The organism is Pseudoalteromonas sp. c7(2019), assembly GCF_011378625.1.
GTDB classification, from domain to species: domain Bacteria; phylum Pseudomonadota; class Gammaproteobacteria; order Enterobacterales; family Alteromonadaceae; genus Pseudoalteromonas; species Pseudoalteromonas arctica.
In genome coordinates this window covers 1-57,671 of sequence record NZ_WTKS01000004.1, presented here as the reverse complement: position 1 = coordinate 57,671, position 57,671 = coordinate 1, and the positions used below count along the sequence as shown (strand labels likewise).

Here is a 57,671-nt window from a genome sequence, read left to right as displayed (position 1 = left end):
AGATTAAGCGTTTAGCGTTTCATATTACGGGGGCATTTAGTGTATTTGTAATGATAGCGACTTTATATACGCTTATTCCTAATTCTGCGTTAAGTACTGCATATCCACTTTGGGCCGTTGTATTGTTTGTAGTGGCAGCTATTTTAATAAAGCTCGCGCAACATAATACAACGCTATTTCAGCGTTTTACTTATTGGGTAGGCGCTAATGCCAATATTACGTTAGCAATTACCATGCTACTAAGTGACAGCGGCCTAACCATTGCTCTTGCTGTACAAGTATTACTTATAAGCGTACTTATTAAACGCTATAGCGTGCCTATGCCACATTGGCCTATAAAAGCCTTGGTTGCTGCGTTATTACTGCGCCTTACGCTTTCACCTTGGACGCCAAGTTACGATGCACTCACGGTATTTGGTTTGCATTGGAGCATAGTGGTTTACCCGTTATGCATTGCGTTATTTTTTGCCGCAGCTAGGTGCTTTAAAGCATCTCAATTAAAAGTATGGTTAGAAGGTGCAGCCCTTCATTGTTTAGCGCTTTTTATTACAACCGAAACAAGTTATCAGTTAGTAGGGCATTATCCGCAATTTGATTCACTTAATTTTTACGAACAAATACTCCTTACCTGTAACTGGCTGGCATTAGGGTGCGTGTATTTACATAGAGCAAAACTTGCCGGTACTTTAGCTAAGTTATACCAAGTGGCGGGCTTTGCACTTGCAGGGTTAGCAGGGCTTTTTGCTATTAAAACACTGCTTGACGACAACCCATTATTTGAATCACTTTACATAGGTGAGCTGCCAATATTTAACTGGTTATTACTATTGTGGTTAGTACCTGCAGGATTAACGCTTTGGCTGGCCAAGCTTGTAAAACCAATAAACGCTAAAGCTACGCCATTTATATTGGCCGTTGCGGGTGGGTTTATATTATTGGCAATAAACAGCTTTATTCGCCAATACTGGCAAGGGCCTTATATTTACTTATCAAAAGGCGCAAGTAATGCAGAGCTTTATAGCTACTCTGTTATTTGGTTAGTAATGGGTGCGGGTACTGTTATTTTTGGTCATTTAAAAAACCAGTTATTAATACAAAAAGTAGGCTTAGGCTTACTAGCTGCAGTTATTGTTAAAGTGTTTTTAATTGATATGGCTAACTTGGAGGGCTTACTTAAAGCGCTTTCGTTTATTGGATTAGGACTTTCGTTGGTGGGGTTAAGTTGGTTGTTCCAAAAGCTTAGAAGCCGAGTAAATCCAGTTTAACTTTTGAACACTTTATAAAGCAAAGCCCAGTGAAGATACTGGGCTTTTTGTTTTACGCTATTACTTGATAGCTTTTAACTAGAATACTTTTTGCTCGCTTATTATGTACTGTGATTAAGCAGTGCCTTTAGTTTGCCCGGTTTAATTGGCTTACTTAAATAATGAATATTAGCGGCTTTGGTTTCTTGTTTAAGCTCGGTGTCGCGTACTGCGGTAATTAAAATAGCGGGTACTTGGCTTTGCCAAATTTCGCGCAGGGTTTTAATTAGCGTTATGCCATCGCAATCATTGCCTAATTGGTAGTCCATTAAAATAACATCGGGTGCACCGTTTTGCTTAGCGTGCGCCAGTACATTATTTACATTATCAAATAGCGTGTAATTAGCTTGCCACTTTTTAAGTAAGCTTGCCATTGCAGCTAGGTTTTCAGGGTCGTCGTCTACGGCAACAATATTAATTGCTGCACGGTTTTCTATTAGGCTGTTTGTCGTACTTTTTTGTTGTACAAACTGCTCGTCGCCATAAGGTACCTCAATGCTAAAACGGCTACCTTTATTTGGCTCAGAATGCACATCAAGCGGCAAACTTAATAAGTCAGCCATACGTTTTACAACACCTAAGCCTAAGCCTACGCCTTTGTTATCGCCCGACTCAACACGGTAAAAGTCATTAAATATTTTAGCTTGTTCTACTTCGCTAATACCTGGGCCTGTATCCCATACTTCTATCCGTAAATTATGCTTTCGGTTCCTACAGGCAATTAATACACGGCCATTATCGGTGTATTTAACTGCATTAGAGACCAAGTTTTGAATAATTCGGCGTAAATAGGTTATATCGCTGTGCACAATTTGCTGGTTTGAACGCACACTAAGCTTAAGACCTTTATCACTTGATAAAATAGCGTATTCACTTTGCAGTGGGGCTAAAATATCTTCAATATAAAAATGGCGAGGGGTTGGGGTCATAGCGCCTTGTTCTAGCTTGGCTATTTCAAGTAGTGCCGACATTAAGTGCACGGTTGAATCGAGACTGTCGCCTAATTTTTCAAAGCTGTTTTGGTTAGTGCTGTCGAGTTGCTTTTCGTCAATGGCAGCAAGGTATAAACGTGCTGCGTTTAACGGCTGTAAAATGTCGTGGCTCGCCAGTGCTAAAAAGCGCGTTTTACTGTCGTTGGCTTGCTCTGCTTCTCGTTTGGCTAAAGTAAGTGCTTGCTCGGTTTGTACACGGCTATCTATTTGAGCTTGTAAGTCTCTATTAATGGTTTGCACTTCTTGAGTTCGCGCTTCTATGCGGTTTTCAAGGTCCATGTTTACTTCTTCAAGCGCATTTTGCGTACTTATGTGATTGGTAATATCCGAAAAGCTGGTAACAAATCCGCCATCGGGCAGCGGATTACCAATCATTTCGTATACTTGGCCATTACGACGGTGGCGAATAAAGTGATGCGAGCTGCCGTATTTTAAATGCTGCACACGTTTTTCTACTTGGCGTTCTATTTCGCCAGGGCCACATTCACCACGGTTAGCGTTGTATCTAATAATATCTTCTATGGGTTGGCCTACTTCTAAAAATCCTTCAGGGTAGCCGAACATTTCGCTGTAGCGTTTATTCCAAGCTACTAGCTTTAAATCTTTATCGACAACTGAAATACCATGGCTTAAATTTTCTAGTGAGGTAAATAACAGATTTTGATTAAATTGCAGCGCTTGTGTGGTTTCGTCAAAAAAGTTTACAACTTCTTCAAACGCCATACGCTTACCCGACGATACCGTATGTATTAATGCTTGCGCGGAAGATGCGCCCAGCACGCCTGTTAACGCGCGTTCGCAGTAGGCTATAAATTCAGGCTCTGGGTGTGCGTTGTTATCGCTTAAGTGATGGGCGAGTGCGTAATGCGCCAATACTTGTTGGCTGCGCTGAATACCTAAAAAGGTTTGCAGTAGTATTTTAAAGTCGTAAACAGTGGCTTTTACGTCTTTATTTAAGCGCCTTGATAAAATAGCCTGATCTTTAGGGTTAACAAAAGCAGCTGCCTGAATCTTATCAATTAAGCGTTCCTCAGCCCCAAGTGAAAAACTAATATAACACCCAATATTGGCAAACAAAGCTATCAAGGTTCCGCGTGTTATAAGCGTTTGTTGTAGCTCGCTATCAAGCGTTGCACCGGCATCGAGTATTGGCAGCATTAAAAATAGTACCCAGCAAATAAAGCCCGCTACTAAACCTGCATAAACCCCATAAGCATGGCCTTTTCGCCAGTATAAACCGCCCACAATAGCGGGTAATAATTGAGTAACAAGTGAAAAAGCAACTAAGCCCATACTTGCCAGTGCGCTGCTATGGCCAAACCATTGCTGATAGAAATAGGCCAAAATTAATATGCCTGCAATAGCAAAGCGCCTTACAAGCAAAATACGAGACTTATAACTGGTGGTAATTAAGTTGCGTTTAAATTTACGACGTAGCATTAGGGGTAATACCACATCGTTTGAAATCATCGTGCTTAATGTAAGCGTTGCTACCACTATCATTGCGGTGGCGGCTGATAGTCCACCTATAAATACAAAGGTGGTTAAAAAGGCGTTGTCGTTAATTAACGGTAGGGCAAGTACAAAGCTATCTGGTGAATAGCCGCTGCCAATTTCAGGATGAATAGCCGCAGTAGCAATAGGTAAAATCATTGCGGCAGTTAATAGTAAATACAGCGGAAAAGCCCAGCGAGCGGTAAGTAAGTGGCGTTTGTTTTGGTTGTCGACCACGGTTACATGAAACTGGCGTGGTAAACATATAATAGCCGCCGCAGCCATTAAAGACTGGCCAATAAAGTTAAAGCTAAAGAAGTTAAAGTCGCTCCAATGGGCCCAAATCGACTCGGTTACTTTATTTGAAGTAGGCTCTGGCATATTAAATAAGGTGTAAACAGCAAGGCCTGCTACAGCAATAAGTGCAATAAGTTTAATCATTGATTCAAACGCGACAGCAAGCATTAACCCAGAGCGATACTCTGTTACGTCCACTTTGCGGGTACCAAAAAATATTGCAAATAAGGCCATAATTAATGTGGCAGAAAGCGCGAGCATATCGCCTGATATTTTATTACTGTTTTGCAAAAGTAAAAAGCTGGTACTAAGCGCTTTTAATTGCAGTGCAATGTAGGGAATAGTCGCCAGCAGCGCAATAACAGTAACCATAATAGCGGTAGTTTGGCGTTTGCCGTAACGAGCTGAAATAAAGTCAGCAATAGTGGTTATGTTTTGTTTTTTGCTTACCAGTACCAGCTTACGTAAAAACCCTTGGCCGAATAAAAACAGCAGCGCAGGGCCCAATAATATTGGCAAATAACTCCAACTGCTGGTGGCGGCTGTACCCACTGAGCCGTAGTAAGTCCAAGAGGTACAGTAAATCCCAAGTGAGAGTGAATACACAAAAGGGTGATGGCTAATACGCTTTGCCAAAGGGGTTGTTTTATCGCCCCAATTGGCGAGCCAAAACAGCACACCTATATAACTTAAAGCAACAATAATGAGTACGGCAGTCATGTTGTTATTAAACCTTATTATTTTAAATAGTCCCCCAACCCTATGAGGGATTAACACAATACCAGAACTGAGGTTAAGTGTGAGGCTTGAATTTAAAATAAAACTTTCATTTTATTTCTATCTTATTGAATATTAATAACAAAAATAAAATCATCTCAAGCATTAGACTAATGTCGCATTAATGACCAACTTATCAATTTAATCATAAAGCCAGCTTACAAAAACAGCCTAAGTAATTGAAATAATATAAAAATATATAAAACACGCTTGAATGATAAATACAGTTTACGTAAACGTTAACAAGCTGTTACGACTATGGTCTCAATTCAATATGTAACCAGCGTTGCTAAATTGGTAAGCGAAGATAAAAAACCACTCATCGCGATATTGCGGTGCTTAAAGGGGAAAACAAAAATGGCTTTTAAAGATGAAGAACAAGCAAAAGCTTATTGGGCAGAAAACATTTCGCTGTTATTTAAACTGTTAGCAGTGTGGTTTGTTGTGTCTTTCGGCTTTGGCATATTACTGGTTGATGTACTTAATGAAGTGCGTTTTTTTGGGTTTAAACTTGGCTTCTGGTTCGCCCAGCAAGGCGCGATTTATACCTTTGTTGCTTTGATTTTTGTGTACGTTTTCAAAATGAATACGTTAGATAAAAAATACGGCGTAGACGAATAGGAGCTAAGCAATGGATGTTCAAACACTCACGTTTATAATTGTTGGTTTAAGCTTTGCGCTTTATATCGGCATAGCAATTTGGGCCCGTGCGGGTTCAACTAAAGAGTTTTATGTAGCAGGTGGCGGCGTACCTCCTCTTGCTAATGGTATGGCAACGGCTGCCGATTGGATGAGCGCCGCGTCGTTTATTTCAATGGCGGGTATTATTTCGTTTGCAGGTTACGATGGCAGTGTTTACTTAATGGGGTGGACAGGTGGTTATGTACTATTAGCCATGTGTTTAGCGCCTTACTTACGTAAATTCGGCAAGTTTACTGTGCCTGATTTTATTGGCGACCGTTACTACTCACGCACCGCGCGTTTAGTAGCAATTGTATGTGCCATATTCATTTGTTTTACTTACATTGCAGGGCAAATGCGTGGCGTAGGCGTAGTATTTTCACGCTTTTTAGAAGTAGAAATTGAAACTGGTGTTTACATTGGTATGGTGATTGTATTCTTTTATGCGGTACTTGGCGGCATGAAAGGGATTACCTATACACAAGTAGCGCAGTATTGTGTACTTGTATTTGCCTACCTTGTACCAGCTATTTTCATCTCGATGATGATGACGGGTCACTTCTTCCCACAAACCGGTTTTGGTGCCACATTAATTGGCAGCGATGGCGTGTACGTACTTGATAAACTAGACGGCTTAAGCGCTGAACTTGGTTTTGCGCAATATACCGAAGGCTCTAAGAGCATGATTGACGTGTTCGCTATTACTGGCGCGTTAATGGTAGGTACTGCTGGTTTACCACACGTAATTGTTCGCTTTTTCACTGTACCTCGTGTAAAAGACACGCGTATTTCTGCAGCATGGACACTTGTGTTCATCGCGATTGTTTATACTACAGCACCTGCGGTTGCAGCCTTTGCTCGCGTAAACATGGTTGATACTATTAATGGTAAAGACGGTAGCGGTACAGCTTACGCAGAAGCACCAGGATGGATTAAAAACTGGGAACGCACAGGTTTAATTACATTTGATGATAAAAACGGCGATGGCAAAATGTTCTACACGGCGGGTAAAATCACCGATCCGAACAGTGCTAACGAAGTAAACGTAGACCGCGACATTATGGTATTAGCAAATCCAGAGATTGCTAACTTACCAGCATGGGTAATCGCACTTGTAGCTGCTGGTGGTATTGCCGCTGCACTTTCTACAACAGCAGGTTTACTATTGGTTATTTCGACCTCCGTTTCGCACGATTTACTCAAGCGAACTCTCAAGCCCGATATTACCGACAAGCAAGAGTTACTTGCAGCGAGGTTGGCAGCCATGGTCGCTATTGTTATCTCCGCGTACTTTGGTATTAACCCGCCTGGGTTTGTGGCATCGGTAGTGGCATTTGCATTCGGCTTGGCGGCAGCGAGTTTCTTCCCAGCAATTATTATGGGTATATTCTCTAAAACAATGAACCGCGAAGGCGCAATTGCAGGCATGGTAACGGGTATTGGCTTTACCGCTGCATATATCATTTTCTTCAAGTTTGTTAGCCCAGAGCTAAACAGCCCTGAAAACTGGTTCTTAGGTATTTCGCCTGAAGGTATTGGCTTAATTGGTATGATTATTAACTTTGCAGTTGCTGCAATTGTTCTTAAGTTTACTAAACCTACACCAGTTGAAATTCAAGAAATGGTTGAAAGCATTCGTAACCCTAAAGGGTCTGCAGAAGCACACGACCACTAGGCTACAATTTATAGATATAGTTTAGAAAACATAAAGCACCAAAAGCCCGACTTTAGTCGGGCTTTTTATTTGTTTAATAAATAAGTACATTAGATTGGTACATCACCATTTAAAGAGCGAATACAATGAGTGTAGAACAACAAGAAATAGCCCAATACGTTTGTTTGCAAGCACCTTTTACACTGCTTGATAGCAGCGCATACGAATATTTTGTAAATCATCTTGATATTATTTACCTCACCCGCGAAAACCAGACTCAGTGGTTACAAAGTGAAAACCCTAAACTGTTTTTAATTCGCTCTGGTTTGTATGACCTAGTTGATGGTAAGGGCGATGTTGTTACACGCTTAGCGCAAGGTGACTACTTTGGTTTTCCGTCGCTGTTAACCGGTGAGGCAATTCAAAATAGGTTGGAAGTACAAAAAGAGGGCATAGTGTATATGCTCTCTCAAACGCACTTTGATTTTTTACGCAGAGAATATAAATCGTTTGAGCAATACTTTGTACGCGCTCATGCTAACCGGTTGTTGTCATCGCATTATAAAAGTAAAAACGATAGTTGGTCTGAACGTAAAATATCAGAGCTGATGACCCGCACCGCCATTACGCTTTCGCCCGATGCAAGTATTAGGCAAAGCGCTAAAAAAATGAAAGAGCATGGCGTATCGTCAATAATGATAACGCAGCACGCGCACTTAGTAGGGGTGGTAACCGACCGCGACTTACGTAATCGAGTACTTGCCGACGAAGTAGATCCACAAGACGCAGTAAGCAGTATTATGACCGCCAAGCCCAAGTTTATATTTGAAAATAACCGGGTGTTTTCGGCGCTGCACTTAATGCTTAAATACAATATTCATCATTTACCCGTGCTTGACGAAAACCACAACCCGATAGGGATGATAACGAGCACCGATTTACTGCGCCAACAAAAAAGCGACCCCGTACAGCTTATTGGGCGCATATATAAAGCGCATACTGTTACTGATTTAAAACGCTACGCAAAAGAAATCCCCGAACTTTTGCGTGGTTTTTCGTACAACATTGACGACATATCATTAATTGGTAAATTACTCAGTGGTTTAACCGATGCGCTTACATCGCGCCTTATTCACTTATTTCAAGAAGAGCATGGCGCAGCGCCAACCAGCTTTAGTTTTATTTGCTTTGGCTCGCAAGCACGCGAAGAACAAACCTTGCATTCAGATCAAGACAACGGCTTATTACTCCCTAACGACTTAACCCCCGATCAACACGCTTACTTTAAAAGTATGGGAGAGTTTGTATGTGAAAACTTAGTTGAGTGCGGCATTAGGCGTTGCCCTGGTAATATTATGGCAAGCAGCGATGAGTGCCGAATGAGCGTAAACGACTGGAGCGAGCGCTTTTTTAAATGGATAAAAAGCCCCACACCCAATGCAATGCTTAACTGTAAGATATTTTTTGACCTGCGATTTATTGAAGGTTCAAACACTTTATACACGGCTTTTTGCGAGCAACTAATTCGTATATCGCGTAACGACTTATTCTATGCCGCAATGGCAACCGACATAAGCAGCAACAGCGTGCCAATTGGTTTATTTAATAAATTTAAAACCGAAAAAACAGATCAAAATAATAAATACATAGATTTAAAAAAACGTGGTGTCGTAATTATAAATGACATAGTGCGGTTATACGCTTTAAAAGCGGGTATTAGGCGCGCCAACACACAAGAGCGGTTGGACGCACTACTAAAACATAAACTGATCAGCAAAGAAGATATATACAACCTAAAAGACTGCTGGCGGTTCTTAACGCAGCTTCGTTTGAGTACACAAATAAACGAAGAGGGCTTACCGAGTAATTGCATTAACCCTAATAAATTAAACTCACTAGAGCGCCATCAACTAAAAGAAGCGTTTTACCTTGTTAAACAAGCGCAGCAAGCCGCCGCGTTTAAGTTTGCTCGCGGCAGTTTATAATGATGGATTACTAACATGGTAAAAAAGCTGCTCACTCGGTATTTAAAGCGCCGTAAATTACTAGGTAAAAATGCCTTACAACAACGTTATTTGGTGATTGATTTAGAGCTCACTGGGCTTGATGCAAAACAGCACGAAATTGTATCGGTAGCGTGGGTGATAATAGATAACCAATGTATAAAAATGAGCGAGTCACAGCACCTTATAAATAAAGACGTAAAAAGCCTTGAGCAAAGTCCTGTTTTTCATGGAATTAGCGACGATGCTATAACAAAAGGACAGAGCTTGTGCAGTATATTAACGCGACTAAGCAGCCACTTTAGTGATTGTATTTTAGTGTTTCATAATGCCATGCTCGATTGGGGGTTTTTAAAAATAGCGCTTAAAAATGCCAATATAACTATACGTCCTAAACTCATAATCGACACACTCCATATTGAACAAAAGCGCTTACTCCATCATTCAACTGAAATAAAACAAGATGATTTAACCCTTAATGCATGCCGCACACGTTATGAGTTACCAAGCTATCATTGCCATCATGCCCTTACTGATGCACAAGCCACCGCAGAGTTACTGCTAGCCCAGTGCCATCAAATAAGCCGTGGCAAAGAGTTAAAATTAGGCGAGTTGATGTAGGTTGGCTGTAGGCGGGGCTTTATGCCGCGTGAGATAAACTCCCGCCTACAATAAAGAGCAGTTTACTTTTATTGTTATCCGTATGACTATAGGTACAGTTACGTAGTCATTATTTAACTAATTACTCCAAGGAACGAATATGAAACTCATTATCACTATTTTTCTAACATTATTCCCACTTATCACTTTTGCTAATTCAAGCTTGCCTGCTAATCGCCATATTGCAGTGCAGGGTACTGCAGAGGTATTAGCAAAGCCCGATATGGCTAAGATTTCTTTTGAAGTAATAAGCTTTAAAGACAAATCACTTGATGCTAAACGTGATGTTGATGATCGAGTAAATTTGTTACTTAAAGGATTAAGCAAGTACGGTGTTAAGGAGACGGATGTTTCTGCTACAAGCCTGTTAACTTACAATGATGACGACAAGTTTAATGTCGAGAGCGGTACAGCAATTAATGCAGGATATGTAGCAACAAGAACACTTAAAGTAACATTAAGAAATATTGAAAAGTTGAATGATTTTATCGATTTTGCATTAAGTGTAAAAATTAATGAACTGACGAATATTGAGCTTATGTCTTCTAAAGCCGCGCAGTTAGAAGCTGAAGCAACACAAGGCGCAATAGATAACGCTATAGTTAAAGGGGGTAAGCTTGCTAAAGCATTTGGCGCAGAGCTTGGAAAAATTTACAGCATTAATTCAAATTCTAACCGTTCAAGTTATGGTTATGGCGCAGATAATTTTGAGAGAATAGTTGTAACCGGTTCTAAAGTTACTAGAAATCCATTTGAGCAAGGTAGATACCTGCAAGAAACTATTACATTTAAATCATCAATAAACGTGGTGTTTGATTTAGAAGTAAATGAATAAGTTAAAATTTTCATTTCAAATACATTTTCATAATGTAAGCTGGCTTTAAGTTTTTGATTAATTTGAAGGTAGCCATATTATGAGCGATGAAAATAACACGTTAAAAGCACAAACTGAGGCAAAAATAGCGGCAGGGCGTAAAGGTAATCCTGATTTTATGAAAGGTGTTGATGAAACGATTGCACAAGCAAAAGCGTTTCAACAAGGTGCTAATGCGCTTGATTTAAACCAAAGCGCACCAAGTTTTGAGTTACCAAATCAACATGGTCAATCGGTGCAGTTAACCGAGTTACTTGCTAAAGGACCTGTGGTTGTTACTTTTTATCGTGGAAGTTGGTGTCCGTACTGCAATTTACAGCTCAAAGCGCTTCAAGCACGTTTACCTGAAATTCACGCATTAGGCGCACAATTGGTGGCTATTAGCCCGCAAGTACCCGATGGCTCACTTAGTGATGATGAAATAAGTAAAATGGATTTTTTAGTGCTGAGTGATCAAAATGCCGATGTAGCAGCAAGTTACGGCGTAGCATGGCAAGTACCCACATTTTTACTAGAGCATATGCGAGTAGACCGAGGCCTAGATTTAGAGTCGGTTAACAATGGCAATAGTAGTGTTTTACCGATCCCTGCCACCTTTGTTTTAGATAAACAAGGTAAAGTGACTTGGCGTTATGTTGATGTTGATTATCGCACTCGTTCTGAGCCAGAAGATATAATTAACGCATTGAAAAATTTAGTATAAAAAACTTAATTTTAAAAGTCAGAACCCTCGAAGAGCTTGCAATGCCTAAGCTCTTTAACCTTAATTTAAAGTTTCTAATGCTTCCCTCTTATAATCAGATGCAAGGTCGATTACAATACAGACATCTAAAAGGCGTATTGCCTTTATCTGCACGCTAAAAGAGTGGATTTTATATTTCATGGCAATCAAACTTGCAATTAATGGTTTTGGTCGTATTGGTCGAAATATTGTCCGCGCGTTATACGAGTCTGGTTTGAGCGACGATATAAAAATTGTTGCGATTAACGAACTTGCTGATCCTGAAGCTATTGCTCATTTATTAAAATACGACACATCCCACGGTCGTTTTTCTTTTCCTGTAAAACTTGGTGAAGACACCATTAGTGTTGCAGGCGATACCATTGCACTTTTTTGTGAAGAAAACCCAATTGAATTACCTTGGCAAACGCTCGATGTAGACGTTGTACTTGAATGTACTGGTGTTTATCACTCGCGTGAACATGCGCAGTTACATATTACCGCAGGCGCTAAAAAGGTGTTGTTTTCGCATCCGGCCGATAACGATGTTGATGCTACGATTGTGTATGGCATTAACGACGATGAGCTTAAAAACGAGCACACAATTGTGTCTAACGGCTCGTGTACAACTAACTGTGTTGTGCCGGTTATTAAAGTATTAGATGATGCATTTGGTATTGAGTCGGGCGCTATTACAACGATTCATGCGTCGATGAACGATCAACAAGTGATTGATGGTTATCATCATGATTTACGCCGTACTCGCGCTGCAAGCCAATCAATTATTCCAGTTGATACAAAGCTCGCCCGTGGTATAGACCGTATTTTACCTAAATTTAAAGGCCGTTTTGAAGCCATCGCCGTACGTGTACCGACTATAAATGTCACGGCAATGGATTTAAGTGTAACGGTTAATACCGATGTAGATTTAAACGCAGTAAATAACGCACTTAAAGCACAAGCAAAAGACCGCTTAGAAGGTATTTTAAGTTATACCGAAGAGCCGCTTGTGTCGGTTGATTTTAATCACGACCCACATTCTTGTATTATTGATGGCACACAAACACGTGTTAGTCACAAACGACTGATAAAGTTATTAGTATGGTGTGATAACGAATGGGGTTTTGCTAATCGTATGCTCGACACAGCGCGTGCTATGATGGCAGTGAATAAGTAATTTATTAATATAATAATTTTAAACGTATTTTTCAGGTTCAGTATCGTTAACTAAGGAGATGTTCATGTCGGTCATAAAAATGGCAGATTTAGATTTAAACGGCAAACGCGTATTAATTCGTGAAGATTTAAATGTACCAGTTAAAGCAGGTAAAGTGACGTCTGATGCGCGTATTCGTGCAGCACTACCTACTATTAAATTAGCGCTTGAGATGGGTGCTAAAGTAATGGTTATGTCACACCTTGGCCGTCCTACGGAAGGGGAATATGATGAAGCGTTTTCGCTAGCACCTGTCGCTGATTACTTAAACGATGCCCTTGAGCAAACTGTACGTTTAGAAAAAGATTATCTAAACGGTGTTGATATTGCTGATAACGAAGTTGTTGTTTTTGAAAATGTGCGCTTTAACAAAGGCGAGAAGAAAAACGACGAAGCGTTATCTAAGCAACTTGCAGCACTGTGTGATGTATATGTAATGGATGCATTTGGTACGGCTCACCGTGCACAAGCATCTACGCATGGCGTTGGCTTATTTGCTGATGTGGCATGTGCAGGTCCATTGTTATCAGCTGAACTAGAAGCGTTAGGCAAAGCACTTGATAACCCAGCTCGTCCATTAGTGGCGATTGTTGGTGGTTCTAAAGTTTCAACTAAGCTAACCGTTTTAGATTCACTTTCTAAAATTGTTGACCAATTAGTTACCGGTGGCGGTATTGCAAATACCTTTATTGCTGCATCAGGTAGCCCAGTTGGTAAATCGCTTTACGAACCAGATTTAATGGATGAAGCTAACCGCTTATGTGCAGCAGCGATTGCTAATAATGGTGAAATTCCGGTACCGACTGACGTAGTTGTTGGTAATGAGTTTTCTGAATCTGCTGTAGCTACGCTTAAAGATGTAAGCGAAGTAACAAGCGACGATATGATTTTTGATATTGGTCCTGATACAGCGAGCAAACTTGCAAAAATTATTGCAAATGCGGGCACTGTTGTATGGAATGGCCCTGTTGGCGTGTTCGAGTTTGACCAATTTGGTAATGGCACACGTGCTATTGCACAAGCAATTGCTAACTCAAATGCGTTTTCAATTGCTGGTGGTGGTGATACCTTAGCCGCAATTGATAAATACGGCATTGCCGATAAAGTTTCTTATATTTCTACTGGTGGTGGTGCGTTCTTAGAGTTTTTAGAAGGCAAAAAACTTCCAGCAGTTGAAATGCTAGAGTCGCGCGCTAAGTAATTTTAGTAGCGTAAGGTGAGGGGGTAATAGCCCTCACCGACAATTAATTATTAAATACCTCTCACCCTAATTTAATAGTTAATTTAGACGGAATATTACTGCAAAGCAGTGGTTTTTCGTGGCGTTGTTATAACGCCAAACTAACACATCCGTTCAAACTAGATGGTAGGGAACTACTGTCGATAAATTGGAGAATACCCAATGGCTTTAATCAGTATGCGACAACTTTTAGATCATGCAGCAGAGCATGGTTACGGCGTACCTGCTTTTAACGTTAACAATCAAGAGCAAATGCGCGCAATAATGGAAGCGGCTGACAAAACAAACAGCCCAGTAATCGTTCAGGGATCAGCTGGCGCACGTGCTTATGCTGGTGCTCCATTTATTCGTCATATGATTTTAGCAGCCGTAGAAGAATGGCCACATATCCCCGTTGTTATGCACCAAGATCACGGCACATCGCCAGGTGTATGTCAGCGTTCAATTCAGCTTGGTTTTTCATCAGTAATGATGGATGGCTCGTTAATGAGCGACGGTAAAACTCCTTCAAGCTACGAATACAATGTAGAAGTAACGCGCGAAACTGTTGCTATGGCTCATGCTTGTGGCGTATCGGTTGAAGGCGAGCTAGGTGTTCTTGGTTCACTTGAAACAGGTGAAGCTGGCGAAGAAGATGGTGTTGGCGCAGAAGGGTTACTAACCACTGAGCAAATGCTAACAGACCCTGAAGAAGCGGCTGACTTTGTAAATAAAACACATGTTGATGCACTTGCAATTGCCTGTGGTACTTCGCATGGAGCTTATAAATTTACTCGCCCACCAACAGATGACATTTTAGCGATTGACCGCATTAAAGCGATTCATGCACGTATTCCTAACACGCATTTAGTGATGCATGGTTCATCTTCAGTTCCTCAAGAATGGTTAGAAATTATTAATCAGTATGGTGGCGAAATTCCAGAAACTTATGGTGTGCCAGTTGAACAGATTGTTGAAGGCATTAAGTTTGGTGTTCGTAAGGTAAATATTGATACCGATTTACGTTTAGCATCTACCGGTGCAATTCGCCGTCATATGGCGTTAAACCCATCTAACTTCGATCCACGTAAATACTTAGCTGAAGCGACTAAAGCAATGACAGAGATTTGTGTTGCACGCTATAACTCGTTTGGTACTTCTGGTCAGGCTAGTAAAATTAAGCCAATTTCACTTGATGAAATGCACCTTAAATACTTAAGCGGCGAACTAGACCCTAAAATTAGATAATAGATCAATTTATAATTGATCATTATTAGGGCCTGTTTATCTTTCGAGGTTAAATTTGCAGCAGTATGTTTGGTATTTAGGCAAGGCAGAGCCTATGCAGTGTGGTTATTCCCCATAAATAGGCGATAACGTGGAATAAATGCCAAACATGCGCTGCCCGAAGGGTTCTGCCTAGGGGCAATTTACTCTTTGTTGCCTACATGGATGTAGGTAAGGGGCGTGAGCAGGACGCGGAAGCTTTGCTCGGTTTTTACTTAGCCCGCTAGGTTACAAACCTCACGCCGCGATTAAATCGCCCCTAGATTGAACAAATTTTAATCCTGAAAGGTCAACAGGCCCTAAGCCAGTAACTTTGTTGCTGGCTTTTTTAATGTCAGCCCTTTTTATATTGCAGGTTACGGCTTCTATTGATCAGATCGCTGTACTATCAACGCCGTACTTTGGGATCACGCATTTACTAACACAGCCTTTTCGGATCATTACTTTACTAAGCCAAATACACTTTTTCGCTATTTTAGGCTCTGAGATAATTTGATCGTTATTTATTTGTATAAACAATCAACAACTTATGGCTTTGACTAGGTACAACTCTGATCTGAGAGTGGATCGGCTTGGTAAAAATCTGATCCTTTTTTTTGGGCTTAGTAAAATTTAGATCTATTTTTAAACGTATTGATTGTTACACAGGCGGGTTTGTTAATTTTAAAATAGCTTTAAAGTTACTTTTAAACGATCGATCTGTAAAAAAGTCTTGGTTAGTAAAACAATGATCCCAGTTAATTTTGTATTATTTAATGATTCAACTAGCGACAAAAAGCAGATAATTTCAAAAATTAGCTATTTTATAAATTTATCGTAAATCTCTTTTTATTACGTTAAATATTAAAAAGGTTTTAAAAATATGACGTTAATGAGGTTTTTTGTCACTAATTTGTGTTTTTTTTACCATCATTTTAATTTACACGTTACACTTTCATAAAAATGTCATACTTAGTCATAATAATGAAAACTAATTCGATAGCGTAAGAGATAAATTGGAATGTCACGTAAAGTACTAGTCGTAGATGACGAAGCTCCTATCAGGGAGATGTTGGTTTTTGTTTTAGAGCAAAATGGATTTCAAGCAATTGAAGCAGAAGATTACGACTCTGCTATTGCAGCTATGGTTGAACCTTACCCAGATATGGTTTTACTTGATTGGATGTTACCAGGTGGAAGCGGTATTCAAATTGCTAAAAAGTTTAAGCAAAACGAACACACCCGCCAAATCCCAATTATTATGCTTACAGCCCGTGGCGAAGAAGAAGACAAAGTACGCGGTCTTGAAGTAGGTGCTGACGATTACGTAACTAAGCCGTTTTCTCCTAAAGAGCTTATGGCGCGTATTAAAGCGGTTATTCGCCGTGTATCGCCAACCTCATTAGAAGAAGCTATTGAAGTACATGGCCTGCGTTTAGACCCTATTTCGCATCGTGTTACCTCAGAAGGTAACGAGCTTGATATGGGGCCAACCGAATTTAGATTACTGCACTTTTTTATGACTCACCCAGAGCGTGTTTATAGCCGTGAACAACTGCTTGATCATGTATGGGGAACTAATGTTTACGTAGAAGATCGCACGGTTGATGTGCACATTCGTCGTCTGCGTAAAGCAATTGGCCCACTTGGACATGACCGTTTGGTGCAAACTGTACGTGGTGCTGGATATCGTTTTTCAAGTAAGCTGTGATCAGCTTAAAGCTTAGCTAATGTATGAAATACGCATGTATTACTACTCTAAGGTAAAGTGAGTGTATGTATCGAGTTGTTAATAAGCAGGCGTTAGTAAAGCGCCTGTTTATCTATTTTTTACCCTTACTATTAATTGGTGTGCTGGTTGGCGCGCCATTTTTGCTTTTATTTTTAGGATCTTTTTCCCTCCTTATTTGGCACTACCATCAACTTTATCGTTTGAGCGATTGGCTACTTAATCAACGTAGCTTTAATCCACCTGAGGGCGAGGGTGCATGGGAGCAAGTGTTTGAAGGTATTTATCATCTACAGCACCGTAATCGTAAAAAACGTAATGAGCTTGCTGATTTAATTCGTCGCTTTCGCGATGGAGCTGAAGCAGTACCTGATGCGGTAGTGGTACTGCAAAACGATTTAAGTATTGTGTGGTGTAATCAATTAGCCCTTAAAGTGCTTGGTTTGCAGTGGCCAACCGATCATGGTCAGCGTCTTGATAATTTAATTCGCGAACCTAAGTTTGCTAAATACATGCACAAAGGTGAATTTGACGACGCGCTTGAGCTGGATAACGGCCATAGCATTGAGCAAGTACTAGAATTTAGGGTAATGCCTTATGCAAGCACGCAACTTATGGTTGTTGTGCGTGATGTAACGCGATTAAAACAGCTAGAACAGATGCGTAAAGACTTTGTAGCCAATGTGTCACACGAACTACGTACACCGCTTACAGTGGTTACTGGCTATCTTGAGATGATGGATGGCGACATGATGCCGCCGCCAGCAATGTGGAACAAAGCGCAAAATACTATGCTTGAACAATGCAAGCGCATGGATAGCTTAGTCAGCCAATTACTATCGCTTTCGCGTATTGAAGGTGCTCGTCGCCAAGATAACGATAAAGCCATAAACGTACCGCAATTACTTGGTTATATTCACACTGAGGCAAACTCAATTAATCAAGACAAAGGCCATGAGCTTATTTTTAATATTGATAAAACCCTTGATATTAAAGGCTCTGAGGATGAACTGCGTAGTGCGTTTTCTAATTTAGTATTTAACGCCATTCATTACACTAAACCCGGTGGCAAAGTGGAAGTGTGTTGGCAGCGCAAAAACAATAAAGCGTGTTTTAGTGTTACCGATAATGGTGATGGTATTGCGCCAGAGCATATTAACCGTTTAACTGAGCGTTTTTATCGTGTTGATAAAGCCCGCAGCAGAACAACAGGTGGCTCAGGTTTAGGGCTTGCGATTACAAAACATGTACTAACGCGCCACGATAGTAAATTAAATATTAGCAGTGAAGTTAACAAAGGTTCGTGTTTTTCTTTCGAATTTTCAATAGATAAGATAGTTTCGCTAGCTAAGTAATTAGGCTGAAAAGCAAAGTCATAAAAGTGTCATTTAAGAGTAATGTAACTGTCATGTACTCACTTTAGAGTGGGCAGCAGTTAGAAAATGGGACGAACAAACCGGAGAACCCTACATGAAATTTAAAAACTTAGTTGCCGCAATGGGTGTGGCTGTTACAACTTTCGTATCTGCACAAGCAGTTGCTTTAGATCAAGATATTCCTGAGTATCAAAAAATTAGTGGTGTTTCAGGTAACTTCTCATCAGTAGGTTCTGACACTTTAGCCAACATGATGACGTTCTGGGCTGAAGAGTACAAACGTATTTACCCAAATGTAAATATTCAAATTCAAGCGGCAGGTTCTTCTACTGCACCACCGGCACTTACCGAAGGTACAGCTAACCTAGGTCCAATGAGCCGTAAAATGAAATCTAAAGAAATCGAAGCGTTCGAAAAACGTTACGGTTACAAGCCAACAGAAGTTCGCGTAGCTATTGATGCACTTGCTGTATTTGTACATAAAGATAACCCAATTGAAGGTCTTCGTATTGACCAAGTAGATGCTATTTTTTCATCTACTCGTAAATGTGGCGCACCAGAGCAAGTTAATCGTTGGAGCGATGTCGGCCTAACAGGCGATTGGGCTGCTAAAGACGTTCAGCTTTATGGACGTAACTCAGTGTCAGGTACTTATGGCTACTTTAAAAAGAAAGCACTGTGTAAAGGTGATTTCCGTAATAACGTAAATGAGCAACCGGGTTCTGCATCAGTAGTACAGTCAATTTCATCTTCATTAAATGCAATTGGTTACTCTGGTATCGGTTATAAAACATCGGGCGTGCGTACAGTACCGCTTGCTAAAAAAGGCGATAACTTTGTTGATGCAACACTTGATAACGTTGCGCAAGGTAAATACCCGCTATCGCGCTTTTTATATGTTTATGTGAATAAACACCCGAATAAGCCACTATCACCTATGGAAGAACAATTTTTAAGAATGGTACTTTCAAAAGATGGTCAGCAAATTGTAGAAAAAGATGGTTATGTACCACTTTCTGCAAAGCTAGTAAAAACAGAACTTAAAAAGCTTGGTTTGAACTAATACCAATTGCATTAAATTAGTGAGTTATTATAGCGATAAGAAAATAGCGCAATAACAAGGCTAAAATTATGATACATAGTTGTTCTATATAAATAATTTTTAACGTAGTTAGTGAGTTATTTAATACGCTAGAATGGTCATGTTTTTAATAAAATTGGTATGATAAACCATAGGCAATAAAAAACCGCTCACTGAGCGGTTTTTTTGTGCCTAAAACTAAAAATTTTAAGGAATTAAATATTACCTAATTTTTCGGCTTGTACTTTACATTGATTATAGCTCTCAACACATTTTCCAGAGCATACTTGTTGCTTTAAGCCCTCAGCAGTTGTTTGCTGTTCACATGTACTTTCGCATTGGTAATTTTGTTGAGCACACTGATTCATTTCAGGGTTTTCAACTTGGTTTTGGCAACCTACTAATAGTGCAAAAGTAAGGGCGACTACGCTTGTTTTTATTAAAGTGTGCATGCTTCTTATCCTTAAAATGGAGTCGCAATAATATTAAATTTCGACTTGAATATTGTCGATCAATCTAACACCACCAAAATAGGCTGCGGCTAAAATAACAAATTGAGTATCTTCGATTGTAGCAGTTTTTAATGTATCTCGTTGAGCAATCTCAAAATAGTCTGGCTTTAGGCCAGCTTGCTCTAAGCTCTGTTTAGCTAAGCTTTCAAGTTTTACGAAGTCTTTTTCGCCGCTTTTAAGTTGCTCAGCGCATGTATTAAGTGCTTTAAATAATACGGTTGCAGTCGCTTTTTGCTCATCAGATAAGTAACCATTACGCGAGCTCATAGCAAGGCCAGAAACTTCTCGCATTGTAGGTACACCAATAACTTCGACCGGAATTGATAGGTCGCGCGCCATGGTTTTAATTACTTGCAGTTGCTGAAAATCCTTTTCACCAAAGCAGGCGTAATCGGGTTGTACAAGATTAAATAATTTTGTAACTACCGTGGCAACACCTCTAAAGTGACCAGGGCGTGAGCCACCACAGTAACCTAATGAAATATCAGGCACATCTACAAAGCTCTGTGCGCCAAGTCCATTTGGATAAATTGTCTCTACACTTGGGGTAAATACAATATCAGTGCCTAGTTCTGCAAGGCCTTGTTTATCTTCGTTTAGTGTACGAGGATAGTTATCTAAATCTTCGTTAGCACCAAATTGCATTGGGTTAACAAAAATACTCACAACGACTTTATCGGCTAAGTTTTTTGCTTTTTCTACTAGCGAAAAATGCCCACGGTGCAAGTTGCCCATCGTTGGCACAAGTGCCACGCTAAGACCCGCTTGGCGCCATGCTTTAATTTGACTACGTAACGATCTGATTTCAGTAATTGACTGCATTATTTAAACTCGTGTTCAGCGCTTGGAAACGCGCCATTTTTAACGTCTGTACAATACTTTTGAACGGCTGCAGGCATATTGCCTGTTTCGAGCAAAAAGTTTTTAGAAAATTTAGGAATGTAACCTGCTGAAATACCAACAAGGTCATGCATTACCAGTATTTGGCCGTCAGTTAAACTGCCTGCACCAATACCAATTGTTGGGATGCTTAGGGCGTCTGTAATGCGTTTTGCCAGTGCACTTGGAATACATTCAAGTACTAATAATTGTGCGCCAGCAGCTTCTAGTGCTTTTGCGTCATCAATCATTTTTTGTGCTTTGTCTTCTTCGCGACCTTGTATTTTAAAGCCACCAAATACATGTACTGACTGTGGTGTAAGGCCTAAATGCCCGCAAACTGGAATACCTTGTTGAGTAAGCGTTTTAATGCTCTCGTAAAGCCATTCTCCGCCTTCAAGCTTAATCATGTTTGCGCCAGCGCGCATAAGCTCAGCTGCATTTTTACAAGTATCACTTACGCTTGAGTAGGTCATAAAAGGTAAGTCAGCAATTACAAATAATTCGCGGCTACCAGCGCGTACACAGCGGGTATGATATGCAATATCTTGATTGGTTACGCCAAGGGTGTCATCGCCGCCTTGTAGTACCATGCCCAAAGAGTCGCCCACTAAAATAACTTCAACGCCGTTATCATGAAATAACTTTGCAAAACTAGCGTCGTAGGCTGTTAATGCAGTAATTTTGTTATTTTCTGCTTTCATTTTATTTAAAGTAGAAACGGTTATTTTAGACATAATATCCTCGCAGGCAAAAGCCTAGGTTAATTACAGAGGTAATTGTTGTAAGTCGTTGAGCGGTAAATTATTTGCAATGGTTTTTAATGCAATGCCGCTAGGTAAAATAAGTTCAGGTGCAAGCTCTAATAGTGGATAAACCACAAACTCGCGATTATTCAAACCATAATGAGGCACAGTTAAGCGCACCGTATTTATAATTTGATCATCAAATAATAGAGTATCTATATCAAGAGTGCGCGGACCCCAACGTTCAGCCTTTCTTACTCGACCATGCTCAAGTTCAATACGTTGCGTTAAATCAAGTAATTGCTCTGGCTCAAGGGTCGTTTTAATGCACGCTACTGCATTGATATAGTCTGGTTGATCTTGTGGGCCCATAGGCTTACTTGCATAGTAATGCGATACGTTTATAAATTCACAATTAGGCAGCTTTTTAAGCGCGATTACCGCGTTATCAAGCTGCTCTTTTGGTGAGTTTAGGTTGGCACCTAAACCCAAATAAACACAGTGCATGTTATTACTCAGCTGGCTTTTTAGTCGGTCGACGGCGCTTTCGCGGCTTAGGACCACCTTGGTGACCTAAGTTTTTAACCATCTCTTTTTGGCCGTTTATATCTTGGCTTAAGTATTGTGTCCACCACTGGGCAAGCTCAGTGTGCTGTGTTTCGCCTGCATCTACGCGTAAGAGTAAAAAGTCGTAGGCGGCTTTAAAGCGAGGTTGCTGCGTTAGTCTGTAAGCACGTTGGCCTGCACGTTTATCCAAACGGTGCTGAATATGCCAAATATCGCGAGCACCTAAAGTAAAGCGTTTAGGAACCGCAATGTGTTGTGAGTTATCGCTTAGTACTTTATTCATTGCTTGTGCGAAAGCATCGTATTCTGCAAGTTGTTCTTGGCTTTGAATCTTTTTAGTACGTTCAAGCAGCGGGAACCAAAGTAGTGCGGCAAAAATAAACGCTGGTGTTACTTTTTTATCTGCATTAATACGTTTGTCGGTATTTTGAAACATTTGCTGAATAAGCGTGTGTTCTAAGCCACTTGGATTTTTATCTAAGATTTTATCAAGCTCAGGAAACAGTGAGCGGAATAAGCCGTATTTACGCAGCATTAAAAAGTTAGCTTCGGCCTTGCCGTTTAAAAACAGCTTAAGAATTTCTTCAAATAAACGTGCCGGCGGAATGTTATCAAGCAAACTTGCAAGCTCACTAATTGGCTTTTCACTTTTAGGCGCAATGCTCATATCAAGTTTAGTAGCAAAGCGAACTGCACGTAACATACGAACAGGGTCTTCGCGGTAACGCGTTTCAGGATCGCCGATTAGCTCAATTTGTTTAGCTTTAATTGCCGCTAAGCCGTTGGCGTAATCGTGAATACTAAAATCTTTGATTGAGTAATAAAGTGCATTGATTGAAAAGTCGCGGCGTTCTGCATCTTCTTCAATACTGCCAAATACGTTGTCACGTAGTAATTGGCCTTCATCGCTTGATTGGCTTATTTGATTTTTGTCTTCTTGCGCTTCGTGGTGGCCACGCATAGTCGCCACTTCAATAATTTCACGACCAAATACAATATGTGCTAAACGAAAGCGACGGCCAATAAGGCGACAGTTTCTAAATAGTTTTTTTACTTGATCTGGCGTTGCATTAGTAACTACGTCAAAATCTTTTGGCTGTTGGCCTAACAATATATCGCGAATACAACCACCAACAAGGTAGGCATCGTAGCCACCGTCTTTTAAGCGGTATAATACTTTGATTGCATTTGGGCTAAATTGTTTGCGAGAAATACCATGCTCACCACGAGTGACAACAATAGGTTCACTGCTTACAGAAGCGCTTTCGGCACTGGTATTCGGGCCGATTATTTGTCGGCAAAATTGAAAAAGCTTGGAAATAATAGTCTGTCTCCTAGAAGGTGTGATTGACTCTGCATCGCAATCAAAAGTTACAGCAAATGGGGCGGTTATAGCCCAGTACAAGCTGTTTGACGTAATTAGCATATATTTAGGCGGCTATCATATACCAGCAGGGTTTAAAAATTAAGTTGATGTGTTGAAATTAAGCCGTTTTTAGCTATTTTATTTACTTAAATGTGTAAATTGGACTTTCTGACTACGTGGATGCTGAGAAATTTGTATTTCGGATACTTGTGGTACCTGTTTTAAGCTAAAGTTTTTAATTCCCCAAGCGATTAATTGTTCAATATTTAAATCGATTAAATCAGCTATAACAGGCAATCCTAAAAATTCAAATGCACTAATTAAAGCAGGCTTTGGATTTTGTTTGCTAATGGCAGGAGCATAATTTTGTTTAGACAATTTGAAACCAGGCTTGGCAACCGCTAAAGGTAAATGAGCAAATTCAGGCACAGGGCTATCGAGTTGTTTAAATAAACTAATTTGCCGTGCGGTTGGCTCAATTAAATCAGCGCCTCTTACAATTCGGTTAATCCCTTGATCAATATCATCGACGACCACAACAAGTTGATATGCAAATAAGTCATCGCTGCGTTTAATTAAGTAATCTTCATGGGAAAGGGCGCTATTTACCGTTATATCACCTTGAATTAAGTCATTAAATTGAGTCGTTGGATGTTGCTGAACTAAGCGAAGCGCACCGCATTGAGTATTATGATTAAGTGCTTGGCAATGCCCCTGATAAATACCGCCAATGGCTTTTATTTGTTTGCGAGTACAGGTGCAACCATAAACAAGGTTTTGTTTTAAAAGTGAGTGGGTAATATCTTGGTATAAAGGCAGACGCTGCGTTTGATATACAACAGGTTCGTCCCAGTGAAGGGCGTAGGCATGTAAGGTATTAAGAATATCGGAGTCTGCGTTTTTAACCACGCGCGTAGTGTCAATGTCTTCTATACGAACTAACCAATCTCCTTGGTTAGCTTTTGCATCTAGATAACTACCCACAGCCGCTACAAGTGAGCCAAAATGTAATGGCCCAGAAGGAGACAGTGCAAAACGACCGCGATATTTACGCATAGGCGCAGTAACGGCTGTAGGAGACATAACTAATTAATAAGTATTAATTAGCCGCGTCCAGATTGCTTTTCTTTGATTTCTGCAAGTGTTTTGCAGTCTACGCATAAATCGGCAGTAGGACGTGCTTCTAAGCGACGTATGCCAATTTCGATGCCACAAGACTCACAAAAGCCAAAATCATCTTCTTTAATCAAATTAATTGTTTTTTCAATTTTTTTGATTAATTTACGTTCGCGGTCACGAGTACGAAGTTCTAAAGAGAACTCTTCTTCTTGTGCAGCGCGGTCAACTGGGTCAGGAAAGTTAGCAGCTTCGTCTTGCATGTGTGATTTAGTACGATCAACTTCGTTACGTAAATCATTACGCCAAGTTTCTAAAATCGCTCTAAAATGAGCACGTTGTGCATCATTCATGTACTCTTCGCCTGGTTTTTCTTGGTATGGTTCTAAACCGGCTTGAGCCAATAAACCATGTTTCTTTTGGTCTGGCATAACTCTCTCCTAAATCCTTAATTTAATGCCTCAGCATTAGCCGGCGGTATAAATAACAGAATCTTATATCCTAGGCAAATTTATTTTTAATTAATCGAATTAGCTTCAACCATGCTTACTGAGTAAAAAGTGTATTAATAGTCTATTTACACTTTTAATTAATTCACATATTCGCTTTCTAAAACTTGCCTTGTTATGTGGGCAAAAGCTTTAAAAACAAGTTAATTTTTATAATTCACTTTGTATAACTTTTTTTAATTTGAGTACTTTGCTTATTTTGCAAATTACGCTTAGTTCAATCCCTTGGTTTAATACACTATTGTGCAAATACTATTTTTTTATGAAGTAAAACTTCATTAGCAGAAATTGTGGCCTTGTATGCTAATACTTCAACGCCGGCTATTATTGCTTGGCTTAATAGCGTGGCGTATTTTTTATCAATATGCGCAGCTGCACTTACTGTATTTATTCCTTCATGCAAAACAGCGAACATTAATACTGCTCGGTGGCCTTGTTCGATCATTTCTATTAGTTCGCGAATATGTTTTTGTCCGCGCAGTGTTTGCGCATCAGGAAAGTAGCCTTGCCCGCTTTGTGGTGCATCCTCGCTTAATAATGTGACTGATTTAACTTCTACGTAGCAATCAGGCTTATTTTCGTCTGTGAGTAAAAAGTCGATTCTGCTGTTTTCGCTGCCGTACTTTACTTCGCTTTGCAATTGACTGTAGTCGAGTAGCTCGCTTATTACATTATTGTTTATTGCTTCTTCTACTACTTTATTAGCCACTGCTGTATTTACACAAATAAGCTGCGATAAGTTATTTTGCGTAAGCTCTAATGAATGCGGGTATTTTCGTTTTGCGTTATCGCTTGTTGAATAAAAAGCAGCAAAACCCGGCTCTGCGCATCCCGTCATTTTACCTGTATTAGCACAGTGGGCGGTAAATTCACTGCCATCACTTAATTGCAAATCAGCTAAAAAGCGTTTGTAGCGTTTTAATAAGGTGGCAGGTTGCAGAGTTGGCGTGTACTTCATGATAACTTCCAAAGCGTAAATACTGCACAGCAGTGTGGTTTATGTTATTTACCTCAAGCTGTTGGGAACTTAAGCGCTCTATAGTAAACTCGGTGGCACATTTAAGTGCAAGGGTATTCTAACATGAGTGAAAAATTTGTTGTTCAACTAAGCGAACAAGCAGCAGCGAGTCATTGGGGCGATAATGCGTCATTGTCTTTTAATGAGCGCGGTGCAACTGTTCATTTGTCTGAGCAAGAAACATTGAAAAATGTTCAAAAAGCTGGTCGTACTATTGCAATCCAAGGTATTAAAAACGTTGAATTAGCAGGTGATGCTTGGTGTACAGAAAGCCAGTGGGCTTTTTATCAAGGCTTTGTAACACCAAAATCGTTAAATGGTGTTGAGTTTGTTGATAACGCACAATCAGATATTAAAGAACTTGCTCACTTAAAAACGTCAGCAATTTGGGCACGTGAAATGGTTAACGGGACTGCCGATGACATTTACCCAGAAAGCCTTGCTGAAAAAGCGGCTGAGTTTATTCAATCATTAGCGCCTGAGCATGTAAGTTACCAAATTATTAAAGGTGATGCGTTACTAGAACAACAGTGGATTGGTATTCATGCTGTTGGTCGCGGTAGTGTTCGCCCGCCAGTATTGCTTGAGCTTGATTACAACCCAACAGGCGACGAAAATGCACCAGTAAGTGCAGCGCTTGTAGGTAAAGGTATTACGTTTGACTCAGGTGGTTACTCAATCAAATCAAGCGAAGGTATGCTTGGTATGAAGTGCGACATGGGCGGTGCTGCAACAGTAACTGCAGGTTTAGCATTGGCTATTAACCGTGGTATTGAAAAACGTATTAAACTGTTTTTATGTTGTGCTGAGAACTTAATTTCGGGTCATGCATACAAATTAGGTGACATTCTTACTTATAAAAATGGCACGACAGTTGAAATTGTAAACACCGATGCTGAAGGTCGCTTAGTACTTGCAGATGGCTTAATGGCCGCAGGTGAGACTGGCGCTCCACTTATTATTGATGCAGCAACACTAACTGGTGCAGCGCTTGTTGCTGTTGGCCAAGAGTACAATGCATTATTTGCACTTGATAAAGAACTTGTACGTGAAGTTGAGAGTTTTGCATCTCAAGAAATGGAAGCTGCTTGGCCACTTCCTCTTGAAAAATGGCATCAACAAAACTGCCCATCTCCTTATGCTGATACGGCGAATAGCCGTGCACAAAAAGGTGGCGGTTATGGCGGTGCATCGAATGCTGCAGGCTTTTTATCACGCTTTGTGCCAAACGATGGCAAAGGCTGGGTACACATAGATTTAGCGGCTGCATTTAACATGGGCAGTACAAGTCAATGGGCAGCGGGTGCAACAACTCAAGGTATGCGTACAGTTGCTCGTACTTTACAAGAAAAAGCATAATATTTACTAAATTACGCTTTTTACGCTAAAAATAGGCACCCTTGGGTGCCTATTTTTTAATTTACAGGCAAGCAATTTTATTTCATTTACGGTAAAATCAGTCGCCAATACCTGTTTGAGTTTAATTTTTGCTTAACTCTAAGCTGCGCTCAAATCTTATATCCACCACTGGGGTTTCTAATTATGTCAGATAAGTGCTACATCACAGCTCAACAGCTGCTTGAAGATTCGTTCCGCGTAGCGGCACAAGTATACCAAGATGGCTTTCGTCCTGATTTTATTATTGGTATTTGGCGAGGTGGTGCACCGATCGGTATTGCTGTTCAAGAATATTACGATTACAAAGGCATTGAGACTGATCACATTGCAGTACGTACATCGTCTTATTACGGTATTGGTAAACAGTCGAAAGAAATTAAAGTACACGGCTTACATTACATTGTAGAGAACGCAAATGCAGGTGATTCATTATTAATTGTTGATGATGTATTTGACTCAGGTCGTAGTATTGTTGCATTAAAAGAAAAGCTTTCAGAGCTTATGCGCTTAAACTTGCCACGTGATATTCGTATTGCATGCCCGTACTACAAGCCAAAAAACTCAAAAGTAGACACTGTTCCAGATTATTATATTCATGAATCTGAAGAGTGGTTAGTGTTTCCGCATGAACTATCGGGTTTAACACCGGATGAAATTATTGCTGGTAAATCTGATCTTGCGAAAATTCATGACATTTTGCTAGAGAAGTAATTAGTAATTTGCATAAATAAAAAAAGGCCGTTAAGGCCTTTTTTTATTTTAAAGCTGAGCAAAGCTATCTACGTATTCACTTAGTTTTGGTATATCGACTGCTTGCAAGCCATCGTTACTTCTAAGTACCAAGCCTTTTTCTACGAGTTCTGTAACAACACGTCTGTAAGCTCGCTCAGTGGTAGCAAAACGTTCGGCTTCAGCATTTACAGTTGGGTAGGCTCTAAGTAGCGTAGGGTTGTTGTTCTCGGCCCTTAGTAAGCAATCTTTAGCTATGTTATAGCTAAGTGGTAGTAATAACTTATCTAAATTGATTTTTTGGTTTTCCTGAAACTTAGCCGCAATAGTTTGTGCTGTGTATAAGCTTAGTTCTGGTTTTTCAAGCAGTAGAGCACGCCAATGCCTTAATTCAATAAGGTTATAAGTGACATCGCTAAAGCACGTTACCGTATATATACACGGATTATTATTTAGCGCTTCTATTTCACCAATAAGGGTGTTGTTACAATCCAATTGTCCTAACAGCAGGCGTCGTCCATTACCTACGTCGTAACTAAACGACACAGTGCCACTGCGTACAAGCACAAGCTTGCTTAAAGGCTGATCTTGATGGATCAGAACTTCTTTTTTTGATTGTTGATAGCTACTACCGGCAAAGGTTAAAAGCTGATCAACAAGGTAACTAGAAAAATGGTATTGAAACATCAATGTGCTCTTCGGACATTTGTCCTATTTATTACATCTTAATGACGATAGCATTAAGACACTAAGAATTTACGCTAACTTGCTACTAATATTATTAGCTTTGCTAAGAGTATTATTTTACCTTCATTTCCCGTGTAATGATTTAAGAATTTGCTGGTATTTTCCGGCAAACTTTTTCAGGTTTTTTAAGCAGGTTAGCTTTTTTATTTTGTTGTAACTTTGCAATACTTACAAGTGCCATAAGATAGCAGTACATGTAATGCTAACCTAAAGGCTAGGAGAGAACAATTGAGTTGGGAATATTTAGGTTATATTGCATCAGCTTTATTGGTTGCATCGTTAACAATGACAGATGTAGTAAAACTGCGTTGGTACAACATGTTTGGTTGTATTGTATTTACTGCATACGGTGTTGCCATTGGCGCAGTGCCTGTTATTTTTACCAACGGCTTATTGTCGCTTGTAAATTTATATCACATTATAAAAATATATCGCCAACCTAAAGTTGAAGACGCTAAAAGCTAAAATAAGTTATCTGCACAAAGTAAGTTAATGGTTTTAATTAAAATCAAAAATTTCAGCTTTTGTGCAGTCCAGCTTGAAGCGTATATAGATAATCTCATATCACTCTACATAACTTACCTCTGAACCATGCTGTATTCTCCTACTTAAAAGATGATTACCTTAGGTTTTAATACGTCGATCGTTAGCTAATACCAACCTGCATAAATCTTTGATCAATTTAACGAATTAAATTGCACTATAACGTCGTTAAAAATTTTTTATTTAGAACAACTAGATACAAAAATTTTTGCCTAGTTCTAGCATAATTTTCTCAACGTTAAATAGACCCCGTATATAAGCAGATTGGTATAAACTCTGTTCGCGGTTAATAAATATATAAATAAGTGCTTCTAAATTTCATAAAAAAATCCGATAGCAGTAAACTGCTATCGGATTTTTATCTGTTATACCAACCTACTTACATATGCTATTTAATTCATTAAATTGCTTAAATATTTATGCAGGTAGGCACTATGGTATTTACGCTTTTTCTAAATCTTCAACGTCACCTAAACCTGCAGTTAGCTCTTCAAGTAATTGCTTTATTTCTTCAGAAGCTAAAATAAAGTCAGCATCAAGTTTTAAAGCCATATCTTCTTTAGGAATATCTGCGTTTTCTTCTTTTAGAGTTTCAGAGTAGCTTAAACGTTTGATAGAGCCATCGTTTTGCAGCATAAACTTAAGACGCTCTTGCCAATCAAGTGCAAGTTTAGTTACGCGTTTACCACTTTCTAAATGCGATTTAACTTCATCACACGATAGATCATGACCTTTAAGCTTTACTTGTGCGCCGCTGTCGTCTGCTTCTTCAAGTTCAGCGTCTGAGCCAATAGCAAAACCTTCTGGTGTACTAAAGTTAGTTAACCAATCAGTTAAAAATACATCTAGGTCGTAGTTAGCAAACGCAGGTACAACCGGAAGCGTTCCCAACGATTTACGAAGTAGTGCTAGTAGCTCTTCTGCTTTATTAAAGCTGCCACTATTTACAACAACCCAACCGTTTTCTTGGTCAATAAAGGCAAATTGTAAGCTCGACTTTTTAAATGCTTGAGGTAGAAGAGTATGAAGAATGTTTTCTTTTAATTCGTCTTTTTCTTTCTTTTTAACTGGGCGGTTTTCTTCAGCTTCTATCAGATCAACTTTCTCAGCAACTAGTTCATTAATAACAGAAGCAGGGAGTACTTTTTCTTCGCGTTTAGCGCAAACTAGAATACTTTTTTGAGAAAAATGCGATAGCGTATCGCCATGTTTTCCAAACGCTTTTGTCCAACCAAATGTTGCAAGCTCTTGACCAGTACATGGGCGAAATAAATCTTGCTCTAATGCTTTATCAAAGTCTTCTTGAGTATATGAAACGTCTTGCTTAAAGCGGTAACAAATAAGGTTACTAAACCACATAGGGGAATTGATCCATTTGAAAAATTTGTACAATCATAGCAATAAAAACAGCATCTCGAAATGACTGATTTGTTACTAGGGCGTGTTGAACTTTATGGATTGAAATTTGTTCAATCTAGGGGCGATTAAATCGCGGCGCGAGGTTTGTAACCTAGTGGAATAAGTAAAAACCGAGCAAAGCTTCCGCGTCCTGCTCACGCCCCTTACCTACATCCATGTAGGCAACAAAGAGTGAATCGTCCCTAGAAAGAACCCAAAGGGCAGCGCATGTTTGGTATTTATGCTGCGTTGTCGCCTATTTATGGGGAATAACCACACTACATAGGCTCTGTCTTGCCTAAAAATCAAACATATTGCTGTAAATTCAACCACCAAAGAACAACACGCCCTAATAATTTAATGCATATACTTTTATTCATATTTATCAAAAATAGGCAGTGGCTTAGCCATGTTCTTCGGAAATTGAATATAGTAACGCAGACCTTTGCCCGGTTCACTCGTTGCATCAATAGAGCCACTAAGGGTTTGCTTGACCAAATTAAGCATTATATGGGTGCCTAATCCGCTACCGCCTTCATCGCGTTTGGTAGTAAAAAATGGGTCAAATAATTTTTTTAATTGCTCGTTAGTAACACCGTTACCGTCATCTTTGTAATCAATAGTTAAGTTGGTGTCATCAGCGCTTATTTTAATATCCATTACACCGTTGCTTTTACCTTCAAAGCCATGAATAAGTGAGTTCATAATTAGGTTAGTAAAAATTTGGCTTATAGCCCCAGCAGGTAGATTTAAAACTAAATCATCAGGACATTCTAATTTTATAGTATGGGATGTCTTTTTTAGTTTTGGGTGCAGTGAGCGTATTACTTCGTTAGTGTAATCTTTAAAGTTAATGGTTCTTACTGCTTCACTGGCTTGATCGACCGCTATTTGTTTAAAGCTAGCTATAAGCTCCGAAGCTCTATCTAAGTTAGTGGTTAGTAAGCTTGTGCTTTGTTTTGCTTCGTTAATGAATTCTTCTAGTGCTTTTGGCGAAAGTGTTTTTTCGGTATAAGCATTTTCGAGTTTATTTAAGCGTTCTTGTAAAAATGATATTGCCGTTACACCTATCCCAATAGGGGTGTTTATATCGTGTGTAATACCTGCTACAAGTCCGCCTAGCGCAGCCATTTTTTCTGTGCCTAGTAAACGTTCCTGTGCAAGGCTTAACTCTTCTATATAGCGCTGAGATTCAGTTTGCTTTGTAATTAACTCTAGCTCTGTGCTGCGGCGTAAGTCTACTTCTTCGGTGAGGACAATTTTTTGCTTTTCGAGTTCGTATTTTTGCTGCTGTAAATCCATCATTGCTTGGCTTAAATTGGATGTTTTACGGGCTACGTCTTGTTCAAGTTGTATGTTGTGTTGATCAAGCTTTTCGTTACTTATAATGAGTTCTTTTTGGGTGTGTTCAAGCTCTTTTCTATACTGAACCACTTTATCTATTAGTTTGTTAAATGACTGCTCCATCACTTTTAGTTCATTATGTTCTTCTGTTTCTATTTCTATATGTTGACCTTCTAGCTCGTCTAGTTCTAAATTTTCTAGTTGCTCAGTGAGTTCTGCTAAAGGGTCTGTAAGAAGTTTTCTAAATGCCATTAAAAATAAGATGATCAAAAAGGTGGTTTTAATCATCGCATTACCAATCAAAAAGTAGATTGATACCATAATGCGGCTAAAAACAACTTCTCGACTTGAGAATAAGGTAACGTCACCAACTTGAGTAGCACGACCTGAAAATTCAAAAATAAGTGGAAAGGTATAACCAAATAAACCCGATTTTGCGTCTTCTAAAATAACCTCTTCTTGTACTAACTGTTGGTTATATAGCTTGTGTATATCAAGAGATCGCCCTAGCTGTGAAATAATTTCGCCGCTGTCGTCTCGAACAATAATCCCTTCAATCATGGGAATGGCGAGTAAACCTTCTGCTGTTGTAATTGTTTGCTTGGTATTAAGCTCCCAAATTGCACGTGTTAAGCTGCGACTAAAGGTTTTTTGTAAGGTACTAAGTTCATCGCGAATATAGTCTTTAGTATTGACGTATTCAGCAAGCACTTGTCCACAGGTCACTACAAAGGTAAGCAAAAAATAGACGGATAAAACGCTAGTCAGTAGCTTCTTAGAAAGACTTTTTTGTAACATGAGTGACTTGTTCATCCTTTATTATTTTTGTAACGTTACGATAGTAATTTAAAAGTTAGTCAATAAACCTCTAAAAATAAATAAAAAAGTTAAAATTTAATAAGATAAATCCAAAAAGTGAGCGTGTAGTATCAAAGTATTTAAACCAAGGTATAAATTAATAAATTCGTTATCTGTTATGTATTGTAGGCTTAATTAGTATTTGCTTTGGTTAATTATATCTTAAACGGATTTATTCTATATTTATCATTGTATTAAATTATTAATGCGCTGAGTGCTTGGAGGCGTGTTAAAGTGTCTAAAATGCAATGGAAGGCATTAGTTTAATAACCTTTTAATAACTTTGATGGTTGTGTAGTAGTAAACATGATGAAATTTTCGATATTAGTCTGTGACGATTCTGCAGTTGCCCGTAAACAAGTCGTGCGGTGTTTAAATGAATGTATAGACGCTCAAATACAACAAGCTACAAATGGAGCGCACGCTCTAGAACTTTTACGAGCACAAAGCTTTGATTTATTGTGCTTAGATCTCACCATGCCCGAAGTTGATGGTATACAAGTACTCGAGACTATAAAAATAGAAAAAATAGAGTGCTTTGTTTTAGTTATTTCTGCCGATATACAAGAGAAAATGAAGCAACGAGTCGCACAACTTGGCGCAATAGACTTTATCGATAAACCTATCAATAAATCTAACTTAAACGAAATATTGCATAAATTTGGCATTCATTAGGTTTTTTCATGTTAAAAAAGGCTGTTTTATCTTTTAATTTAGGGTTGACAGCATAGCCTTTGTTAAGGCAGTCTTAACATATGAAAACAATTAATCGCGTACTGACCATTATTATTACAACCATCATTCTTACTGGATAGTGGCATAGGTCGGTGCAACAAATTTAAAGGCCTGTGTTCACTTAGAACACAGGCCTTTTTTCGTTTTATGGGATGAGGAACATAAACAATGCGAGTTTTAAAATTTGGTGGGTCTTCGCTTGCCGACTATGCATGCTTACAACAGGTAGCTCAGCTAGTTAAAGCACAATTAAAAGATGAAATGCTTTTGGTACTTTCTGCTCCAGGTGGAATGACCGATTCGCTAGTTGCACTTGCAAGTGCTGCAGAACAAGGCTCTGACTTTTCGCAGCAATGGCAAGCATTAGTTAGCCGCTGTGAAGGTTTGAAAGCTGACGTTGAAAAAAGTGGTGTAGTAGTTACAAGTTGGCCAAACTTAGGCGAGCTTAAAAATAAACTAGATGGCGTATCACTTATACAATGTTGCCCTGATCAAGTTCGCGCATTTGTAATTAGCTTTGGAGAGCGCGTTAGTGTTTCTTTAATGCAGGCTTTATTGAACTCGCACGATGCAAGATACTTAGAAGCAACAAGCTGTATCGCTTCAACTGGCGGTTATATCGACGCCGAGGCTGATTTAGTAACAAGTAAAGCGCGCTTTCAAGCTGTGCTTAAAGAAAGCCCTGCAACTATCTATATCATGCCTGGTTTTACAGCGAGTAATGACAAAGGTGAACTTACAACGCTTGGCCGTAATGGCTCAGACTACTCAGCAGCAATTGCAGCAGCATGTTTAGAAGCTGAAATTTGCCAAATTTGGACAGACGTTGATGGTGTATACAGTGCTGATCCTCGTTATATTAAAAAAGCGACTAAAGTAGATTTTTTATCTTATAAAGAAGCGATGGAGCTTTCTTACTTTGGTGCAAAAGTACTTCATCCTAAAACAATTTTGCCGTGTGCTAAAGCCGGTGTGCCGTGCGAAATTAAAAATACGCATAACCCAGACGCACAAGGCTCATTAATTGGTAACGATTATTCATCAGATGAGCCAGTAAAAGCGCTTTCGAGCCTACAAGACCTTGCAATGCTAACTGTCTCAGGGCCAGGCATGAAAGGCAAAGTAGGTATGGCGTCTAAGGTATTTAACGCGCTTGCTCACGATAACGTATCAATTGTATTGATCACGCAGTCATCATGCGAATTCAGCATTAGCTTTTGTGTACACGAAACAGACCTAGCACTTGCACTTGATGCGCTACAAACTGCATTTGAACTTGAATTACAAGCAGGGCTTATTGAGCCTGTACAAGTGCAGCGCAATTTAGCCATTGTTACTTTAGTGGGCGACAACATGCGCGCGCACCGTGGCTTAGCGGCTAAGTTTTTTGCATCGCTTGCACAAGCGCAAGTAAATATCGTGGCAATTGCACAGGATTCTACAGAAAGTGCTATTTCAGCAGTAATTGATGGTGAACTTTGTAACGACGCCGTAAAAATATGCCATGAAAACTTTTTCACGCATGTGCCGTCAATTGATGTGTTTTTACTAGGTTGTGGCTTAGTAGGGCAAGAGCTTATTAATCAGCTTGAACGTCAACAAGCGTGGCTTGAAAAGCGTAATATTAAACTCAACTTGTATGGTGTTGCTAACTCTCGCCAATTACACCTTGATAGTGAAGGTATTGCTTTTGGTGATTGGCAGCAAAAATTGGCCTCATCTGAGCAGGCGTTTGATTTAAAACTAGTAGAGCAGTTTGTTAAGCAAAATCATTTAGTAAACCCTGTGCTTGTTGATTGTACGTCGTCGGATGCACTTGCTGCGCAGTATGTAGACTTTTTAAATGCAGGTTTTCATGTGGTTGCTGCCAATAAAAAAGCAACAACAAGCTCATACACGTATTACCAAGATTTAATTGCAGCAACACAAAAAAATAATCGTAAATTTTTATACGAAACAAACGTTGGTGCAGGCTTACCAGTAATCGACAACTTACAGTCATTATTTGGTGCCGGTGATGAGTTATTAGAGTTTAGCGGTATTTTATCAGGTTCACTTTCGTATATGTTTGGCGCACTTCAAGATGGTTTATCACTTTCTGAGGCAACTATTAAAGCCAAAGAAAGTGGCTTTACTGAGCCAGATCCTCGTGATGATTTATCGGGTACCGATGTAGCACGTAAGTTATTGATCATCGCTCGCGAAGCCGGTATGAAATTAGAGCTAAGCGATATTGAAGTTGAGTCAGTATTACCACCAGGTTTTGCACAAGGTGACAGCGTTGATGAGTTTATGGCAAAACTACCAAGCTTAGATGCTGATTTTAACGACCGTATCAAAAGCGCTGCGAGCGAGGGTAGGGTACTTCGCTATGTAGGCACAATTAAAGAAGGCCACTGTAAAGTAGGTATTGAAGCGGTAGATGCAAAGCATGCGCTTAGTGTCATTCGTGATGGTGAAAACGCACTGGCTATTTTAAGCCAATACTACCAGCCACGTCCGTTTGTAATTCGTGGTTATGGCGCCGGCTCGGAAGTAACAGCCGCGGGTGTATTTGCTGATATTTTAAAAACGTTATCGCGCTAGGAGCTCGTTATGATTGAAGTATATGCTCCGGCGTCTATTGGTAATTTTGCAGTGGGTTTTGATGCCCTTGGCGCAGCGCTTGCGCCAATTGATGGCAGTTTATTAGGCGATGTAGCCGTTGTAAGCGCAGCACCAAGCGACGAATTTATTTGCACAGGCGAGTACGCTCACAAGTTACCCAGTGATGCTAATGAAAATTTAGCGTACCAGTGTTTAGTGCATTTTAGAGCGCATGTTGCGCCTACTATGCCAAGCGTAAAGCTCGAGCTTAAAAAGAACTTACCAATTGGCTCAGGGCTTGGCTCTAGTGCGTGTTCGGTAGTGGCTACCTTTGCTGCCCTTGATAAGTTTGCACAAACTAATTTAAGCCAGGTTGAGCTAATTGAGCTTATGGCTGACTTTGAAGCTGTGGTAAGCGGCGGTCGTCATTACGACAACATTACGCCATGTTATTTAGGTGGTTTGCAGCTAACGGGTGATTTAATTCCTGATAAATCGATTGCACTGCCGGTTGATGAAAACTGGTATTACGTAGCTGCATTTCCTGGTTTTTCGCTAAATACAGCAAAAGCGCGTTCTGTTTTACCAAAAGAGTTGAGCATGCATGCAAGTGTTGAGTTTGCTCAGCGTTTGTCGGCATTTAGTAGCTTACTGTTAACTAGCCGTTTTGACGATGCGCTAAGCATAATGAAAGATGAAATAGCAGAACATTACCGCGCACCGCTTATAAAAGGTTTTAGTGAAGCCAAAGCAAGCTTGCCAGCACTGGGCGCTGAAATAGTCAGTATTTCGGGCGCAGGACCAACCTTATTTAGTGTGTGTAAAACACTTGAAGCTGCACAGCAATGCGCGCAGTGGTTAGAAACCAATTACATTAACGAGCAAGGCTTTTGCCACATTTGTAAATTAGATAACGACGGCACGCGTCAATTAACAGTTTTATAGGATAGGTAGTCATGCAATTACATAATTTAAAAGATAGCTCACAAAAAGTGTCGTTCGTTGAAGCCGTAAAAACAGGTTTGGGTCGTAATCAAGGTGTGTTTTTCCCTGAATCCCTTGCCCCACTGTCCGATGTTGATGCATTGCTTGATATGGACTTTGTTACACGCAGTGGTAAAATATTATCTCACCTAATTGGTGATGAGCTGCCAAGCGACACTGTGGCACAAATGGTTAAAAATGCATTTAACTTTCCAGTTAAGCTGGTGGAAGTTGAAGAGAATACATACTGCTTAGAGTTGTTTCATGGTCCTACACTTGCGTTTAAAGACTTTGGTGGTCGCTTTATGGCAGAGTGTTTAACGCAGTTTAACAAAGACGAGAAAGTAACTATTTTAACAGCAACATCGGGCGATACCGGTGCAGCTGTAGCGCATGCTTTTTACAATAAACCAAATATCGATGTTGTTATTTTATACCCTAAAGGCAAAATTTCACTTGCTCAGCAAAAGCTATTTACTACGCTAGGTAACAATATTCATTGTTACGCAGTTGAGGGCAGCTTTGATGATTGCCAAGAGCTAGTTAAAAATGCCTTTTTAGATGAAGAAGTTAAATCAACACTTGGGCTTAACTCAGCTAATTCAATTAATATTAGCCGTTTAGTTGCTCAGGTTTGTTACTACTTTGAAGCCATCGCACAGCTACCAAAAGAAAAACGCGCAACAGCACATATATCAGTACCTAGTGGTAACTTTGGTAATGTGTGCGCCGCAATGATTGGTGCGGTTATTGGTTTACCTGTAGGTAAATTAAGCGCAACAACAAATCAAAATGATACTGTGCCGCGCTTTATGCTTGATAAAAACTGGACGCCAAACGCAACGCTTGAGTCGCTTTCAAATGCGATGGATGTAAGTAAGCCAAACAATTGGCCGCGTGTACAAACAATGTTAGATAATAACTGGTTTAGCTACGATAATTTTTATTCAACAAGCGTAAACGAGCAAGACACGCAAGCCGTGATGAAAAAAATTCAACAAACGGGCTATGTTGCAGAGCCTCATACTGCTATTGCTTACCAAGGTCTTGTTGAAAATCGTGCGCCGGGTACTGCGGGTATCTTTTTAGCGACAGCTCATCCTGCTAAGTTTAAAGAAAGCGTAGAGGGTATTCTAAATATTGAATTAGGTATGCCAAAACCACTTGCTGATGCACTAGCAAAACCATGCCTAGCAAGCGATATGAACGCCGATTACGACGCGTTACGTACCGAAATGCTCGCTAAATTAGGCTAAGTTAAATTAAAAGGAAAAGCGGCTTGAGCCGCTTTTTTTATAACTTTATACGGATGAATACACTTAGTTATATTTACTAATTAAATGTAGTAAATATAATTCATTTAAAATTATTATGGCTTTATAAAAAAATATCATCTTAAAAGAGCTGTGAAATAGTTTCAATCCCTGTTTAAATATCCTCAACTTAAGAGCGTAGGCAAAGAGTCGTTTAAAGCGTACAATAAAGCCTCTAAAAAACACCATACACGTTGCCCTAGGAGACCCCAATGTTAGAACGTAGCATGAATATTTCGGATTTTGATCCAGAGTTATTTGACGCGATAACCAAAGAAACTGCTCGCCAAGAAGAGCATATCGAACTAATCGCTTCAGAAAACTACTGTAGCCCACGCGTACTAGAAGCGCAGGGTTCACAGCTTACAAACAAATACGCAGAAGGTTACCCAGGCAAACGTTATTATGGCGGTTGTGAGCATGTAGATGTTGTTGAGCAATTAGCAATTGACCGTGCTAACGAATTATTTGGTTCTGACTACGCTAACGTGCAGCCACATGCTGGTTCGCAAGCTAATGCTGCTGTTTTTCTAGCATTATTAGACGCTGGCGATACTGTATTAGGTATGAGCTTAGCTCATGGTGGTCACTTAACTCACGGTTCTCACGTAAGCTTCTCTGGTAAGCTTTACAATGCAATCCAATACGGACTAGATGAAGCAACGGGCGAAATTGATTACGCACAAGTTGAAGCACTAGCACTTGAGCACAAGCCAAAAATGATTATTGGTGGTTTCTCAGCGTACTCTGGTATTGTTGATTGGGCTAAATTCCGTGAAATTGCTGACAAAATCGGTGCTTATCTGTTTGTTGATATGGCTCACGTTGCGGGTTTAATTGCGGCAGGCGTTTACCCAAGCCCTGTTCCTCATGCACACGTTGTAACTACAACTACGCATAAAACACTTGCAGGCCCTCGTGGTGGTTTGATTATTTCTGCATGTGGCGACGAAGCAATCTACAAAAAGCTTAACAGCGCTGTTTTCCCTGGTGGCCAAGGCGGTCCTTTATGTCATGTTATTGCAGCAAAAGCAGTGGCATTTAAAGAAGCACTTCAACCAGAGTTTAAAGTATACCAAACACAAGTTGTTAAAAACGCAAAAGCAATGGTTGCTGTAATGCAAGAGCGCGGCTACAAAATCGTTTCTGACAAAACTGAAAACCACTTATTTTTACTTGATTTAATCGATAAAGATATCACTGGTAAAGATGCAGACGCAGCCCTAGGCAACGCTAACATCACAGTAAATAAAAATTCAGTACCGAACGATCCACGCTCACCATTTGTAACATCTGGTTTGCGTATTGGTTCTCCTGCAATTACTCGTCGTGGTTTTACTGAAGTAGAATCAAAAGAGCTTGCTGGCTGGATTTGTGACGTACTAGATAACATCACTGATGAATCTGTACAGGCGCAAGTTAAAGAAAAAGTAAAAGCAATTTGTGCAAAATTACCTGTTTACGCTTAATTGCATAAGCGGCAGTAATTTAGAGCACATAAGCTAGGGGCCTGTTTATCTTTCGAGGTTTAATTTGCAGTAGTATGTTTGGCTTTTAAGCAAGGCAGAGTCTATGTAGTGTGGTTACTCCACACAAATAGGCGATAACGCAGCATAAATGCCAAACATGCACTGCCCTCGGGTTCGTTCTAGGGGCGATTTACTCTTTGTTGCTCGATTTTTACTTAGCCCACTAGGTTACAAATCTCGAGCCGCGATTAAATCACCCCTAGATAGAACAAATTTAATCCTGAAAGGTCAACAGGCCCTATTTTTTTGCTAAGATAAAAGACCGCTATTTAGCGGTCTTTTTTGTTTTAAAACGGAAGTACCGAGCTATGCATTGTCCATTTTGTACCGCAAAAGATACTAAAGTTATTGACTCACGCCTTGTTGGCGGAGGCCATCAAGTTCGCAGGCGTCGTGAGTGTAACGACTGCCACGAGCGCTTTACTACATTTGAAGGCGCTGAACTGGTTATGCCTCGTGTTATTAAACAAGACGGCAGCCGCGAACCATTTAACGAAGATAAATTATTAAATGGCTTAAATCGCGCACTCGAAAAACGCCCAGTGAGCACAGAGCAGGTAGACGAAGTAGTGAATATAATAAAATCGCAACTACGCGCAACGGGTGAGCGAGAAATTTCAAGCCATTTGGTGGGGGAATGCATTATGGAAGCCCTCAAAAAGCTCGATAAAGTAGCGTACGTAAGATTTGCCTCTGTTTATCGCTCGTTTGAAGATATACGCGAATTTGGCGAAGAAATTGCCCGCTTAGGGGAGTAATACCAATTTTATTAAAAACATGATCATTCTATCGCATTAAATAGCGCACTCACTGCGTTAAAAATTATTCATATAGAACAACTATATGTCATAATTTTCGCCTTGTTATTGCGCTATTTTCTTAGCGCTATAATAGACCACTTATTTAACGCAATTGGTATAATAAATGCTTAACCAAGTTCCTTTTACCGAACATGACGAAATGTATATGGCACGCGCCATAGAACTTGCCAAAAAAGGCCGGTTTACTACCACGCCTAACCCTAATGTTGGCTGTGTATTAGTTAAAAATAATCAAATAATTGGTGAGGGTTTTCATCAATTAGCAGGTCAAGGCCATGCTGAAGTAAATGCACTGGCAATAGCTGGTAATAGTGCACAAGGTGCAACGGCTTATGTAACGCTTGAACCGTGTAGTCATTATGGGCGTACGCCACCGTGTGCTGAAGGCTTAAAAAAGGCGGGCGTTGTAAAAGTAATTGCCGCTATGGTTGATACAAACCCACAAGTTGCAGGCAAAGGCCTTAAAATACTGAGCGATGCCGGTATTGAAGTTGCTTATGGATTACTTGAATCACAAGCTCGCGCACTTAACGTTGGCTTTTTTAAGCGAATGGAACAAGGCTTACCTTATGTGACCTGTAAAATGGCAGCAAGCATAGATGGTAAAACAGCGCTTAAAAATGGGCAAAGTAAGTGGATCACAAGTCCCGCTGCTCGCCAAGACGTACAATTATACCGAGCGCAAAGCTGCGCTATTTTAACCGGTGCCGATACCGTGTTAGTAGACGATGCTAAACTTAATGTGCGGCTAAGCGAGTTGCCTTGCACGCTACCTACCGATTTACCGCTTCGCCAGCCCGTGCGTGTTATAATTGATTCACAGAATCGTTTAACGCCCAACCTTGCTTTATTTAAAATCCAAAGTGATGTAATAATATTTACGACTAAGGTTGATAAATCACTGCAATGGCCGCATTTTGTAAAGCATATTGAAGTAAGTGAAAGTAACGGCAAAGTTGATTTACAGGCTGTTTTAGAAAAGCTTGGGCAACTGCAGTTTAATAATGTTTGGCTTGAGAGCGGAGCAACACTTGCTGGTAAAATGACAGAGCTTGATTTAGTTGACGAGTTTGTTTTTTATTTGGCGCCTAAATTAATGGGCCATGATTCAAAAAGTTTAGTTAATTTTCCTGAATTGACGAGTATGCAAAACACCGTTGATTTAACATTTAATGAATGTGCGCGCATTGGTGACGATTTACGTATCACCGCGTTAAAAACTCATTAAAATCACTTAATAAAAAGAGTAGCGCTATGTTTACTGGGATAATAGAAGCCACAGGCAAAATTGCTTTATTACAAAAAAAACAAGGCGACTTAGCCATTCGTATCCAAAGTGCTGACCTTGATATGGAAGACGTAAAGCTAGGCGACAGCATTGCAACCAATGGCGTTTGCTTAACCGTAGTTGATAAACATATTGACGGTTTTAGTGCTGATTTATCTAACGAGACGATTGGTTTAACCGGTTTTGCTCACTATGCTTTAGGGCAAACGGTGAATCTTGAAAAAGCCATGCAACCTGTTTCGCGTTTAGGCGGTCATTTAGTATCTGGCCATGTTGATGGCATAGCAACTATTACAAGCATTACAGCAAACGCTCGAGCAACAGAATATTGGCTTACAACCGAAGAAAATTTAATGAAATACATCCCGTACAAAGGTTCGGTATGTATTGATGGTATAAGCCTGACAGTAAACGCTGTAGAAGGTAATAAATTCAAATTAACAATTGTTCCACATACGAGTGAGCAAACCACAATTGCTCACTTTAAAGTAGGCACTCAAGTTAATTTAGAAGTCGATCAAATTGCACGTTATTTAGAGCGCCTTATAAAAGGTGCAGAGCAACCAACGGGCTCTGATATTTCGATGAGCTTACTCGCTAAAGCGGGTTTTATTAAATAACGAAACTGATAACTTATACGAGCAAATTTATGAATTTACACAGCGCACAAGAAATCATCGACGATATTAAAGCCGGTAAAATGGTTATTTTAATGGATGATGAAGATAGAGAGAATGAAGGCGATTTAATTATTGCCGCAGAGCATATTAGTGCACAAGCGATTAATTTTATGGCGACTCATGGCCGTGGTTTAATTTGTTTAACTATGACGCAAGAGCGTTGTGAGCAACTTGATTTACCGTTAATGGTTAAAAATAATGGTGCTGCATTTTCGACTAACTTTACAATGTCGATAGAAGCATCAAAGGGTGTTACTACAGGTATTTCAGCAGCAGATAGAGCGCGTACAGTGCAAGCGGCTATAGCTAAAGGCGCAGTACCAAGTGATATCGTGCAGCCTGGTCATATTTTTCCAATTATGGCACAACCTGGCGGCGTATTAACTCGCGCAGGACATACTGAAGCTGGCTGTGATTTAGCGCGTTTAGCTGGGCTTGAAGCATCATCTGTTATTGTTGAAATACTTAATGCCGATGGCACCATGGCGCGTCGCCCTGATTTAGAAGTTTTTGCGAAAGAGCATGATATTAAAATTGGTACTATTGCTGATTTAATCGAATACCGTAACTTAAATGAAACAACAATTGAGCAAGTTGCAAAATGTAAGTTACCAACTATTCACGGTGAATTTGATTTAGTTACTTACAAAGACACAATTGACGGCCAATTACATTACGTATTGCTTAAAGGCGATATAAAAGAGCAAGAACCGACAAATGTACGTGTACATTTGCAAAGTACCTTTAACGATATCCTACTTTCAGATAGAAGTGCTGACCGTAGTTGGGGCCTTTCAGAAGCAATGGCTTATATCGCTAAAAATGAAGGTGCTTTAGTTATTTTAGGTAAGCAAGAAAGCACTGAAGAATTAGAGGCAACTGTAAAAGCATTCGCAGCAGCTGATGCTGGCGAAAGCGTTACGCCTCGTAAATTCAAAGGTACATCTCGTACTGTTGGCGTAGGCTCGCAAATACTTGCAGATCTTGGAATTAAACAAATGCGATTAATGAGTCGCCCTAAAAAGTACCATGCACTTTCGGGCTTTCATTTAGAAGTTGTTGATTATGTTGAGCCACAATAAGCATCACGCTTAAACTAGGCTATTATTTTATTTTTATGGTATGATGCGCAGCAATTTTTGCGCAATCGCAACCGCTTGAACTTATTTTTAGGGTTATCAAATGAAAATTATTGAAGGTAGTAAGTACGCTCCTGGCAAAAAGTTTGCCATTGTCATTTCTCGTTTTAATGACTTTATCGGTAGCAGCCTCCTTGCAGGTGCTGTTGATGAGCTAAAACGCACTGGTGGCGTATCTGATGACGACATTACCGTTATTTATGTACCAGGCGCGGTAGAATTACCTTTAGCGGCTAAACGCGTTGCGGCAAAAAAAGAGTATGATGCAATCATCGCATTAGGCGTAGTGATCAGAGGTGGTACACCACACTTTGACCTAGTTGCTGGCGAATCAAACAAAGGTCTTGCGCAAGTATCACTTGAGTATGATATCCCGGTTGCATTTGGCGTATTAACCACAGAAAGCATTGAACAAGCAATTGAGCGTGCTGGCACCAAAATGGGCAATAAAGGCGGCGAAGCTGCTTTAGGCGCGCTTGAAATGGTTAATGTGTTAGATAAAATTTAAGTTTAAGGAATTTTTGTGAAACCAGCAGCAAGACGTAAAGCACGTATCTTAGCACTCCAAGCCGTTTATTCTTGGCAAATAAGTGGCAATTTAATTGCCGATATCGAACAACAAATGTTGATCGAAACAGACGTTACTAAAATTGATGTTGAATACTTTAAAGATTTAGCGACGGGTGTTGCTGTAAATTATAAGCAACTAGACGAAGCTGTATCACCACATTTAACACGTCCGTTTAATGACTTAGATATGGTTGAGCGCGCAATTTTACGTTTAAGCAGCTATGAGCTTAAGTTCCGTGAAGATGTACCTTATAAAGTTGCTATCAACGAAGGTATTGAGCTGGCCAAAATATTTGGCGCTGAAGACAGCCATAAATTTGTAAACGGTGTACTTGATAAAGCTGTTAAGCATTTACGCAAGTAAGTAAACCGTTAAAGAGGGGAGCCGGCATAGGCCGGCTTTTTTGTGTATGAAGGAATTTGAATTAATTAACCGCTACTTTAAAGGTCGCGGGATCACCCGTCGTGATGTAAACCTAGGTATAGGGGATGATTGCGCTTTAGTAACCGTTCCACAAAACTGCCAACTTGCTGTTACAACAGATACTCTTGTTGCTGGCGTACACTTTTTTGATGATATTTCCCCTCGTGCATTAGGTCACAGAGCGCTTGCTGTTAATTTAAGTGACTTAGCGGCAATGGGCGCTGAGCCAACATGGGTTTCAGTTGCGTTAACCTTGCCAAGTATTGACCCACAGTGGATTGAAGAGTTTACTGAAGGCATGCATGAAATTGCAGAATACTTTAATGTGCAAATTATAGGTGGCGATACTACTCAGGGCCCATTAACTATCACTATTTGTGCAAAAGGGACTGTACCAGAAGGTACTGCACTTCGCCGTAGTGGTGCGAAAGTGGGTGATTGGGTTTATGTTACAGGTCCGCTAGGTGACGCTGGACTTGCAATTGAGTCTCGCAAACAAGGTATAAGTATTGAGCCAGAGCATTTAAAGTACTTAAATAAGCGCTTTGACTTTCCAACACCGCGTGTTGCTGCAGGACAGGTATTGCGAGGCCTTGCATCATCGGCTATTGATGTATCGGACGGTTTAATCGCTGATTTAAGTCATATACTTGATATGTCGCAAGTAAATGCAGTTGTGAATATTGAAAGTATTCCGACTTCAGATGCAATGCAAGCAAGCCTTGATTTTAATCAGCAGCTGCCATTTATTCTCAGTTACGGTGATGATTACGAATTAATTTTTACTGTACCTGATAGCAATAAAAGTATGCTAGATATAAAACTGCGTCAATATGGTGTAGATGCAACATGCATAGGCCAAATTAAAAGTGGCGATGGTCAAATTGAACTTTTACACAACGGTGAAAAGTTTGATTTTAAGCAGCAAGGTTTTGAGCATTTTGCAAAGGAGCTGGTTTGAACAAAAACCGAAAGTTTAATTTAAAGCGCCCACATCAGTTTTTTGGTTTGGGTTTTGGTACTGGGTTAGCCCCTAAAGCACCTGGTACATTTGGCACTTTTGCTGCACTGCCATTCATTTTTATGACTATGTATTATCCGCTATGGTTGCAAATTGTGTTTGCCGTAGTGATCAGTATATTTGGTATATGGGCGTGTGGTAAAACGGCTGATGATTTAGGCGTGCACGACCATCCTGCTATTGTATGGGATGAAGTGGCAGGCTATTACATTACAATGATTGGTGCAGCACTTAGCTGGCAAACATTACTCGTTGGTTTTTTGTTATTTCGCTTTTTTGATATAGCAAAACCTGGCCCAATCCGTATGCTAGACAAACGAGTACATGGTGGTTTAGGTATTATGGCTGATGATATACTTGCGGGCGTTTTTTCGCTTATATGCTTACAGGCGCTAATAAAAGTGGGTTTACTACCCTTTTAATTTTTTATATTTGATTTGTTTAACTAGGTGGCAGCAATATGATGCGATTTTTACTGGTTTGTGTACTGATGTTGTGCGCGACACCAAGTTGGGCTTCAATTAGTGATTACGTAGTTAAGCAATGGAATATAAAAGATGGTCTACCTTCGCAATCACTTAAAAGCGTAGTACAAGACCAGCAAGGCTATATGTGGTTGGGTACTCAGTTTGGCTTAAGCCGTTTTGATGGCACAACGTTTACAAACTACAACACGCAAAATAGCCCGTTCTTGCCTAGTAATGGTATTAATAAACTTTTAGTCGATTCTAGTGGCTTATTGTGGGTAGGTACTAAAAGTGGCTTGGTAGTTATTAATCCTGCCACATTTGCAGCACAAGAGTTTAATATTAAAGGTCCAGTAAGAGATATTCTTGAGGACTCTAAAGGCAGCATATGGATTGCGGCTAATGGTTTATACTATGTAGATAGAGGGCAAGTTGATTTACGCACTCAAGTAAATGGTCCCCTACCTATTGTTAATGCTACCGTAATTACCCAAATTGTTGGCTCTGTTAGCCAAATGGCACTCTCTCCTGAAGGTATTTGGCTGGTTAATGATCGTCATTTATTACGCCTTACTAAAAACTCATCAGATTTCTCTAAACTACGTTTAGAGCTTACCGCTAAAATATCGTTACCAGAGCGCTTAGCGCAAACCATAGTGCACGATTTATCATTCTTAAACGGTAATTTGTATATAGCCTCTGAGCTAGGTGCATACTTTTTAGATTTAGATGACGAACTAAGACCTTTTCCTTTACCTAATGCAAATAACTCAGCCGTTTATAAGTTTATGAGTGATACCGATGGTGGCTTATGGGTTTCGACTTATGGACGTTTATTATTTAGAGATAAAACCGGTGAGTGGCAATGGGTAGAGCCAAGCCAACTTGATCAAAGCATATGGTTTGCTGATATTTTTAGAGATGATAAAAATAACGTTTGGTTAGCAAGTTTTAGTGAAGGCTTATGGCTTGCCCATGAAGGGCGGGTAGAAAGGCATTCAGCAGTTTCAGATATGACCGAGTCTGTTATGGCTATTAGCCAAGCTCCAGATGGAAAACTGTGGGTTGCTAACAAAAGCGGCATTGGTTATTTCGATTTAGATAAAAGTTTTATTAATTTAGTTCCAAGTAGTAAATATGGATACGCGTCAGTACACGATCTACAATTCGATGGTGAACGATTATATATAGCTACAGGACGTGGCTTATTTGTTTTTGAAAACAAGACACTCTATACCGTCCCAGGTCGAGCGCTTCGCGATAATCCTGTGTTTGCAATAAGTCGCTCTAGTAAAGGCGGTTTTTGGATTGGTACCGGACGCGGTTTATATCGATTAAATTATGCTGGTTTAACACCTTTTGCATATAATGCTTTTTTAGGTAGTAAGTTTATTACCTACGTATTGGATAAAACAAACTTTGGTGTGATTGGTACTAGTAAAGGCGCATATTACTTTACAGACCGCGGCATTGAAAAAATTGGTGACCAAACAACACTTGAAAGTGCATACGTAACTAGCGTGTTACATATAGATGGCGTGGGTATTTTGATCGGCTCTCTTAACGATGGGCTTTTTTACAGAAGTACGCAAGGGCAGTGGCGTCAACTCGATGCAGCTAATGGTTTACCGTATGGGTCTATATTTAGCCTAGAATATGATGAAAAGTTAAAGCATGTTTGGGTAAGCACCATGAAAGGTGTTTACAGAATGCCTGTAGAGCAATTTAAAACAGAAATAAAAAGCTTAAAAGTTGAAGAAGTGATTTCATCTTTTGACCGTCAACTCGATGGTAAAGCGAATCAATGTTGTAGTGGACTTGGGCATGATGCGGTAGCAGACACCGGCAATTCTATTTGGTACCCAAGCTTACAAGGTGTTGTTGAAATACCTAAAAATGTAGAGCTATTTGGTGTGCTTGCATTAAAGCCAACAATAGAAACAATAACAACACCACTTCGTCATTTAACCACCGCTGCGCTTGGTAAAAAACCATCATTAGAAACAGACGAGCGTGATATAACGCTAACTTACACAGCTATTGATTACTATGCACCAAACAGTATTGAATTTAGATATAAACTAAGTGGCTTAGATAGTGACTGGCGCTATGCTAATACGCGACGTGAAGCTATTTATACTAACTTGCCTCCAGGCTCGTTTTTGTTTCAGTTAGAAGCGAAGCGCCAAGGTGAAGACTGGACTAAAGCGCAAGAAGTAGAATACGGCTTTGTAGTGCCTGAGCGCTTTGACGAAACTATTTACTTTAGGCTTTTAATTACCAGTGGCTTTATTTTGCTTTTTTATCTCATTTTTTGGGTGTTTAGAGCGCAAGAGCGTAGAAAACAAGAAGCATTAGAGGGCTTGATCACCGAGCGTACCTTAGAGCTTCGTCAAGCTAATGATAAATTAGGCCAAGTGAATTCACAGCTTAAATTAGTTAGTCACTCAGATGAGCTAACGGGGCTGCGTAGCCGCCGCTTTTTGTTTGATCAACTCCCTAAAGATATTGAACACTTTCAACGTAATTCACAATCGCTGCAGGCACAAGGCAAGTCACTGGTGCTGGTAATTATTAACTTTGATAACTTCAGCCGTATCAATGATGCCTATGGCCCAATTGCAGGTGATAGCTGCTTACAGCAAATGGCTGCATTATTAAATTCGCGTACGCAGGGTTCTGACTATGTGGCACGTTGGAGTGGTGATGAGTTTTTACTATTATTACGTGATTTTAAATGCAATAAAATAGACAGCTATGCTTCAGATCTTTGTAAAGTAATAGCGGCTAATTCATTCCAATTACCAAATGGAAAAACAACTAATATCACGGCATCAATTGGCTGGTCATTTTATCCATTACCACTTTTGGGTGGGCAGGTAATTAGCTGGGAGACATCTATTAATTTAGCTGATATTTCACTACACCAAGTTAAAAAGCGCGGTGGTGATGGTGTTGCAAATATTACGTTTGATGATCAGCTTGATGCATTTGAGTTTGAACAAAATTCTAACGTTGATCAACAATTAGGTATTTTACAAAGCAATGGCCTAGCTGATATTAAAGTGTGGATGCGCTGATCAGCAATATTTGATATTAAAAAAGGAGCCTAGGCTCCTTTTTTAATATGCTCAACTTTAGATGTATAGGAAGTTAATTAATAAACGCTTTAATAGCGGTTAATATTCCTTGCTCGCCTAACCCCATTTCATCGTGCATTTCATCTTGGGTGCCGTGTTTAATAAACTCATCAGGAATACCTAAGTTAAGGATATTAATATCAGCTTTTTGCGTTGCTAAGAATTCGTTAACTGCAGAGCCGGCACCGCCAGCAATCGCATTATCTTCAAGCGTAACAATTACATCGTGGCTAGTTGCAAGCTCATTTAAAAGTGCGGTATCAAGTGGTTTAATAAAACGCATATTAACAAGCGTTGCATCTAATTCATCTGCAGCAAGCTGTGCATTTTCAAGTAATGTACCGAACGATAAAATGGCAATTTTACTGCCTTTCTTAATTGTATCTGCCTTACCTATTTCAAGCAGTTGCATAGTGCTTTCAATGTCTGCAGTACCTGCACTACCTCGAGGATAACGAACTGCAACAGGGCAGTTTGCTTTATAACCGGTGTATAGCATTTGGCGGCATTCGTTGGTATCGCTTGGTGCCATAATTACCATATTTGGAATGCAGCGCATAAAGCTTAAATCGTACGCACCTTGGTGAGTTTCACCATCGGCTCCAACAATACCAGCGCGGTCAATGGCAAATAATACAGGTAAGTTTTGCAGTGCAACATCATGTATTAATTGGTCATACGCACGTTGTAAAAAGCTTGAGTAAATAGCAACAACAGGTTTTAAACCTTCACAGGCAAAGCCAGCGGCTAAAGTAACGGCATGCTGCTCAGCAATAGCTACATCAAAGTATTGATCTGGATGCTCTTTAGAAAAACGTACCATGCCTGAACCTTCGCGCATTGCAGGCGTGATAGCCATTAACTTACTGTCTTGTTCGGCCATATCACATAACCAATCGCCGAATACTTTTGAAAAAGTAGCAGCACTAGGTTTAGATTTAGGTAGGCTAGTTGTGCTCGGATCGAATTTTGGTACACCATGATAGCCAATAGGATCGGCTTCAGCCGGTTTGTAGCCCTTACCTTTTTGGGTTTTTATATGTAAAAGCTGTGGGCCTTTTAAATTACGCATATTACGTAATGTATCTACAAGCATGTTTACATCGTGACCATCAATGGGACCAATGTAATTTAGGCCTAATTCTTCAAAGAAGGTACCCGGGATCATCATGCCTTTAATGTGCTCTTCCATTTTACTGGCAAGTTGCTTTACCGGAGGCACTCCTGAGAGTAACTTTTTACTACCTTCACGAATGTTAGTATAAAAGCTACCTGATAAAATTCGAGCAAAGTGATTTGTTAATGCGCCAACATTTTCAGAAATCGACATTTCGTTATCATTTAAAATAATAAGCATGTCTGATTTTACATCACCTAAATGATTCATCGCTTCAAATGCCATGCCTGCGGTTATAGCTCCGTCACCAATAATGGCTACAGACTTTCGACCTTTACCTTCTTTTTGTGCGGCAATAGACATACCTAAGGCAGCTGAAATAGAGGTGCTTGAATGGCCTACGCTAAACGTATCGTATTGACTTTCATCGCGAAAAGGAAAAGGGTGCAAACCGTCTTTTTGGCGAATTGTGTGCATTTGCTCGCGACGACCAGTAAGAATTTTATGCGGATAAGCTTGATGACCCACATCCCAAACTAGGCGATCGTCTGGAGTGTTATAAACATAATGCAGGGCAACGGTTAGTTCAACCGTCCCTAAACCAGACGCTAGATGACCGCTACTTTGCGATACTGAGTTGAGTAAATAATCGCGCAGCTCATTGCTAAATGCAGGGAGTTTGTCTTGCGCTAAGTCACGCAATTGGGCTGGCTCGTCAACCAAATTAAGTAATGGATACTTGCTACTATCAAGTGTCATGGTTTTATATATATCCTTCGCTAACATTAATTAATTCAAAGCTTTTACGAATAATTAATGTTGAGTAATAATGTCAGTGCTAATTGCAATACGTATGAGCAAAAATTAGTGGTCACGCTCAATTAGATAATTTGCTAGCGACGCAAGAAGTGTTGTGTCAGCATCTATATTTGCTAACGCTTCATGGGCTTGTTGTATTAAATTCTGCGCCTTTTCTTTAGCGCCTAGCATACCTAATAACGCCGGATATGTCGCTTTATTCGCGGCAATATCGGAGCCTTGTGGCTTTCCTAAAATAACTGTATCGCCTTCAACATCTAAAATGTCGTCGTGTACTTGAAATGCTAGCCCTATAGCATACCCAAAAACACTTAAATTTTCTAAGGTTTGTTGATCAGCCTTTTCACTGCACAGTGCACCAAGTGTAATTGCGCAATTAATTAGAGCCCCGGTTTTTAGCTTATGTATTCGCTCAAGCTCTTGTACGGTAATTACTTTATCTGTTGCTGCTATGTCAAGACCTTGTCCGCCAACCATACCCTGAAGGCCTGATGCGTGGGCAAGTGTAGCAATCATTTTTACTTGTGTTTGTGATGAGCATTCAAATTTGTGATTCGCAATAAGCTCAAAAGCAAGAGTTTGAAGAGCATCACCGGCTAAAATTGCATTTGCCTCGCCAAACTCTATATGACAAGTAGGGCGTCCGCGGCGTAAGTCGTCATCGTCCATTGCTGGTAAGTCATCATGGACTAACGAATAGCTATGAATACACTCAATTGCAGCAGCAAGTACGTTTAAGTCTTGATGGTTTGCGCCGAGCATTTTACCTGTGGCATAAACTAAAAATGGACGTAATCTTTTACCGCCATTAAATAATCCATACTGGGTGGCGTTCTTTACCGTTTCTTCTGTATCGAGAGGCTGGTTAAAATGCTGTTGTAAGGTCGCTACTACATCTTTTTGAGCACGTTCAATATGATTTTTTATGCTCACAGCTATTCCATATCATTATCAAAGTTTGTAAGTACTGACTTTTCGCCATTCCCCATCAAAATTGATACTTTTTGTTCTGCTTGCTGTAATTTCCCTGATGAAGCACTTGCTAATGCAATTCCACGCTCAAATTGCTTTAACGATTGCTCAAGCGATAAGTCACCTTGTTCCATGTCACTAACGATTGTAGATAATTCTTCTAGTGCTTGTTCGAAACTTAAGTTTTCAGGTTTTTTAGTCGCCATCTTTATTTCAGCTTACATAATAAATTTAGGGGTCAATTTTAGGGGGAATGCTAAACTAGGTCAAAGGATGATATTGGTTTTTTACCTTTATAACGTTAAATTATATTTCAAGTGCATTAATAAAACCTTAATAGCGGTCTGTTGGTTTAATAAATCAATTGATAATTAGGTAGCCCTTATAACTTGATCTAAGATAGTGCTAAAGGCTGCTTTTTATGTTTATTTATAAAAATGGCTTAAGCAATTCAATATGTTGCCGATAAGCAGTTAATAATAAAAGTTTATGATAAGGCCATTAAGCATGAAACTTCTGGAGGAAATGTGGATTTAGCAACCATAATCGGGATCCTAGGCGCAATTGGCTTAATTGTCATGTCTATGTTTATGAGTAGTAGCGGTGAAATGGCTATGTTTTACAATACCCCGTCTGTGGTTATTGTATTTGGTGGTTCACTCTTTATTGTTTTATCAAACTTCACCATGTCGCAATTTTTGGGGATAGGTAAAGTTGTTGCCAAAGCGTTTATGTTTAAAATCGAAACGCCAGAAATACTTATCGAAAAAGCAGTAGAACTTGCGGATTCAGCTCGTAAAGGCGGTTTTTTAGCACTCGAAGAAGCTGAAATTCCAAACCCCTTTATGCGCAAAGGCGTCGATATGCTCGTTGATGGCCACGACGCAGATGTAGTTCGCGCTACACTTCAAAAAGATATTTCTCTAACCACGACTCGCCATGAATTGGGCGCGGGTTTATTTAAGTCGTTAGCTGATATAGGGCCTGCAATGGGTATGATTGGTACTCTAATTGGTTTGGTTGCAATGTTGTCTAACATGGATGACCCAAAGGCAATTGGTCCGGCAATGGCAGTAGCACTATTAACAACTTTATATGGCGCGTTTTTAGCCAATGTTGTGGCAATTCCTATTCAGGTAAAACTTGAACTGCGTAAAGACGAGGAAGCGATGAATCAGCGTTTAATTTTGGATGCTATTTTAGGCATACAAGATGGTCAGAATCCAAAAGTAATCGAAGGTATTTTGAAAAATTACTTAGCTGAATCTAAACGCAAAGTAGATACCGAGGAGTAACTATGTCTGATCAAGAGTGCAAATGTCCACCACCAGGTCTACCTGCATGGATGGGAACGTTTGCCGATTTAATGTCACTGTTAATGTGCTTTTTTGTACTCTTGCTCGCGTTTTCAGAAATGGATGTACTTAAGTTTAAACAAATTGCGGGCTCTATGAAGTTTGCTTTTGGCGTGCAGAATAAAATTGAAGTAAAAGACATCCCTAAAGGGACCTCTGTTATTGCCATGGAGTTTACCCCAGGCAAACCAGAGCCAACCCCAATAGAAACCATTCAGCAGCAAACAGTCGAAATGACTCAACAAATGTTAGAGTTTCAGGCTGGCGATGAAAGCTCAGCAGGCGGCAGGCAAGAACAGCGCGGGGATAAACGCGGTGGCGAATCTCGTAGTACCTCACAAGAAGAATCTTCTGAGCAAGCAACTTCAGCAGCCGATCAGGAGCAAACTAACGAGCTTGTTAAAAAGATAGCGCAGCAGCTTGAAAAGCAAATAATCGATGGCGCAATTGAGCTTGAGTCTTTAGGGCAGCAAATAATTATTCGCATTAGAGAGAATGGTTCATTTCCTTCAGGTAGTGCATTTTTACAACCTAAGTTTAAACCTATAATTCAAGATATCGGTGTGCTGTTAAAAGATGTACCCGGTGAAATAACAGTATCTGGCCATACAGATGATTTTCAGGTATCAAATGAGTTATATATTAATAATTGGGACCTATCATCAAAGCGTGCTGTAGCCGTTGCAAGTGAACTGCAAAAAGTCCAAGGATTTGATAAAACCCGAATGATGGTGGTTGGTCGAGCTGAAACACGACCACTTGTACCGAATGACACCGATGAAGATCGCCGCAGGAATCGCCGAGTAGAAATATCTATATTACAAGGTAAAGCAAAAGAGTCAGCTCCTATAGATGTAAGATAACTTTTATTGGCAAACACACTTATTTATCATAAAGTATGCTTTCTTTAACAAATGTAACGGAATAGTTTATGAAAAAGGTCGATAAGTTTAGTCATATGCCAGGAAATGGCGGTGGTAATGACGATGATGAAAAAAAACTTGATTAACTCTAATGCCTGAATGGTTTTTAAAGACTATATTGATATTAGATACTAGTTGGGTGTTTATTTTAAGCCCTGCTATTTTCATCTTTTATTTTAGAAAAGATTATTTGGCCCTGCGTTTCGCTTTAATTACAGCCGCTTTTTTTTTATATGGAACCATTATTCATCCTTACTTGAAAGAGTTTGATAATGGGATTTATGTTTATCGATACCTTGTTTGGGCCCTTAATGATATTGCTTGGATGGCACTCATCGCATATCTGGGTTTAAAAGATAAGGTTTATTTATGGCAATGCGTATTAGGTCAATTGGTTGTTATTATGGCACCAATTTTACAGCTATTTAGATTAGTCGACCGCCATTTATGGGATCTTTCTTATAGTACATACATTTATAAAACCTTATTGCCATTTATTAATATAGGCACCGTTGTTGTTTGTTATCTTCCGCTTATTTATATTTTAACAAAAGACAAAAAAAGCCCAGCTAGCCAATAGTTACAAAAAGTTCCCTCCTTTAAAATAGCTGTGCTAGACTACTGTTTATATAAACAGTGATGAGCAGGCTATGAAACTCTACATTGCAGAAAAACCTTCACTTGGACGCGCTATTGCTGATGCGTTACCAAAACCACATAAAAAATATGATGGTTATATAGAAGTCGCTAATGGCGATTGTGTATCGTGGTGTATTGGACATTTGCTAGAACAAGCAGAACCCGATGATTACGATGAGCGCTTTAAAAAGTGGCAGTTTGAACACTTACCTATAATACCTGAACAGTGGAAGTTAAAAGCCAAAACCAAAACTCGCAAACAGCTCACTGTTTTAAAAAAATTAATTAAACAAGCCTCGCAACTTATTCACGCTGGCGATCCAGACCGTGAAGGCCAGCTACTAGTCGATCAAGTAATTGAAGAAGCTAAAATAAGTCAGGCTAAAAAGCAGAGTACGCAACGTTTACTCATTAGTGATTTAAACTTATCGGCGGTAAAAAAATCACTGGGTACTATGCGTTCTAATCGAGATTTTATTCCGTTAAGTGTATCTGCTTTAGCGCGCTCTCGTGCTGATTGGCTATTTGGTATGAATTTAACACGTGCATACACACTAGCTGGGCAAAAAGCAGGGTTTGGTAATGTGCTTTCGGTAGGGCGAGTACAAACCCCTATTTTAGGTCTTGTTGTTAATAGAGATAACGAAATAGCACACTTTGTATCTAAGCCTTTTTACGATGTACTGGCGCATTTACTTACTCCAGATAACCAGCCATTCATAGCTAAGTGGGTTCCTAGTAAAGCATGTGAGCCACATCAAGATGAAGAAGGGCGAATACTTAACAAAGCACTCGCACAAAATGTTGCTTCACGCATTACAAAGCAAAGTGCTGAGCTTACTTCACTTGACCAAAAACAAAAAAAACAAAGTGCTCCATTACCGTATAACCTATCTGCACTGCAAATAGATGCGGCTAAAGCATTTGGTATGCCAGCTCAAAAAGTGTTGGATATTTGCCAAATACTTTACGAACGTCATAAATTAATTACTTACCCACGCTCTGATAATCGTTATTTACCTAAAGATCACCATCAAGATGCATCTGCTATTTTTAAAGCTATAAGTGCTAATGGTGGGCAAAGCAGTGAATTAGTAAATGGGGCTGATGTAAAAAAGCGTAGTAAATGTTTTAACGATTCAAAAGTGGCTGCCCATCATGCCATTGTGCCTACGGCTAAGCAGTTAAAGTCAGCGAGTTTGAGCGGTGACGAAGCGAAGGTATATCAATTAATAAGCCGCCATTACCTAATTCAGTTTTATCCCGACTATATATATAACGAAACTAAAGCAGAGATAACAATCGCTGGCGGATTATTTAAAGCAAATGCAAAACAAGATGTAAGCTTAGGCTTTAAGGTATTAATGGGTAAGTCTGAATTAAAAGATGAAGCTACGTTACCTCCTTTAACAAAAGGTATGTCTCTTTTTTGTGAGCAAGGCGAAGTAGTCGAAAAGCATACATCACCCCCTGCTTATTTTACCGATGCTACATTATTGGCTGCGATGACCGGCATTAGTCGTTATGTTAAAGATCCACAAATTAAAAAAGTATTAAAAGACACTGATGGTTTAGGTACGGAGGCAACACGTGCGGGAATAATCGAGTTGCTATTTAAGCGGCGTTTTTTAAAACGTGAAGGTAAGTCAATTAAAGCGACCGAAACGGGCCTTGCCCTTATTAGCGTATTACCACAAGGTTTAGCGAGTCCTGATTTAACCGCAAAGTGGGAATCGAGCTTAGGTGATATCGCGCAGCAAGTAATGAGTTATCAGCAATTTTTACAGCCTTTACTTGCTGACTTAAATGGGTTTGTACAATTAGCAGCAAACTGCGATAGCAATGCATTTGCAAGGTTACCAAAAAGCTCACCTAAAAAACGTTTTGCTAAACGAGATGGAAAAACGACCTTTAAAAAGTCGAGTTATAAAAAAAGCTCTGTTGCTAGTTAGCTACAGAGCCATTTTATTAAACGATATTACTTAACCTGGACTCTGCTTGAGATAGATTTATTATCCAGAATTCATATATGGTCTCCTCCAGTATTGCAAGGTGTCATTCAACGATAGCAGGGA

General features: G+C 39.8%; 49 protein-coding genes (1 of these 49 running past the window's edge). 34 read left to right on the top strand and 15 right to left on the bottom strand.

What is annotated here, in order from left to right:
* Positions 1–1,265: the 3' portion of a DUF2339 domain-containing protein gene (locus GQR38_RS05650; protein WP_165722054.1), read on the top strand. The gene continues 1,381 nt to the left of window position 1, outside the view; the window shows 1,265 of its 2,646 coding nt (coding positions 1,382–2,646); its start codon lies off the left edge, out of view; the stop codon is at positions 1,263–1,265.
* Between the two features lie 101 nt (positions 1,266–1,366).
* Here the strand turns inward: GQR38_RS05650 and GQR38_RS05645 are convergent, their stop codons facing one another.
* The gene (locus tag GQR38_RS05645; RefSeq protein WP_165722053.1) at positions 1,367–4,807 is read right to left on the bottom strand and encodes a PAS-domain containing protein; all 3,441 of its coding nucleotides are present in this window, start codon (positions 4,805–4,807) and stop codon (positions 1,367–1,369) included.
* 414 nt (positions 4,808–5,221) lie between these two features.
* Here GQR38_RS05645 and GQR38_RS05640 point away from each other — a divergent pair, with 414 nt between their 5' ends.
* The 12 genes from GQR38_RS05640 to GQR38_RS05585 all read left to right on the top strand — a co-directional run bounded on the left by GQR38_RS05640 (position 5,222) and on the right by GQR38_RS05585 (position 19,326).
* A complete protein-coding gene (locus GQR38_RS05640; RefSeq protein WP_002961535.1) occupies positions 5,222–5,485 on the top strand; it encodes a DUF4212 domain-containing protein in 264 nt (87 codons plus the stop codon).
* Between the two features lie 10 nt (positions 5,486–5,495).
* A complete protein-coding gene (locus GQR38_RS05635) occupies positions 5,496–7,220 on the top strand; it encodes a sodium:solute symporter family protein (RefSeq protein ID WP_007587184.1) in 1,725 nt (574 codons plus the stop codon).
* 125 nt (positions 7,221–7,345) lie between these two features.
* Positions 7,346–9,184: a DUF294 nucleotidyltransferase-like domain-containing protein gene (locus GQR38_RS05630; protein WP_165722052.1), complete on the top strand. Its 1,839-nt coding sequence runs from the start codon at positions 7,346–7,348 to the stop codon at positions 9,182–9,184.
* Positions 9,185–9,199: 15 nt separating this feature from the next.
* A complete protein-coding gene (locus GQR38_RS05625; RefSeq protein WP_165722051.1) occupies positions 9,200–9,823 on the top strand; it encodes a 3'-5' exonuclease in 624 nt (207 codons plus the stop codon).
* Between the two features lie 139 nt (positions 9,824–9,962).
* On the top strand, positions 9,963–10,697 hold the full coding sequence (locus GQR38_RS05620) for an SIMPL domain-containing protein (protein WP_024593700.1): 735 nt from the start codon (positions 9,963–9,965) through the stop codon (positions 10,695–10,697).
* Between the two features lie 79 nt (positions 10,698–10,776).
* On the top strand, positions 10,777–11,439 hold the full coding sequence (locus GQR38_RS05615; protein WP_024589750.1) for a peroxiredoxin-like family protein: 663 nt from the start codon (positions 10,777–10,779) through the stop codon (positions 11,437–11,439).
* Positions 11,440–11,617: 178 nt separating this feature from the next.
* Positions 11,618–12,634: an erythrose-4-phosphate dehydrogenase gene (epd, locus tag GQR38_RS05610; RefSeq protein ID WP_007587176.1), complete on the top strand. Its 1,017-nt coding sequence runs from the start codon at positions 11,618–11,620 to the stop codon at positions 12,632–12,634.
* Between the two features lie 64 nt (positions 12,635–12,698).
* Positions 12,699–13,874, top strand: a complete 1,176-nt coding sequence (locus GQR38_RS05605) for a phosphoglycerate kinase (RefSeq protein WP_007587175.1) — start codon at positions 12,699–12,701, stop codon at positions 13,872–13,874.
* A 201-nt stretch (positions 13,875–14,075) separates the two neighbouring features.
* The gene (gene fba, locus GQR38_RS05600; protein WP_007587174.1) at positions 14,076–15,140 is read left to right on the top strand and encodes a class II fructose-bisphosphate aldolase; all 1,065 of its coding nucleotides are present in this window, start codon (positions 14,076–14,078) and stop codon (positions 15,138–15,140) included.
* Positions 15,141–16,179: 1,039 nt separating this feature from the next.
* Positions 16,180–16,869, top strand: coding sequence for a phosphate regulon transcriptional regulator PhoB (gene phoB, locus GQR38_RS05595; RefSeq protein WP_006791869.1), 690 nt, complete (start codon positions 16,180–16,182; stop codon positions 16,867–16,869).
* 65 nt (positions 16,870–16,934) lie between these two features.
* The gene (gene phoR / locus GQR38_RS05590; protein WP_007587170.1) at positions 16,935–18,242 is read left to right on the top strand and encodes a phosphate regulon sensor histidine kinase PhoR; all 1,308 of its coding nucleotides are present in this window, start codon (positions 16,935–16,937) and stop codon (positions 18,240–18,242) included.
* Between the two features lie 115 nt (positions 18,243–18,357).
* Positions 18,358–19,326, top strand: a complete 969-nt coding sequence (locus GQR38_RS05585) for a phosphate ABC transporter substrate-binding protein PstS family protein (RefSeq protein WP_010554592.1) — start codon at positions 18,358–18,360, stop codon at positions 19,324–19,326.
* Positions 19,327–19,559: 233 nt separating this feature from the next.
* Here GQR38_RS05585 and GQR38_RS05580 read toward each other — a convergent pair whose 3' ends face one another.
* The 8 genes from GQR38_RS05580 to sfsA form a co-directional block, all read right to left on the bottom strand.
* Positions 19,560–19,796, bottom strand: coding sequence for a hypothetical protein (locus GQR38_RS05580; RefSeq protein WP_165722050.1), 237 nt, complete (start codon positions 19,794–19,796; stop codon positions 19,560–19,562).
* A 33-nt stretch (positions 19,797–19,829) separates the two neighbouring features.
* The gene (gene panC, locus GQR38_RS05575; RefSeq protein WP_007587167.1) at positions 19,830–20,678 is read right to left on the bottom strand and encodes a pantoate--beta-alanine ligase; all 849 of its coding nucleotides are present in this window, start codon (positions 20,676–20,678) and stop codon (positions 19,830–19,832) included.
* A complete protein-coding gene (gene panB, locus GQR38_RS05570; RefSeq protein ID WP_007587166.1) occupies positions 20,678–21,472 on the bottom strand; it encodes a 3-methyl-2-oxobutanoate hydroxymethyltransferase in 795 nt (264 codons plus the stop codon). Before panB ends, panC begins: the two co-directional genes overlap by 1 nt.
* Positions 21,473–21,502: 30 nt before the next feature.
* The gene (gene folK / locus GQR38_RS05565; RefSeq protein ID WP_007587165.1) at positions 21,503–21,988 is read right to left on the bottom strand and encodes a 2-amino-4-hydroxy-6-hydroxymethyldihydropteridine diphosphokinase; all 486 of its coding nucleotides are present in this window, start codon (positions 21,986–21,988) and stop codon (positions 21,503–21,505) included.
* A gap of 4 nt (positions 21,989–21,992) precedes the next feature.
* Entirely contained in the window at positions 21,993–23,474 is a 1,482-nt protein-coding gene (gene pcnB / locus GQR38_RS05560) for a polynucleotide adenylyltransferase PcnB (RefSeq protein WP_007587164.1), read from the bottom strand.
* A 78-nt stretch (positions 23,475–23,552) separates the two neighbouring features.
* Positions 23,553–24,497: a tRNA glutamyl-Q(34) synthetase GluQRS gene (gene gluQRS, locus GQR38_RS05555; protein WP_165737967.1), complete on the bottom strand. Its 945-nt coding sequence runs from the start codon at positions 24,495–24,497 to the stop codon at positions 23,553–23,555.
* A 20-nt stretch (positions 24,498–24,517) separates the two neighbouring features.
* Positions 24,518–24,961, bottom strand: a complete 444-nt coding sequence (gene dksA / locus GQR38_RS05550) for an RNA polymerase-binding protein DksA (protein ID WP_002962671.1) — start codon at positions 24,959–24,961, stop codon at positions 24,518–24,520.
* A 316-nt stretch (positions 24,962–25,277) separates the two neighbouring features.
* Positions 25,278–25,997 carry a DNA/RNA nuclease SfsA gene (gene sfsA / locus GQR38_RS05545; protein WP_165722048.1) on the bottom strand — a complete coding sequence of 240 codons (720 nt, stop codon included), beginning with the start codon at positions 25,995–25,997 and terminating at the stop codon, positions 25,278–25,280.
* Positions 25,998–26,120: 123 nt separating this feature from the next.
* Between sfsA and pepB the strand changes: the two genes are divergently transcribed.
* Both pepB and GQR38_RS05535 read left to right on the top strand, forming a co-directional pair.
* Positions 26,121–27,416 (top strand): aminopeptidase PepB, encoded by a 1,296-nt coding sequence (gene pepB / locus GQR38_RS05540; RefSeq protein WP_024589754.1) that lies wholly within the window; start codon positions 26,121–26,123, stop codon positions 27,414–27,416.
* Between the two features lie 183 nt (positions 27,417–27,599).
* Positions 27,600–28,166 (top strand): phosphoribosyltransferase family protein, encoded by a 567-nt coding sequence (locus GQR38_RS05535; RefSeq protein ID WP_007377478.1) that lies wholly within the window; start codon positions 27,600–27,602, stop codon positions 28,164–28,166.
* A 48-nt stretch (positions 28,167–28,214) separates the two neighbouring features.
* On the opposite strand, the gene GQR38_RS05530 is transcribed toward GQR38_RS05535, so the two are convergent.
* Positions 28,215–28,871 (bottom strand): Crp/Fnr family transcriptional regulator, encoded by a 657-nt coding sequence (locus tag GQR38_RS05530; protein ID WP_002962665.1) that lies wholly within the window; start codon positions 28,869–28,871, stop codon positions 28,215–28,217.
* 288 nt (positions 28,872–29,159) lie between these two features.
* On the opposite strand from GQR38_RS05530, the gene GQR38_RS05525 reads away from it, so the two are divergent.
* Complete coding sequence (locus GQR38_RS05525; RefSeq protein WP_002962663.1) at positions 29,160–29,396, top strand: YgjV family protein; 237 nt, start codon at positions 29,160–29,162, stop codon at positions 29,394–29,396.
* Between the two features lie 519 nt (positions 29,397–29,915).
* Here GQR38_RS05525 and rdgC read toward each other — a convergent pair.
* Positions 29,916–30,833: a recombination-associated protein RdgC gene (gene rdgC / locus GQR38_RS05520; protein WP_007587156.1), complete on the bottom strand. Its 918-nt coding sequence runs from the start codon at positions 30,831–30,833 to the stop codon at positions 29,916–29,918.
* A 411-nt stretch (positions 30,834–31,244) separates the two neighbouring features.
* Positions 31,245–33,014 carry an ATP-binding protein gene (locus GQR38_RS05515; RefSeq protein WP_024593692.1) on the bottom strand — a complete coding sequence of 590 codons (1,770 nt, stop codon included), beginning with the start codon at positions 33,012–33,014 and terminating at the stop codon, positions 31,245–31,247.
* A 366-nt stretch (positions 33,015–33,380) separates the two neighbouring features.
* Between GQR38_RS05515 and GQR38_RS05510 the strand changes: the two genes are divergently transcribed.
* The 14 genes from GQR38_RS05510 (at position 33,381) to GQR38_RS05445 (ending at position 49,711) form a co-directional block, all read left to right on the top strand.
* On the top strand, positions 33,381–33,749 hold the full coding sequence (locus tag GQR38_RS05510; RefSeq protein ID WP_024589756.1) for a response regulator: 369 nt from the start codon (positions 33,381–33,383) through the stop codon (positions 33,747–33,749).
* Positions 33,750–33,977: 228 nt separating this feature from the next.
* A complete protein-coding gene (gene thrA, locus GQR38_RS05505) occupies positions 33,978–36,395 on the top strand; it encodes a bifunctional aspartate kinase/homoserine dehydrogenase I (RefSeq protein ID WP_165722047.1) in 2,418 nt (805 codons plus the stop codon).
* 9 nt (positions 36,396–36,404) lie between these two features.
* Positions 36,405–37,340: a homoserine kinase gene (gene thrB / locus GQR38_RS05500; protein ID WP_010554586.1), complete on the top strand. Its 936-nt coding sequence runs from the start codon at positions 36,405–36,407 to the stop codon at positions 37,338–37,340.
* An 11-nt stretch (positions 37,341–37,351) separates the two neighbouring features.
* Positions 37,352–38,635: a threonine synthase gene (gene thrC / locus GQR38_RS05495; protein WP_165722046.1), complete on the top strand. Its 1,284-nt coding sequence runs from the start codon at positions 37,352–37,354 to the stop codon at positions 38,633–38,635.
* A gap of 269 nt (positions 38,636–38,904) precedes the next feature.
* Positions 38,905–40,161 carry a serine hydroxymethyltransferase gene (gene glyA / locus GQR38_RS05490; RefSeq protein ID WP_024593690.1) on the top strand — a complete coding sequence of 419 codons (1,257 nt, stop codon included), beginning with the start codon at positions 38,905–38,907 and terminating at the stop codon, positions 40,159–40,161.
* A gap of 368 nt (positions 40,162–40,529) precedes the next feature.
* On the top strand, positions 40,530–40,979 hold the full coding sequence (gene nrdR, locus GQR38_RS05485) for a transcriptional regulator NrdR (protein ID WP_002961761.1): 450 nt from the start codon (positions 40,530–40,532) through the stop codon (positions 40,977–40,979).
* A gap of 166 nt (positions 40,980–41,145) precedes the next feature.
* Positions 41,146–42,270, top strand: coding sequence for a bifunctional diaminohydroxyphosphoribosylaminopyrimidine deaminase/5-amino-6-(5-phosphoribosylamino)uracil reductase RibD (ribD, locus tag GQR38_RS05480; protein ID WP_165722045.1), 1,125 nt, complete (start codon positions 41,146–41,148; stop codon positions 42,268–42,270).
* Positions 42,271–42,296: 26 nt separating this feature from the next.
* Positions 42,297–42,950, top strand: a complete 654-nt coding sequence (locus GQR38_RS05475) for a riboflavin synthase (protein WP_007587137.1) — start codon at positions 42,297–42,299, stop codon at positions 42,948–42,950.
* A 29-nt stretch (positions 42,951–42,979) separates the two neighbouring features.
* Positions 42,980–44,092, top strand: a complete 1,113-nt coding sequence (ribBA, locus tag GQR38_RS05470; protein ID WP_010554580.1) for a bifunctional 3,4-dihydroxy-2-butanone-4-phosphate synthase/GTP cyclohydrolase II — start codon at positions 42,980–42,982, stop codon at positions 44,090–44,092.
* A 100-nt stretch (positions 44,093–44,192) separates the two neighbouring features.
* The gene (gene ribE / locus GQR38_RS05465) at positions 44,193–44,657 is read left to right on the top strand and encodes a 6,7-dimethyl-8-ribityllumazine synthase (RefSeq protein ID WP_007587130.1); all 465 of its coding nucleotides are present in this window, start codon (positions 44,193–44,195) and stop codon (positions 44,655–44,657) included.
* 15 nt (positions 44,658–44,672) lie between these two features.
* Positions 44,673–45,083, top strand: coding sequence for a transcription antitermination factor NusB (gene nusB, locus GQR38_RS05460; protein WP_007587129.1), 411 nt, complete (start codon positions 44,673–44,675; stop codon positions 45,081–45,083).
* Positions 45,084–45,129: 46 nt separating this feature from the next.
* The gene (thiL, locus tag GQR38_RS05455; protein WP_024589763.1) at positions 45,130–46,104 is read left to right on the top strand and encodes a thiamine-phosphate kinase; all 975 of its coding nucleotides are present in this window, start codon (positions 45,130–45,132) and stop codon (positions 46,102–46,104) included.
* Positions 46,101–46,586 (top strand): phosphatidylglycerophosphatase A, encoded by a 486-nt coding sequence (locus GQR38_RS05450; RefSeq protein ID WP_007587120.1) that lies wholly within the window; start codon positions 46,101–46,103, stop codon positions 46,584–46,586. Before thiL ends, GQR38_RS05450 begins: the two co-directional genes overlap by 4 nt.
* A 38-nt stretch (positions 46,587–46,624) precedes the next feature.
* Complete coding sequence (locus GQR38_RS05445; RefSeq protein ID WP_007587118.1) at positions 46,625–49,711, top strand: ligand-binding sensor domain-containing diguanylate cyclase; 3,087 nt, start codon at positions 46,625–46,627, stop codon at positions 49,709–49,711.
* A 73-nt stretch (positions 49,712–49,784) separates the two neighbouring features.
* Here the strand turns inward: GQR38_RS05445 and dxs are convergent, their stop codons facing one another.
* From dxs to GQR38_RS05430, 3 genes are all read right to left on the bottom strand, one after another.
* Positions 49,785–51,647: a 1-deoxy-D-xylulose-5-phosphate synthase gene (gene dxs / locus GQR38_RS05440; RefSeq protein ID WP_007587116.1), complete on the bottom strand. Its 1,863-nt coding sequence runs from the start codon at positions 51,645–51,647 to the stop codon at positions 49,785–49,787.
* A gap of 105 nt (positions 51,648–51,752) precedes the next feature.
* Positions 51,753–52,640: a (2E,6E)-farnesyl diphosphate synthase gene (ispA, locus tag GQR38_RS05435; protein WP_007587115.1), complete on the bottom strand. Its 888-nt coding sequence runs from the start codon at positions 52,638–52,640 to the stop codon at positions 51,753–51,755.
* Between the two features lie 2 nt (positions 52,641–52,642).
* Positions 52,643–52,885, bottom strand: a complete 243-nt coding sequence (locus GQR38_RS05430; RefSeq protein ID WP_002961738.1) for an exodeoxyribonuclease VII small subunit — start codon at positions 52,883–52,885, stop codon at positions 52,643–52,645.
* 321 nt (positions 52,886–53,206) lie between these two features.
* Here GQR38_RS05430 and pomA point away from each other — a divergent pair, with 321 nt between their 5' ends.
* The 4 genes from pomA to GQR38_RS05410 all read left to right on the top strand — a co-directional run bounded on the left by pomA (position 53,207) and on the right by GQR38_RS05410 (position 57,548).
* Complete coding sequence (pomA, locus tag GQR38_RS05425) at positions 53,207–53,974, top strand: flagellar motor protein PomA (RefSeq protein WP_007587114.1); 768 nt, start codon at positions 53,207–53,209, stop codon at positions 53,972–53,974.
* A gap of 2 nt (positions 53,975–53,976) precedes the next feature.
* Positions 53,977–54,897 (top strand): flagellar motor protein MotB, encoded by a 921-nt coding sequence (locus GQR38_RS05420; RefSeq protein WP_007587113.1) that lies wholly within the window; start codon positions 53,977–53,979, stop codon positions 54,895–54,897.
* Between the two features lie 151 nt (positions 54,898–55,048).
* Positions 55,049–55,537 carry a hypothetical protein gene (locus GQR38_RS05415; protein WP_010554575.1) on the top strand — a complete coding sequence of 163 codons (489 nt, stop codon included), beginning with the start codon at positions 55,049–55,051 and terminating at the stop codon, positions 55,535–55,537.
* 70 nt (positions 55,538–55,607) lie between these two features.
* Positions 55,608–57,548 carry a DNA topoisomerase III gene (locus GQR38_RS05410; protein ID WP_165722044.1) on the top strand — a complete coding sequence of 647 codons (1,941 nt, stop codon included), beginning with the start codon at positions 55,608–55,610 and terminating at the stop codon, positions 57,546–57,548.
* Positions 57,549–57,671 lie beyond the last annotated feature (123 nt).

Excerpts from the sequence above, each read along its gene's own strand:
- GQR38_RS05645 (WP_165722053.1), bottom strand. The coding sequence starts at position 4,807 with ATGACTGCCGTACTCATTATTGTTGCTTTAAGTTATATAGGTGTGCTG.
- GQR38_RS05640 (WP_002961535.1), top strand. The coding sequence starts at position 5,222 with ATGGCTTTTAAAGATGAAGAACAAGCAAAAGCTTATTGGGCAGAAAAC.
- GQR38_RS05635 (WP_007587184.1), top strand. The coding sequence starts at position 5,496 with ATGGATGTTCAAACACTCACGTTTATAATTGTTGGTTTAAGCTTTGCG.
- GQR38_RS05630 (WP_165722052.1), top strand. The coding sequence starts at position 7,346 with ATGAGTGTAGAACAACAAGAAATAGCCCAATACGTTTGTTTGCAAGCA.
- GQR38_RS05625 (WP_165722051.1), top strand. The coding sequence starts at position 9,200 with ATGGTAAAAAAGCTGCTCACTCGGTATTTAAAGCGCCGTAAATTACTA.
- GQR38_RS05620 (WP_024593700.1), top strand. The coding sequence starts at position 9,963 with ATGAAACTCATTATCACTATTTTTCTAACATTATTCCCACTTATCACT.
- GQR38_RS05615 (WP_024589750.1), top strand. The coding sequence starts at position 10,777 with ATGAGCGATGAAAATAACACGTTAAAAGCACAAACTGAGGCAAAAATA.
- epd (WP_007587176.1), top strand. The coding sequence starts at position 11,618 with ATGGCAATCAAACTTGCAATTAATGGTTTTGGTCGTATTGGTCGAAAT.
- GQR38_RS05605 (WP_007587175.1), top strand. The coding sequence starts at position 12,699 with ATGTCGGTCATAAAAATGGCAGATTTAGATTTAAACGGCAAACGCGTA.
- fba (WP_007587174.1), top strand. The coding sequence starts at position 14,076 with ATGGCTTTAATCAGTATGCGACAACTTTTAGATCATGCAGCAGAGCAT.
- phoB (WP_006791869.1), top strand. The coding sequence starts at position 16,180 with ATGTCACGTAAAGTACTAGTCGTAGATGACGAAGCTCCTATCAGGGAG.
- phoR (WP_007587170.1), top strand. The coding sequence starts at position 16,935 with ATGTATCGAGTTGTTAATAAGCAGGCGTTAGTAAAGCGCCTGTTTATC.
- GQR38_RS05585 (WP_010554592.1), top strand. The coding sequence starts at position 18,358 with ATGAAATTTAAAAACTTAGTTGCCGCAATGGGTGTGGCTGTTACAACT.
- GQR38_RS05580 (WP_165722050.1), bottom strand. The coding sequence starts at position 19,796 with ATGCACACTTTAATAAAAACAAGCGTAGTCGCCCTTACTTTTGCACTA.
- panC (WP_007587167.1), bottom strand. The coding sequence starts at position 20,678 with ATGCAGTCAATTACTGAAATCAGATCGTTACGTAGTCAAATTAAAGCA.
- panB (WP_007587166.1), bottom strand. The coding sequence starts at position 21,472 with ATGTCTAAAATAACCGTTTCTACTTTAAATAAAATGAAAGCAGAAAAT.
- folK (WP_007587165.1), bottom strand. The coding sequence starts at position 21,988 with ATGCACTGTGTTTATTTGGGTTTAGGTGCCAACCTAAACTCACCAAAA.
- pcnB (WP_007587164.1), bottom strand. The coding sequence starts at position 23,474 with ATGCTAATTACGTCAAACAGCTTGTACTGGGCTATAACCGCCCCATTT.
- gluQRS (WP_165737967.1), bottom strand. The coding sequence starts at position 24,497 with ATGTCTCCTACAGCCGTTACTGCGCCTATGCGTAAATATCGCGGTCGT.
- dksA (WP_002962671.1), bottom strand. The coding sequence starts at position 24,961 with ATGCCAGACCAAAAGAAACATGGTTTATTGGCTCAAGCCGGTTTAGAA.
- sfsA (WP_165722048.1), bottom strand. The coding sequence starts at position 25,997 with ATGAAGTACACGCCAACTCTGCAACCTGCCACCTTATTAAAACGCTAC.
- pepB (WP_024589754.1), top strand. The coding sequence starts at position 26,121 with ATGAGTGAAAAATTTGTTGTTCAACTAAGCGAACAAGCAGCAGCGAGT.
- GQR38_RS05535 (WP_007377478.1), top strand. The coding sequence starts at position 27,600 with ATGTCAGATAAGTGCTACATCACAGCTCAACAGCTGCTTGAAGATTCG.
- GQR38_RS05530 (WP_002962665.1), bottom strand. The coding sequence starts at position 28,871 with ATGTTTCAATACCATTTTTCTAGTTACCTTGTTGATCAGCTTTTAACC.
- rdgC (WP_007587156.1), bottom strand. The coding sequence starts at position 30,833 with ATGTGGTTTAGTAACCTTATTTGTTACCGCTTTAAGCAAGACGTTTCA.
- GQR38_RS05515 (WP_024593692.1), bottom strand. The coding sequence starts at position 33,014 with ATGTTACAAAAAAGTCTTTCTAAGAAGCTACTGACTAGCGTTTTATCC.
- GQR38_RS05510 (WP_024589756.1), top strand. The coding sequence starts at position 33,381 with ATGATGAAATTTTCGATATTAGTCTGTGACGATTCTGCAGTTGCCCGT.
- thrA (WP_165722047.1), top strand. The coding sequence starts at position 33,978 with ATGCGAGTTTTAAAATTTGGTGGGTCTTCGCTTGCCGACTATGCATGC.
- thrB (WP_010554586.1), top strand. The coding sequence starts at position 36,405 with ATGATTGAAGTATATGCTCCGGCGTCTATTGGTAATTTTGCAGTGGGT.
- thrC (WP_165722046.1), top strand. The coding sequence starts at position 37,352 with ATGCAATTACATAATTTAAAAGATAGCTCACAAAAAGTGTCGTTCGTT.
- glyA (WP_024593690.1), top strand. The coding sequence starts at position 38,905 with ATGTTAGAACGTAGCATGAATATTTCGGATTTTGATCCAGAGTTATTT.
- nrdR (WP_002961761.1), top strand. The coding sequence starts at position 40,530 with ATGCATTGTCCATTTTGTACCGCAAAAGATACTAAAGTTATTGACTCA.
- ribD (WP_165722045.1), top strand. The coding sequence starts at position 41,146 with ATGCTTAACCAAGTTCCTTTTACCGAACATGACGAAATGTATATGGCA.
- GQR38_RS05475 (WP_007587137.1), top strand. The coding sequence starts at position 42,297 with ATGTTTACTGGGATAATAGAAGCCACAGGCAAAATTGCTTTATTACAA.
- ribBA (WP_010554580.1), top strand. The coding sequence starts at position 42,980 with ATGAATTTACACAGCGCACAAGAAATCATCGACGATATTAAAGCCGGT.
- ribE (WP_007587130.1), top strand. The coding sequence starts at position 44,193 with ATGAAAATTATTGAAGGTAGTAAGTACGCTCCTGGCAAAAAGTTTGCC.
- thiL (WP_024589763.1), top strand. The coding sequence starts at position 45,130 with ATGAAGGAATTTGAATTAATTAACCGCTACTTTAAAGGTCGCGGGATC.
- GQR38_RS05445 (WP_007587118.1), top strand. The coding sequence starts at position 46,625 with ATGATGCGATTTTTACTGGTTTGTGTACTGATGTTGTGCGCGACACCA.
- dxs (WP_007587116.1), bottom strand. The coding sequence starts at position 51,647 with ATGACACTTGATAGTAGCAAGTATCCATTACTTAATTTGGTTGACGAG.
- GQR38_RS05430 (WP_002961738.1), bottom strand. The coding sequence starts at position 52,885 with ATGGCGACTAAAAAACCTGAAAACTTAAGTTTCGAACAAGCACTAGAA.
- GQR38_RS05420 (WP_007587113.1), top strand. The coding sequence starts at position 53,977 with ATGTCTGATCAAGAGTGCAAATGTCCACCACCAGGTCTACCTGCATGG.
- GQR38_RS05415 (WP_010554575.1), top strand. The coding sequence starts at position 55,049 with ATGCCTGAATGGTTTTTAAAGACTATATTGATATTAGATACTAGTTGG.
- GQR38_RS05410 (WP_165722044.1), top strand. The coding sequence starts at position 55,608 with ATGAAACTCTACATTGCAGAAAAACCTTCACTTGGACGCGCTATTGCT.